General features: G+C 38.0%; 55 protein-coding genes. 48 read left to right on the top strand and 7 right to left on the bottom strand.

Going from position 1 to position 51,900, the window contains the following annotated elements; all coding sequences use genetic code 11:
* Positions 1-129 precede the first annotated feature (129 nt).
* Positions 130-1,251, bottom strand: coding sequence for a radical SAM/CxCxxxxC motif protein YfkAB (gene yfkAB / locus ACTNDN_RS15835; protein WP_048718025.1), 1,122 nt, complete (start codon positions 1,249-1,251; stop codon positions 130-132).
* A gap of 354 nt (positions 1,252-1,605) precedes the next feature.
* On the opposite strand from yfkAB, the gene ACTNDN_RS15840 reads away from it, so the two are divergent.
* The 6 genes from ACTNDN_RS15840 (at position 1,606) to ACTNDN_RS15865 (ending at position 7,090) form a co-directional block, all read left to right on the top strand.
* Entirely contained in the window at positions 1,606-2,091 is a 486-nt protein-coding gene (locus ACTNDN_RS15840) for a YtxH domain-containing protein (protein ID WP_048717965.1), read from the top strand.
* A 210-nt stretch (positions 2,092-2,301) separates the two neighbouring features.
* Positions 2,302-2,487: an SE1561 family protein gene (locus ACTNDN_RS15845; protein WP_048717967.1), complete on the top strand. Its 186-nt coding sequence runs from the start codon at positions 2,302-2,304 to the stop codon at positions 2,485-2,487.
* Positions 2,488-2,676: 189 nt separating this feature from the next.
* A complete protein-coding gene (locus ACTNDN_RS15850; RefSeq protein WP_048717969.1) occupies positions 2,677-4,218 on the top strand; it encodes a fumarate hydratase in 1,542 nt (513 codons plus the stop codon).
* 176 nt (positions 4,219-4,394) lie between these two features.
* The gene (pdaA, locus tag ACTNDN_RS15855) at positions 4,395-5,144 is read left to right on the top strand and encodes a delta-lactam-biosynthetic de-N-acetylase (protein WP_081836630.1); all 750 of its coding nucleotides are present in this window, start codon (positions 4,395-4,397) and stop codon (positions 5,142-5,144) included.
* A 109-nt stretch (positions 5,145-5,253) separates the two neighbouring features.
* A complete protein-coding gene (locus tag ACTNDN_RS15860; RefSeq protein ID WP_441131462.1) occupies positions 5,254-6,120 on the top strand; it encodes a DNA-3-methyladenine glycosylase family protein in 867 nt (288 codons plus the stop codon).
* 136 nt (positions 6,121-6,256) lie between these two features.
* Positions 6,257-7,090, top strand: a complete 834-nt coding sequence (locus tag ACTNDN_RS15865; protein WP_048718026.1) for a YitT family protein — start codon at positions 6,257-6,259, stop codon at positions 7,088-7,090.
* An 87-nt stretch (positions 7,091-7,177) separates the two neighbouring features.
* On the opposite strand, the gene hmpA is transcribed toward ACTNDN_RS15865, so the two are convergent.
* Complete coding sequence (gene hmpA / locus ACTNDN_RS15870; protein WP_031537449.1) at positions 7,178-8,386, bottom strand: NO-inducible flavohemoprotein; 1,209 nt, start codon at positions 8,384-8,386, stop codon at positions 7,178-7,180.
* A gap of 170 nt (positions 8,387-8,556) precedes the next feature.
* On the opposite strand from hmpA, the gene ACTNDN_RS15875 reads away from it, so the two are divergent.
* Entirely contained in the window at positions 8,557-9,015 is a 459-nt protein-coding gene (locus ACTNDN_RS15875; protein WP_031537450.1) for an RrF2 family transcriptional regulator, read from the top strand.
* A gap of 125 nt (positions 9,016-9,140) precedes the next feature.
* Here ACTNDN_RS15875 and ACTNDN_RS15880 read toward each other — a convergent pair whose 3' ends face one another.
* Entirely contained in the window at positions 9,141-9,281 is a 141-nt protein-coding gene (locus tag ACTNDN_RS15880) for a hypothetical protein (RefSeq protein WP_155986746.1), read from the bottom strand.
* A 268-nt stretch (positions 9,282-9,549) separates the two neighbouring features.
* Between ACTNDN_RS15880 and rlmD the strand changes: the two genes are divergently transcribed.
* The 14 genes from rlmD to ACTNDN_RS15950 all read left to right on the top strand — a co-directional run bounded on the left by rlmD (position 9,550) and on the right by ACTNDN_RS15950 (position 25,519).
* Positions 9,550-10,947, top strand: a complete 1,398-nt coding sequence (rlmD, locus tag ACTNDN_RS15885) for a 23S rRNA (uracil(1939)-C(5))-methyltransferase RlmD (RefSeq protein WP_048717971.1) — start codon at positions 9,550-9,552, stop codon at positions 10,945-10,947.
* 414 nt (positions 10,948-11,361) lie between these two features.
* A complete protein-coding gene (locus ACTNDN_RS15890) occupies positions 11,362-11,550 on the top strand; it encodes a helix-turn-helix domain-containing protein (RefSeq protein ID WP_035198876.1) in 189 nt (62 codons plus the stop codon).
* Positions 11,551-11,570: 20 nt separating this feature from the next.
* The gene (locus ACTNDN_RS15895) at positions 11,571-12,302 is read left to right on the top strand and encodes a DNA-methyltransferase (RefSeq protein ID WP_082169272.1); all 732 of its coding nucleotides are present in this window, start codon (positions 11,571-11,573) and stop codon (positions 12,300-12,302) included.
* Positions 12,292-13,380 (top strand): DNA cytosine methyltransferase, encoded by a 1,089-nt coding sequence (locus tag ACTNDN_RS15900; RefSeq protein WP_048717973.1) that lies wholly within the window; start codon positions 12,292-12,294, stop codon positions 13,378-13,380. Before ACTNDN_RS15895 ends, ACTNDN_RS15900 begins: the two co-directional genes overlap by 11 nt.
* Positions 13,367-15,586: an AAA family ATPase gene (locus ACTNDN_RS15905; RefSeq protein WP_053094372.1), complete on the top strand. Its 2,220-nt coding sequence runs from the start codon at positions 13,367-13,369 to the stop codon at positions 15,584-15,586. Before ACTNDN_RS15900 ends, ACTNDN_RS15905 begins: the two co-directional genes overlap by 14 nt.
* Positions 15,583-17,043, top strand: coding sequence for an LlaJI family restriction endonuclease (locus ACTNDN_RS15910; RefSeq protein ID WP_048717975.1), 1,461 nt, complete (start codon positions 15,583-15,585; stop codon positions 17,041-17,043). The genes ACTNDN_RS15905 and ACTNDN_RS15910 overlap by 4 nt, the downstream gene beginning before the upstream one ends.
* Positions 17,044-17,060: 17 nt before the next feature.
* Positions 17,061-18,929, top strand: coding sequence for a helix-turn-helix domain-containing protein (locus ACTNDN_RS15915; RefSeq protein WP_048717977.1), 1,869 nt, complete (start codon positions 17,061-17,063; stop codon positions 18,927-18,929).
* A gap of 472 nt (positions 18,930-19,401) precedes the next feature.
* Entirely contained in the window at positions 19,402-19,935 is a 534-nt protein-coding gene (locus tag ACTNDN_RS15920; RefSeq protein ID WP_239687080.1) for an RNA polymerase sigma factor, read from the top strand.
* A 46-nt stretch (positions 19,936-19,981) separates the two neighbouring features.
* Complete coding sequence (locus ACTNDN_RS15925) at positions 19,982-20,200, top strand: hypothetical protein (RefSeq protein ID WP_048717981.1); 219 nt, start codon at positions 19,982-19,984, stop codon at positions 20,198-20,200.
* A gap of 13 nt (positions 20,201-20,213) precedes the next feature.
* A complete protein-coding gene (locus ACTNDN_RS15930; protein WP_435406649.1) occupies positions 20,214-20,498 on the top strand; it encodes an rRNA biogenesis protein rrp5 in 285 nt (94 codons plus the stop codon).
* Positions 20,491-21,639 (top strand): DUF2800 domain-containing protein, encoded by a 1,149-nt coding sequence (locus ACTNDN_RS15935; RefSeq protein ID WP_048717985.1) that lies wholly within the window; start codon positions 20,491-20,493, stop codon positions 21,637-21,639. The genes ACTNDN_RS15930 and ACTNDN_RS15935 overlap by 8 nt, the downstream gene beginning before the upstream one ends.
* Positions 21,632-22,180, top strand: a complete 549-nt coding sequence (locus ACTNDN_RS15940) for a DUF2815 family protein (RefSeq protein WP_001064737.1) — start codon at positions 21,632-21,634, stop codon at positions 22,178-22,180. Before ACTNDN_RS15935 ends, ACTNDN_RS15940 begins: the two co-directional genes overlap by 8 nt.
* A gap of 72 nt (positions 22,181-22,252) precedes the next feature.
* Entirely contained in the window at positions 22,253-24,187 is a 1,935-nt protein-coding gene (locus ACTNDN_RS15945) for a DNA polymerase (protein WP_048717986.1), read from the top strand.
* Between the two features lie 303 nt (positions 24,188-24,490).
* A complete protein-coding gene (locus ACTNDN_RS15950) occupies positions 24,491-25,519 on the top strand; it encodes an IS1595 family transposase (protein ID WP_048717987.1) in 1,029 nt (342 codons plus the stop codon).
* 193 nt (positions 25,520-25,712) lie between these two features.
* Here ACTNDN_RS15950 and ACTNDN_RS15955 read toward each other — a convergent pair whose 3' ends face one another.
* The 4 genes from ACTNDN_RS15955 to ACTNDN_RS15970 all read right to left on the bottom strand — a co-directional run bounded on the left by ACTNDN_RS15955 (position 25,713) and on the right by ACTNDN_RS15970 (position 27,975).
* Positions 25,713-26,057 carry a DMT family transporter gene (locus ACTNDN_RS15955; RefSeq protein WP_082169273.1) on the bottom strand — a complete coding sequence of 115 codons (345 nt, stop codon included), beginning with the start codon at positions 26,055-26,057 and terminating at the stop codon, positions 25,713-25,715.
* 12 nt (positions 26,058-26,069) lie between these two features.
* Positions 26,070-26,384, bottom strand: a complete 315-nt coding sequence (locus tag ACTNDN_RS15960) for a DMT family transporter (protein WP_048717989.1) — start codon at positions 26,382-26,384, stop codon at positions 26,070-26,072.
* A gap of 4 nt (positions 26,385-26,388) precedes the next feature.
* Positions 26,389-26,919 (bottom strand): TetR/AcrR family transcriptional regulator, encoded by a 531-nt coding sequence (locus ACTNDN_RS15965; RefSeq protein ID WP_048717991.1) that lies wholly within the window; start codon positions 26,917-26,919, stop codon positions 26,389-26,391.
* Positions 26,920-27,375: 456 nt separating this feature from the next.
* Positions 27,376-27,975, bottom strand: coding sequence for a TetR/AcrR family transcriptional regulator (locus ACTNDN_RS15970; protein ID WP_015926218.1), 600 nt, complete (start codon positions 27,973-27,975; stop codon positions 27,376-27,378).
* Between the two features lie 103 nt (positions 27,976-28,078).
* Between ACTNDN_RS15970 and ACTNDN_RS15975 the strand changes: the two genes are divergently transcribed.
* From ACTNDN_RS15975 to ACTNDN_RS16105, 27 genes are all read left to right on the top strand, one after another.
* Positions 28,079-28,792, top strand: a complete 714-nt coding sequence (locus ACTNDN_RS15975) for a GAP family protein (RefSeq protein ID WP_048717993.1) — start codon at positions 28,079-28,081, stop codon at positions 28,790-28,792.
* A 25-nt stretch (positions 28,793-28,817) separates the two neighbouring features.
* The gene (locus tag ACTNDN_RS15980; protein WP_000658732.1) at positions 28,818-29,036 is read left to right on the top strand and encodes a hypothetical protein; all 219 of its coding nucleotides are present in this window, start codon (positions 28,818-28,820) and stop codon (positions 29,034-29,036) included.
* Between the two features lie 385 nt (positions 29,037-29,421).
* Positions 29,422-30,174 (top strand): phage antirepressor KilAC domain-containing protein, encoded by a 753-nt coding sequence (locus tag ACTNDN_RS15985; protein WP_048717996.1) that lies wholly within the window; start codon positions 29,422-29,424, stop codon positions 30,172-30,174.
* Positions 30,174-30,608: a DUF7768 domain-containing protein gene (locus ACTNDN_RS15990; protein ID WP_048717998.1), complete on the top strand. Its 435-nt coding sequence runs from the start codon at positions 30,174-30,176 to the stop codon at positions 30,606-30,608. Before ACTNDN_RS15985 ends, ACTNDN_RS15990 begins: the two co-directional genes overlap by 1 nt.
* A complete protein-coding gene (locus tag ACTNDN_RS15995) occupies positions 30,605-32,971 on the top strand; it encodes a VapE domain-containing protein (RefSeq protein ID WP_441131468.1) in 2,367 nt (788 codons plus the stop codon). The genes ACTNDN_RS15990 and ACTNDN_RS15995 overlap by 4 nt, the downstream gene beginning before the upstream one ends.
* Before the next feature lie 219 nt (positions 32,972-33,190).
* Positions 33,191-33,472, top strand: a complete 282-nt coding sequence (locus tag ACTNDN_RS16000; protein ID WP_031536866.1) for a VRR-NUC domain-containing protein — start codon at positions 33,191-33,193, stop codon at positions 33,470-33,472.
* Positions 33,453-34,814 carry an SNF2-related protein gene (locus tag ACTNDN_RS16005; protein WP_441131489.1) on the top strand — a complete coding sequence of 454 codons (1,362 nt, stop codon included), beginning with the start codon at positions 33,453-33,455 and terminating at the stop codon, positions 34,812-34,814. Before ACTNDN_RS16000 ends, ACTNDN_RS16005 begins: the two co-directional genes overlap by 20 nt.
* Positions 34,811-35,032, top strand: coding sequence for a hypothetical protein (locus ACTNDN_RS16010; RefSeq protein WP_031536864.1), 222 nt, complete (start codon positions 34,811-34,813; stop codon positions 35,030-35,032). Before ACTNDN_RS16005 ends, ACTNDN_RS16010 begins: the two co-directional genes overlap by 4 nt.
* Positions 35,029-35,439 carry a DUF1492 domain-containing protein gene (locus tag ACTNDN_RS16015; RefSeq protein ID WP_031536863.1) on the top strand — a complete coding sequence of 137 codons (411 nt, stop codon included), beginning with the start codon at positions 35,029-35,031 and terminating at the stop codon, positions 35,437-35,439. The genes ACTNDN_RS16010 and ACTNDN_RS16015 overlap by 4 nt, the downstream gene beginning before the upstream one ends.
* Before the next feature lie 267 nt (positions 35,440-35,706).
* Positions 35,707-36,453: a hypothetical protein gene (locus tag ACTNDN_RS16020; protein ID WP_031536862.1), complete on the top strand. Its 747-nt coding sequence runs from the start codon at positions 35,707-35,709 to the stop codon at positions 36,451-36,453.
* A 16-nt stretch (positions 36,454-36,469) separates the two neighbouring features.
* Positions 36,470-36,841, top strand: a complete 372-nt coding sequence (locus tag ACTNDN_RS16025) for a hypothetical protein (protein ID WP_031536861.1) — start codon at positions 36,470-36,472, stop codon at positions 36,839-36,841.
* Positions 36,842-37,093: 252 nt separating this feature from the next.
* On the top strand, positions 37,094-37,453 hold the full coding sequence (locus tag ACTNDN_RS16030; RefSeq protein ID WP_217818771.1) for an HNH endonuclease: 360 nt from the start codon (positions 37,094-37,096) through the stop codon (positions 37,451-37,453).
* Entirely contained in the window at positions 37,438-39,825 is a 2,388-nt protein-coding gene (locus tag ACTNDN_RS16035) for a hypothetical protein (protein WP_441131471.1), read from the top strand. The genes ACTNDN_RS16030 and ACTNDN_RS16035 overlap by 16 nt, the downstream gene beginning before the upstream one ends.
* Before the next feature lie 75 nt (positions 39,826-39,900).
* Positions 39,901-40,341: a phage holin family protein gene (locus ACTNDN_RS16040; protein ID WP_274338082.1), complete on the top strand. Its 441-nt coding sequence runs from the start codon at positions 39,901-39,903 to the stop codon at positions 40,339-40,341.
* 31 nt (positions 40,342-40,372) lie between these two features.
* A complete protein-coding gene (locus tag ACTNDN_RS16045; protein WP_276105248.1) occupies positions 40,373-41,074 on the top strand; it encodes an N-acetylmuramoyl-L-alanine amidase in 702 nt (233 codons plus the stop codon).
* A gap of 198 nt (positions 41,075-41,272) precedes the next feature.
* On the top strand, positions 41,273-41,509 hold the full coding sequence (locus tag ACTNDN_RS16050) for an SHOCT domain-containing protein (protein ID WP_274338084.1): 237 nt from the start codon (positions 41,273-41,275) through the stop codon (positions 41,507-41,509).
* 61 nt (positions 41,510-41,570) lie between these two features.
* Positions 41,571-42,278: a recombinase family protein gene (locus tag ACTNDN_RS16055; RefSeq protein ID WP_441131473.1), complete on the top strand. Its 708-nt coding sequence runs from the start codon at positions 41,571-41,573 to the stop codon at positions 42,276-42,278.
* Positions 42,214-43,134 carry a recombinase family protein gene (locus ACTNDN_RS16060; RefSeq protein ID WP_441131475.1) on the top strand — a complete coding sequence of 307 codons (921 nt, stop codon included), beginning with the start codon at positions 42,214-42,216 and terminating at the stop codon, positions 43,132-43,134. Before ACTNDN_RS16055 ends, ACTNDN_RS16060 begins: the two co-directional genes overlap by 65 nt.
* A complete protein-coding gene (locus tag ACTNDN_RS16065) occupies positions 43,135-43,548 on the top strand; it encodes a recombinase family protein (protein WP_276105249.1) in 414 nt (137 codons plus the stop codon).
* Positions 43,549-43,551: 3 nt separating this feature from the next.
* Positions 43,552-45,123 carry a recombinase family protein gene (locus tag ACTNDN_RS16070; RefSeq protein WP_441131477.1) on the top strand — a complete coding sequence of 524 codons (1,572 nt, stop codon included), beginning with the start codon at positions 43,552-43,554 and terminating at the stop codon, positions 45,121-45,123.
* Between the two features lie 434 nt (positions 45,124-45,557).
* Positions 45,558-46,775, top strand: coding sequence for a macrolide efflux MFS transporter Mef(A) (gene mef(A) / locus ACTNDN_RS16075; protein WP_128123316.1), 1,218 nt, complete (start codon positions 45,558-45,560; stop codon positions 46,773-46,775).
* Positions 46,776-46,895: 120 nt separating this feature from the next.
* Positions 46,896-48,359 (top strand): ABC-F type ribosomal protection protein Msr(D), encoded by a 1,464-nt coding sequence (msr(D), locus tag ACTNDN_RS16080; RefSeq protein WP_441131479.1) that lies wholly within the window; start codon positions 46,896-46,898, stop codon positions 48,357-48,359.
* Between the two features lie 135 nt (positions 48,360-48,494).
* Positions 48,495-48,941, top strand: a complete 447-nt coding sequence (locus tag ACTNDN_RS16085; RefSeq protein ID WP_123779057.1) for a DUF5946 family protein — start codon at positions 48,495-48,497, stop codon at positions 48,939-48,941.
* Positions 48,942-48,975: 34 nt separating this feature from the next.
* The gene (locus ACTNDN_RS16090; RefSeq protein WP_441131482.1) at positions 48,976-49,614 is read left to right on the top strand and encodes a Vat family streptogramin A O-acetyltransferase; all 639 of its coding nucleotides are present in this window, start codon (positions 48,976-48,978) and stop codon (positions 49,612-49,614) included.
* 196 nt (positions 49,615-49,810) lie between these two features.
* Positions 49,811-50,305: a nucleotidyltransferase domain-containing protein gene (locus ACTNDN_RS16095; protein ID WP_123779059.1), complete on the top strand. Its 495-nt coding sequence runs from the start codon at positions 49,811-49,813 to the stop codon at positions 50,303-50,305.
* Between the two features lie 62 nt (positions 50,306-50,367).
* Positions 50,368-50,625, top strand: coding sequence for a hypothetical protein (locus tag ACTNDN_RS16100; protein WP_441131484.1), 258 nt, complete (start codon positions 50,368-50,370; stop codon positions 50,623-50,625).
* A 143-nt stretch (positions 50,626-50,768) separates the two neighbouring features.
* A complete protein-coding gene (locus ACTNDN_RS16105; protein WP_441131486.1) occupies positions 50,769-51,647 on the top strand; it encodes an AraC family transcriptional regulator in 879 nt (292 codons plus the stop codon).
* Positions 51,648-51,900: the final 253 nt, after the last annotated feature.

Here is a 51,900-nt window from a genome sequence, read left to right on the forward strand (position 1 = left end):
GTAGTTTTGATGGAGGAAGAACGCCAAAAAAGCAACAGGAAGAGCAGAGAGTAGTTTTCAAAAAGCTGTTACATACTCAAAACTAATTAAAAAAGTGCCCATTCTTTCAAAAATGAGCACTGATTTCCTTTATCTACTAATTAATGCTTTTCTCGTAGTAAAATCAACATCTTGATAATAGCTATTTTTTACAAGTACGTTTGGACCGAGGCATTTGACAGCAGGGCAATGGCAATTTAATGAGCTGGCTAAATCAGTAGACAGCCATTTTTGAAAAATATCCTCTAAATTATCTTGTTGGATATTTCCAAGTGCTGGCGTATCGCCGAAGTCTGTCACAATAACGTCGCCGGTAAAAATATTGACATTTAAGCGAGAACGACCGTCTGGATCATTGCGGACCGTTACATTTTTACTGGAATAGAGGCGATTTAAGAGCTGTAAGTCTTCTTCCTTCTTGTTACAAGGATAAAATGGAAGTGTACCAAATAGCATCCACACATTTTCATCACGAATATCTAAAAGATGGTTGATGCTGTCTCTAATTTCATTTAATGACAAAGTTTCTAGAGCAGAAGCAAAATCTGATGGGTACATTGGGTGAATCTCGTGCCTTTGACATTTCATTTCTTCGACAATTTGTCGGTGGATATGCTCTAAATATGGGAGGGTACGTTTATTAAGCATCGTCTCTGCCGAAACAACGACGCCTGCTTCTACTAATGCTCTACTGTTTGTAATAATGTTGTTAAATAGTTTACCTCTTTGCTCATACGTTGGCTTGCGTGCCATCATGGCAAATCCGCGTTCTGCAAATTCCTCTTCTGTTCCCCAGTTGTGGGAGATATGCAATACATCTAAGTAAGGAATTACAGGTTCATAACGATCAAGTCCTAGTGTTAGATTGGAATTCAACTGTGTCTTTACGCCACGACTGTGTGCATATTTAAAAAGCGGCACGACATAATTTTCCACAGATTTTCTACTCATCATTGGTTCTCCGCCTGTAATACTAAGGGAACGCAAATGAGGAATTTCATCCAGTTTTTTCAGCAATAAATCAATTGGCAAGGCATTCGGATCTTTGGGCTGAAGCGTATAACCAACAGCGCAATGTTCACAGCGCATATTACATAAGGTGGTTGTGGTGAATTCAATATTGGATAAAGTTAATTTTCCATGCTGCTCCATATCCATATAAGCTTCCCAAGGGTCAATGCTTGGAGTAATTATATTTTTTTCTGTAATCATTTTAAGCTCCTTTAAAAAAATAGTTAAACTATATCTATGTGCAATTAAGGTATAGAATGCGATTTTTATCATTATCTTGCCATCTGGCCCCTTGTCATTATTAAAGGAAAAATCCTATCTGTCAAATGTTTTTGTTTTAGGCCCTTTTTTCGTAAAGTTTGCTCCTATCGCCCTCAGCCGGAGTAGATTCACTTTCCGTGGGGTTCGTGTTGATTCCACTAGAGTCTACGTGTATTCCGGCTTCTTTATTTTTCCTACTATTAAAAAAACAACAATTTTTTAGAAACATCCTTGTTTTAAATGCTGCTTGTAGGGGAAAAGAAACGAATAATGAGAAGAAGGGAGATGAATGATATGTCTAATGCAACAAAGCAAGGAAATAAAATAGTAACAGGCTTAGTAATTGGAAGTGTCATTGGTGTCACGGTTTCTCTGATAGATCCAGCCACAAGAAGAAGAACAATGCAGAGGGTAGAACATCTTAAGGACACAGGCACTCGTTTTGTTCAAAGCTATAAAGAAAATCCTGATGAGTTCAAGAGCAATTGTAAGGAAAGAATGAGTATTTCTGCTGATGCAATGAAGGATATTGCGACAGAGACCCAAGGATTGTACAAGCAGATTCAATCTACCTTAAAAGAACGATCAAAGGATTTAAAAGAGATTTCAGATGATTTCAAACAGCTTTATTTTCAAACAATGAACCAGTATAAACGCATTACAAAGAAAATCATCACGACAAAAGATCAAATTATTGAATCATCCGATTTAGAAGAAAAGCCACAGCTTCCTGCTACAGCAGATAAAGAAGTGATGAAAACAGACACAGTACTTTCATAAGCAACATCAAATAGCGCATATAGGGAAAGGAGCATCTAGATTGTTTTGCTAGATGCTCCTTTTAGTCGTTAGTTTAATTGCAGCAACTAGTAAAACAATGGAATAACGGTGTAGAAAGATAACACATGTGTAAAGCTATAATAAGGAAAGGTTGCCGAATGGGAGAAAATTCGATACGATTATTAGGTAGTTTTGAAAGGAGAGAATACATTGGGTAGTTCTATTACTGATAAAAATGAGCAAGTTACTTTTTTAAAGACAAGATTAAATATGTTTATGGATGTACTAGATGCGATTGATCCAGAAGAAGCAGAATTAGAAGATATTGATCGTTTAATTGAAATGATAGACGAAATTGAATCGAAATGTAATGAATTTAGGCATAGAGATATGTAATAAAGAGCTGCTTGGATGAAAAATTCATCCAAGCATTTTTAATAGAGATTTTTGGAATATTTATGTAAACGATTGCAAATTACTTCTCTATTGCAGGAGAGAAGAGTATAATTTTTTATAGGGAGTTATTTGAATGCAATAATAAAATTTGCAAGGATTCCTTGCGCTTTTCAAATGAGGGGGAGAAGCATGTATTTTGAAAATCTGAAGAAGAGCATTTACGATTTAATTGTAGAAACATCGACCAATCTTCCAAAAGATGTGCGACGGGCGATTGCAAAAGCTACAGCGTCAGAAAATGCTGGAACACGTTCTGCGATGAGCTTAGCAACAATTACGCAAAATATTGGTATGGCAGATAAGGAAGTCTCACCTATATGCCAAGATACAGGGTTGCCAACTTTTAAAATTAAGACACCAATTGATGTCAATCAGCTGGAAATAAAAGCAGCTATATACGAAAGCATGGAGCTTGCCACAAAAAATGGTAAGCTTAGACCGAATTCTGTTGATTCTCTTACAGGGGAGAACAGTGGAAATAATTTAGGGGCAGGTACACCTGTCATTAAGTTTGAACAATGGGAAAAGGATTATATCGATATTCGTTTAATTTTAAAAGGTGGCGGCTGTGAAAATAAAAATATTCAATACAGTCTTCCTAGTGAATTAGAAGGTTTAGGTAGAGCTGGACGCGATTTAGACGGAATCCGTAAATGTATTCTACATTCTATTTATCAGGCACAAGGGCAAGGATGCAGTGCTGGTTTCATTGGTGTGGGAATTGGTGGAGACCGCTCTGCTGGCTATGATTTAGCGAAGGAACAGCTTTTTCGCTCAGTAGATGATACAAACGATATTCCAGAATTAGCAGAACTTGAAGACTATATAATGGAAAATGCCAATAAATTAGGGATAGGTACAATGGGATTTGGCGGGGAAACAACACTTTTAGGCTGTAAAATTGGTGTGATGAACCGGATTCCTGCAAGTTTCTTTGTATCTGTTGCTTATAATTGCTGGGCATTCCGCAGATTAGCGATTTCTGTAAGTCCTGATACAGGTGAAATCAAGGAATGGCAATACCAAGAAGGGGATAAAATTAACTTTAAGGCAGAAGCTGATGAGCAGGATGAAGCAGCTGCTACAGAGGAAGTTATTACACTCCAGGCACCAATCAGTGAAGAGGCTATCCGTCAATTGAAAGTTGGAGACGTAGTTGAAATTACGGGCATGATGTATACAGGCAGAGATGCTATTCATAAGTATTTAAGTACAAATGATGCGCCAATTGATTTAAATGGGCAAATTATATACCATTGTGGACCAGTAATGCTAAAAGATAAGGATGGAAATTGGCAGGTTAAAGCAGCTGGACCGACAACGAGTATTCGAGAAGAGCCTTATCAAGGGGACATCATGAAAAAATTTGGCATACGAGCCGTTATCGGAAAAGGCGGTATGGGGGCAAAAACATTAAAAGCGTTAGAAGAACATGGCGGCGTCTATTTAAATGCCATTGGAGGAGCGGCTCAATACTATGCAGATTGCATCAAGTCAGTAGAAGGGGTAGATCTTATGCAATTTGGCATACCAGAAGCAATGTGGCATTTAAAGGTAGAAGGATTTAAAGCCGTAGTTACTATGGATGCCCATGGCAATTCACTGCATAAAGATATTGAAATGTCTTCCTTAGAAAAATTAGCACAATTTAAAGAGCGTGTATATAAATAAATTTTGAGAAAAACGGCTGTATATTAGCCGTTTTTTCTCTACCATTTCGTTGTTTTTTATTACCAAGAATGAATTCCTCCAGCCTACAGAAAATAACAAAAGGAATGTAAGGCAAAGGAGGAATTTCATTGAAATTGGCCATCAAAACGTTTATTTTCTTTTCTGCTTTTTGTTTCATGTCACTTCCTGTTTTAGCGAATGTATCCAATAAACCGCTAAGCTGGGGATTTAAAAAAGGGGTAAATGAGCAGCCGGCAGAAGCGGGAAAAGAATTAGATGAATTACTTGAAAAATATGGTGCTTACTATAAAGATACAAGCGAAAAGAAGGTACTTTACTTAACCTTTGATAATGGTTATGAAAATGGTTATACAGGTAAGATACTAGATATATTAAAAAAGGAAAAAGTGCCAGCAACCTTTTTTGTAACAGGTCATTATTTGAAAAGTGCTCCTGATCTTGTAAAAAGAATGGCAGCAGAAGGACATATTATTGGCAACCATTCTTACCATCACCCAGATTTTACACAAGTAAGTGATGAAAAGCTAAAACAGGAGCTTGAATCAGTGGTAACAGAGACAGAGGCACTAACAGGGAAAAAAGGGATGACCTATTTACGACCTCCCCGTGGGATTTTTAGTGAGAGAACATTAAAGCTTGCGAAAGAACTTGGCTACACGCAAGTATTCTGGTCCCTTGCTTTTGTGGATTGGAAGACAGATCAGCAAAAAGGCTGGCAATATAGCTATGATAATATTATGAAACAAGTTCATCCAGGCTGTATTTTATTGCTTCATACTGTCTCGAAAGATAATGCAGATGCATTGGAACAAGCAATTAAGGACTTGAAAAAAAGAGGCTATACGTTTAAAAGCTTAGATGATTTAACAATGAAAAGAGAAATGGATGAAGGAATATTCCATTAAATAGTGTTTCCCCGCCCGAATAGAGCTCCCCTCCATTTGGGCTTTTCAATGGATTTGTACACCTCTAATTATGCTATAATAAAAGTAAAATGAGAACAGGTGATGCTATTTGCATACAATTAACATTCCAGGACCATATAATTTTGATTTGGTATTAAGTCGGCTAGCATTGGACCCATTGCATGTCCTGAACAAGGAAGAAAGATGGGTCAAAGTACCAATTCGTATACATAAAAAACCGATTGTAGTGAAAGTACAAGCAACTGGAACAACGGATAACCCAACCTTTCTGGTAGAGCTTGATGAGGTGGACACATCCATACATGAGCTCATTAAGAGAGAAATCTGTAGAATTTTCAGATGGGATGTATCCTTGCAAGCCATTCATGAACATTTTCAAAAATCAAATTTAAAGCAAATTTTTGAAGAGCATTATGGCACGCCAATTGTGTTGGATTTTCACCCATATAATAGTCTTGTGAAATGTATCATTCATCAACAGCTGAACCTTAAATTCGCATTTACTTTAACACAAAGATTTGTTACTACTTATGGGATTAAAAAAAATGGTGTTTGGTTTTATCCATTGCCTGAAACGGTAGCAAGATTGACTGTGGAAGAATTGCGAGCCCTTCCATTTAGTACGAGAAAAGCAGAGTATATTATAGATCTATCAAAAGAAATTCAGAAAGGTAATTTACATATAGACAGCCTATATGAAAAGTCGGATGAAGAAATTATGGCAGAACTCCTACGTTATCGGGGTATTGGTCAATGGACAATTCAGAATGTATTGCTATTTGGTTTAGGGAGAAATAATCTTTTTCCCCTAGCAGATATCGGTATTCAAAATGCCATCAAGAAACTCTTAAAATTAGAACAAAAACCAACAAAAGAGGAAATGGAGGCAATGCTTCCAAAATGGCATCCATATTTAAGCTATGCTTCCCTTTATTTGTGGAGAAGTATTGAATAGGGAGTGAATTTCCTTTAGTCGTTTAATAATAGTAATTATGGTAAAATATAAGCTAAATAAGCTGATTATTTAAATAGTTTGAAACGAGGAAAGTAAATTGCAGAAGAAAACACAGAAAAAACAAAAGAAGCTTCTTATGGCTTCACGAGCACTATTAGTGATAATTGGTGGAATTATCACAGGGTATGGACTAGAAGCAGTCCTTATTCCAAATGCAGTCTCTGATGGAGGAGTTACAGGTTTAAGTATCGTTGGTTCTCAGTTAACTGGATTTCCCCTCGGGATTTTAATTGGAATATTAAATATTCCCTTTATATTTTTAGGATATAAACAGATAGGGAAAAGTTTTGCTGTATATTCCGTTATCGGCATACTATCTTTAGCTGTCAGTACAAGTTTAATGCATCATGTTCCAACAATAATTGAAGGAGATACCCTTCTGATAACGGTTGTTGGTGGGATTATCATCGGTTTTGGAATGGGTTTAGCCTTACGTAACGGTGGGGCATTAGATGGAATTGATATGTTAGCTGTATTGCTTTCAAGAAAATTACCATTTGGAACAAGTGATTTAATCTTATTTTTAAATATGTTTGTTTTTATTTTCGTGTCTACGGTATTTGGCCTCCAAGGAGCTATTTTATCCGCTATCGCATACTTCATTGCCTCTAAAGTAATCCATATTGTAGAAGAAGGTTTAAGTGGATCAAAGACATTTAAAATTATTACAGAAGAGCCGGAAATAATGGTAGAAACGATTCGTGATCGCTTAGGACGTAGTGCTACCTATACGCTTGCGGAAGGCGGATATTCTAACGAACAATTTAAAGAAATCACCTGTGTAGTCAGCCGCATGGAAGAAAGAAAAATGAAGGAAATAATACATGAATTAGATCCTAAAGCGTTTGTCGCTATTTACGATGTTTCAGAAGTAAAGGGCGGAAACTTTAAAAAACGGGATATTCATTAATAGAAAAGGAAAGCTAGTTGTGAAAAAAACTCGGCTTTCCTTTTTTGCGTTTTTAATTAAAACACATTCGCTTTTATATGAACTAGCTTATAATTTTAATGATGGTCCAAAGAATTCATAATGAATATGCGCATCATCGATACCATTGTCTTTCAAGCCTTTTACTACTGTCTGTAAAAATGGAACTGGTCCACAAACATAGTAATCCCCTTCTGCAACGATTGCACTTTCTTTTAGCCATTCTGAGTCAATGTAGCCAGCCTTCTTAAAGAAAGGATTTAATTTATCCTTCTCTGTTGGATTTTCGTAAATATAAGAAAGCTGGAAGTTAGTGATTCTATCTTTTATACTGATTAACTCCTCATTAAATGCTTGGATAGCGCCGTTTCTTGCAGAATGGATAAAGTTTACCTTTCTATTTGGCTGCTCTTCGGCAATTGTTGCTACCATACTCATAAATGGTGTAATACCAACACCACCACTGATAAAAACAATAGGGCTTTCTTCTTTTATTAGCGTAAAATCGCCAGCAGGTACAGTAACTTCTAACGTATCATCTACATTTATATCACTATGTAGATAATTAGATACTTTTCCATCCGGATTTTCTACTGACGCTTCTTTTTTGACAGAGATTCGGAAATATTCTTTATTACTTGCACTTGATAAGCTATATTGGCGATTAAATAAGAATTTCTCTCCAGGAATTGATAAACGGATTGTAATATATTGACCTGCTTCATAGGCTGGTAAAGAGCTTCCGTCTGCTGGAGCTAGGTAAAAGGAAGTAATCACATCACTTTCTTTTACCTTTTTGATAATTTTAAATTCCTTATAATCAGACCAACCACCACTTTTAGTAGCACTTTCTTCATACATTTGTTTTTCAATATCAATAAATACTTGTGCAATTGCACCATATGCATCAGCCCAAGCTTGGATAATCTCATCAGTAGCAGCATCCCCTAGAACTTCCTTGATTGCTTTTAATAGAAATTCACCAACAATTGGATAATGCTCTGCTTTAATCATTAAACTGCGGTGTTTGTGGGCGATTTGTTTGACAACTGGTATAATGGTCTCGAGTCGATCAATATTTTGTGCTGCTGCTAATACGGTATTAGCGAGAGCGGTTTGTTGACGTCCCTTTGCTTGATTAGCATGGTTGAAAATATTCAGAAGTTCAGGATGAGCCGAAAACATATTTTTGTAGAAAACAGTAGTTATTTGTGTACCATGGACTTGTAATACTGGTACAGTAGATTTAATAATCTCCATTGTTTTTTGTGATAGCATTTTTATAACCTTCTTTTAAAGTAATATTTTAAATACATCTTTTATGATAAAAGTCTGTCAACATAAAAGCAAGATTTTAAATACATCTTTTTCACTGTTTTTAACATGTTTAACAAAATGTTCACATTTTCACTATCAAAACCGTAAAAATAACAAAAGGAGATAGAGTTATGCGGTTAACTAATTATTCTGATTACTCTTTGAGAGTATTAATCTATTTGGCAACACAAGAAACGTCCAAACTTACAAATATAAAAGAAATATCCGAAGTTTATCAGATATCAAAAAATCACTTAATGAAGATTATTTTCAATCTCGGAAAACTAGGATATATCGAAACAATTAGAGGCAGAAGCGGTGGCTTTCGCTTAGCAAAGGATCCAGCTGACATCAATATAGGAGAACTTATTCGCAAAACGGAAGAGAATTTTTATTTGGTTGAATGCTTTGAGGATAAAAATGCATGTGTGATTACGCCGGTATGTTCGTTAAAACATGTCCTGAACAATGCATTAGAACAATTTTTCAAAGTATTGGACCAATACACACTTGCAGATATAGCGGAAAATCAGGTGATGCTAAAAGACTATTTTGCCATGAAACAAAAAACAAGTTCAGATGAAGATTGAATTTGTGTGTTATTCTGCTGAGTATTCTATCGTTTCTATTTATCAAGTCAATTAATATCCAAATAGAAAACGCAAAGAAACTGGAATGGTAAATCAGCTTCTTTGCGTTTTTTATATTTCTTTACTTATTCTTCTGTTTCATTCTCTGCTGGTGTTTCAGTTTCCCTATCTTCTGTTTGATCATCATTTTGGTCAGAACAGCCAACTAACATTCCTGTGAAAAGTAAAGCGGTCATCATTCCAAATGTTAACTTTTTAAAATTCAAAAGAATCACCTCAACAAAGTAATTTTTCGTACTACCCTAGTCTACAAAAGTATTATTAACCTACTATTAACTCAGTGCTAAATCATGTAATTATTTGCAGTGCTATTTACCTAAGGAATGTATTTTTTCTATTAGATGGGAATTTATTTCAACATCTACTCATAATAGAAACTGGATATTTTATCGCAGAAGCATTAGTATATGAAGAAGACAGAATGAAGAAAGATAATAGTAAATTTTTAATAGAAGATAATAGGAGTTATTATAGATGAAAGATAAACAGCAAAACACGATGGCAAAGTTGAAGGTAGGACAAACCTTTCCATTAACAATCAAGCGATTAGGCATAAATGGCGAAGGAGTCGGCTATTTTAAAAGACAGGTTGTATTTGTGCCAGGTGCTCTTCCAGGAGAAGAAGTAGTAGTGGAGGCAACAAAGGTTCAGCCTAAGTTTTCGGAAGGAAAGGTAAAGAAGATAAGAAAATCTTCCCCCTTTCGCGTACAGGCACCATGTCCCATTTACGAGCAATGCGGTGGATGCCAGCTTCAGCATTTAGCCTATGACCAGCAGCTACAGGAAAAAAGGGATATCGTTATCCAATCATTAGAACGTCATACAAAGCTGAAAATCGATAAATTAGATATTCGCCCAACCATCGGAATGGAAGATCCATGGAACTATCGCAATAAGAGCCAATTCCAAGTGGGACAGCAAAAAAATGGCGCAATCATTGCAGGTCTATACGGACTTGATTCCCATCGTCTAATTCCAATTCAGAATTGCATGGTACAACATCCGTTAACGAACAAAGTATCAGAAGAAGTTCGCAAAATCTTAGAAGAATTCCAAATTTCAATCTATGACGAACGCAAGCAAAAGGGAATCGTTCGTACGATTGTTACGCGTGCTGGCTTTGAATCTGGAGAGGTTCAAGTTGTACTGATTACAACGCAAAAAGAAATGCCAAGAAAAAAACTAGTGATGGCCGAAATCAAAAAAAGATTACCAGAAGTGAAATCATTAGTCCAAAACATAAACGGCAACAAAACTTCCCTTATTTTTGGAGAAAAAACAATTCACTTAAGTGGGGAAGAGGTTATCCAAGAAACACTAGGAGATTTAAACTTCGAGCTGTCTGCAAGAGCGTTCTTCCAATTGAATCCTATGCAAACAGTAAAGCTGTATGATGAAGTCAAAAAAGCAGCTGCTTTAACAGGGAAAGAAAAGATTGCCGATGCGTATTGCGGAGTTGGAACAATAGGCTTATGGCTAGCAGATGGCGCAAGCGAAGTCCGAGGGATGGATACGATCGAAGCTGCGATTACAGATGCACAAAAAAATGCAGATAAACACGGTATCGAAAACGCAACCTATGTAACAGGAACAGCAGAACACTGGCTGCCGAAGTGGGTAGAAGAAGGGTGGCGTCCTGATGTGGTTGTAGTCGATCCGCCGAGAACAGGCTGTGATCGTAAGTTATTAGATGCGATTAAAAAGGTTAAACCGAAGAAGTTTGTGTATGTTTCTTGTAACCCATCTACTTTGGCGAAGGATATTGATTATTTGTCTAAAGAGTATAAGGTGGAGTATTTGCAGCCAGTGGATATGTTTCCGCATACGGCGCACGTGGAGTGTGTTGCCTTGATGTCTAGGGTGGAGAAATAGCGCTATTCAAAGTAATGATAAATAAAGGGTTTTCGAGATTGGGAAACATTCTGCCAGTTGTGCGATGGATATTCTTAGTCTCGAAAACCCTTGTTTTTATTTATTAAGGAAACATATCGACTGTGGAAATGGGCAAAGGGTTGAGGAGATAGGATGGATAATTTTGTAGGGTGTGGAGATAGGATAGATGTAATAAATAACAAATGTCCAAACTATATCTGTTCGAAATGATAGGTGGAATTGAAATAATAAGTATTTAATATAAACAGTATATATCAACGCTAATTCATATCTATTACCATTAAATCATATTTAATATTGCAATTTTATGTTAAAATATTTATATTCATAGGTTTTATGTTATAATAGATTACTATAATTATTATCACCAGTTTGATATCCGAGGTGAAAGAAATGAATGAGATGAATGAAAAATGGTCAAACCTTGAGGAAATTTCTGAGTATTTAGGGGTTACAAAAGATACAATTCGAAATTGGATAAAAAAAACTGATATCCCTGCTCATAAAATTGGTCGGCAGTGGAAGTTTAAACTTTCAGAAGTTGATGAATGGGTCAAGAGTGGAAAAAGTGCGATAGAATAAGTTTTGGAAGGAAGAGCTTTATGGCAGAAATACGTTTATACAACGGTGATTGTATCGAAACGATGAAGCAACTAGACGATGCATCTGTTGATTTGATAATAACCGATCCCCCATATAATTTAGGGAATTTTATGAAAAATAGAGATACCAATCTTGTAAAAATGAGAGAAAACTTTTTTGGAGCAGCTGGTTGGGATGACCTTGACTTTGATGATTGGCAAAAGTCAATGGATAACTTTTTTATGGAGTCTGCTAGGGTATTAAAAAAAGGTGGTTCTATGATTGTCTTCATGGCAATTATTAAAGTTGAAACGTTGATTAGGCTTGCAGAAAAAAGTGGATTTTATTATAAGACTACAGGTATTTGGCATAAGTTAAATCCAATGCCACGAAATATGAATCTCCATTTTGTCAATTCAACTGAAGCATGGCTATACTTCACATATAAAACACGTACAGGTACATTTAATAATGAAGGGCGTTTAATCCATGATTTTATAGAAACCTCAATTACACCGAATGGGGAGAAAAAATATGGCAAGCACCCTACTCAAAAGCCAGAACAATTAATGGAACATTTTGTGGAAATTTTATCTATTGAGGGTGATACTGTCTTGGACCCATTTATGGGAAGCGGAACAACTGGAGTAGCTGCGAAAAGACATAATAGAAACTTTATTGGAATTGAGTTAGATAAAGATTATTTTAATGCTGCATCTAAGCGTATCGAGGAGGTGCAAAATGAAGCCTAAAGTAATCGATTTATTTGCAGGTGTTGGAGGAATGTCTTTGGGATTTGAACAAATGGGATTTGATGTAGTATTTGCAAATGAATATGATGTCTCAATAGCAGATGCCTATAAAATAAACCATCCTAATACGGATATGTTAGTGGCCGATATAACAACTGTAGATTTTGAAAAAACATTTTCAAGGTATTTTGGGGAAATAGACGTGATTATCGGAGGGCCACCATGTCAAGGATTTTCGCAGAAGGGTCAGAGAAAAACAATTCATGATGAACGTAATTTCCTTTTTAAGTCTTTTGTGAGAGTTGTTGAGAAAGTACGACCAAAGTACTTTGTGATGGAAAATGTCCCCAATTTACTTACTGCTGAACGCGGGTATTTTAAGAAGGAACTAGAGAAACTCTTTAATGACATGGGTTACGAATTAAACATGGGAGTGTTAAATGCGTCAGATTATGGAGTGCCACAAAATAGAAGACGTGCGATAATTATTGGTAAGCAAGGAGATGTTGCCCCTTCACTCCCAACACCACAAGAAGGTAAAGTAACAATATGGGACGCAATAAGTGATTTAGCTTACTTGAATTCTGGTGAGGGATCTGAAAAACAAGAATATAGAAACCCGCCACAAAGTTCTTACCAAGAAACTTTGAGAAAAGAATCAACTATTTTATATAATCACGTTGCAACTAATCATTCTGCTTTAGCTTTAGAAAGGTTGTCATTGATTCCACCAAATAGTGGCAAGGAGGTTCTTCCAGAAGAGCACTTAACAAAATCTATTTATAGTGGTACTTGGACCCGTATGAGAAAAAATGAAGTATCTGTTACCATTACGACACGGTTTGATACACCATCATCAGGAAAGTTTACACATCCTTTTTTGAATCGTGCAATTACTGTTCGTGAAGCGGCTCGCATACAGTCTTTCCCAGACTCCTTTCACTTTGTTGGTACTAAAGGATCTCAAATGAAACAGGTAGGAAATGCTGTTCCGCCTTTATTAGCTAAAGCCATTGCTCAGGTTATTATGAAAGATATAGAAGTCTATAAGGAGGATACTGCATATGCAAAGGCCTGAAAACATGGAAATTTATGAAGATATAGATTTAAAGCTTGGCATTAAGTCATCTTTGCCCAACGTTAAAGCTACACTTGCCCTTTTTATTTTGATTTGGAAGAGTGAAGGACGTCCGGCAGAAGTAAAATATTCAGTTCAAGATGGTGATTCAATTCGTATTTCGGATGAACTCATGAATAAGCTTATTGCATACTCTTCACCAGTGTATAGTGCTCATGGCGTTTCGGATGATCAATTTCGTCAAACGGTGAATAACAATCAACTATTAAAATCACAAATGGAAGCTCTTATTGTAGCGTTTGAACTGTATTGGAAATTGGGCGAAATTGTTTTTCAGGATAATACTAAGCCTGTTAGTTCTGAGAGAACAGGTGGTGTGAGATATCCAAAAGAGATACATTTTACTTTGAATATGGATATTATTGATGTAGCTATGGCTGTGGCAGAGGAGAAATATAAGGAAGTTTTGCTTAATTGGTTGGGATTGAATGTTGCCACAAGTGAACGAGAAGATAAATTGCTTAAGTCCGTATTAACGGCTTTGTCAGAAACAGCCGTATTTAAACTTGATGATAGTGGTCAAGATGTAATTTTTAATCAAGATAGCATCTATCGTAAACTTTTAGCTACCACCGAACCAGTAGACATTAATGGTGATAAAGAAGCCAAGGGTTCATTACGAGTTCTGAAAACCTCGCTAAATGATGGAACTAATCCATATTTGAACTATTCGCGTGGAACAGTTACCTCTACAAATGATCCGGATCTAAACCTTGCCGATTATCAAAAACGTGTTTCTACATTCTTGTCTCTAAGTACTACAAAAATCGTAGGAATTGATGAGTATGAAGAAGTACAGAGTGGGGCAGATGCTGCACATGAATCCAATGATGACTATCTTACCGATTCTTCTAATGCTGAATTAATAAAATATAAAACAGGATATCAAACTGATTTCCACCATAATAGAATTATCTTTGGTGCTCCAGGAACAGGTAAAAGTTATACTTTAAATCGAGATAAGGAGACCTTGCTTAAAAATGGTGGCGAGTACGAGCGTGTGACTTTCCATCCCGACTATTCGTATGCTAACTTTGTGGGAACTTACAAGCCTACGATGGTGGATTCAGTAAAGAATCTGATTGGAAGCAAAGATGAGAGGGATGTTTTAACTGTTCTGTTGGATGATAAAACGGCTCAAGAAAAATATGATTTGCTATATGAAAAATTTAAAGATGGCGATTTAACTCGCTTACCACTTTTACTAGGATTATATAGTGATGACAAGTTTAAAACTAAGAAAAAAGATGGCTCTGATGCTAGTGGTGATAATAGCGTTGAACGAAATCATGGTCGTGCGATTAGGCCATATGTAAATCTGATTTCAAATAAACAACCTGCTAGTGAAATTGCATATGAATACGTTCCTGGCCCATTTATGAGGACGTATGTTAAAGCACTTAAAAATGCTCAGTCAGATAGTCCTAAGCCATTTTTATTAATTGTTGAAGAAATCAACAGAGCGAATGTTGCAGCTGTATTTGGTGATATATTTCAGTTATTAGACCGTGATGAGGATAATGTTAGTGAATATGCTATTCAAACATCTGAGGATATTAAAAAATATCTTGCTAAAGAATTAGGAGGTAATCCACAAGAGTATTCTGAAATCAAAATTCCAGATAATATGTTTATATGGGCAACTATGAATAGTGCTGACCAAGGAGTATTCCCTATGGATACTGCATTCAAACGTAGATGGGACTTCACTTATTTAGGTATTGATGATAGCGAAGAAAAAATTGTAGGTAAAACTGTTGAACTAGGTAAAGGTGCAAACAAGAGAATAGTTGAGTGGAATGAATTGCGTAAAGCGATAAATACTGAACTTCTTTCATATAAAGTGAATGAGGATAAGTTGCTTGGCCCATATTTTCTGTCAAGGAAAATCGTTCCTGAAACGGAGCCTATTGACCCAACAAAGTTTATCGCCACATTTAAGAGCAAAGTTATCATGTATTTATTTGATGACGCAGCAAAGCAAAAACGCCAGACTCTTTTTGATGGTTGTAATGATAAGACGACATACTCTTCTATTTGCAAAGAGTTTGAGGAAAAGGGTGTATTTATCTTTGCCAAAAATATCAGCAATAAATTCCCTGCTACTGCACCTACAAATAACCTTACAGGGGACGGTGCAGAATGATATCGAAGTTTGTCCGAGAACAGAAAAGATACAATCAAACTGAATTACAGGACATCTTTCAATGCTCGGAAGAAAAAACGGTAGATATTATTAAGCGTTTGAAAGAGTTTGGTGTTCTAAAGGCTGTTAAAGCTACGGATTCTCAAAAAAATATGTCAGACCTTTTGGAAGAGGATATTGAAGTTGCAGATGTAGAAATTGGTGAGAACGAATACCTTTATGTGTTTACTTTCGTTGGCGTAATAACCGTTTGGGGTTGTGTATTAAAATGCTATCCTAAATATATCTTAACTAATAATGATCCCTTAACTGAGTTAAAAACAATAATAAAAGTTCTTGAAAAGTATAATGCCAAAGAGCAAATCATTCGTATGTATAATGATAACAGTGAAAGTAGTGCTTTCAACTTGCTTGCTGTTATGATTTTCTTGCTACATGACTACTACGAAAATGGTGCATATACGAATACAAAGGATATAATTGAAACTAATGGTTCGGGTGAAATACTGTGGGACAAGACGATAAATGAGACCTTTACTTATCTCAGTAATAATCGACCATATTACATAGAACTGTTTACACAAAAACGTATAAATGATGATTTTGATTACTTTAAAAGACTCCATGAATCTATTATAAGTATTTGCTCTAGGGAACTAAAAGATGCAGATTTATTGGATTTGTTTGATATACTGCCGGTTGAAGTGTCCGATGAAGAACTTGATGACTTTGGAGAAAAAGACTATATACTTTACCGCATACAAAATGAATTGAATTTGCAGTTTAATACAAGAAAGCAGTTATTACTAAAGACGTTATACGCCTATGTTGCACATAGTAGCACACTTGCAGAAATTGATTGTTTCACTATGTTTGGTACAAACAGTTTTAATTTAGTATGGGAAAAGGTGTGTGCGGAAGTACTGGACAATCAATTACAGACTCCACTAGGTTCACTGCCTATTTCGTTATCTGACGGATATAATCCTTATGACCTGCTCATTTCATTAATAGAAAAGCCAAAGTGGAATGGTTATAAGCAAGATGGTTCTGAATTTCAAAAGGCCGCTAGGGAAACCCTCGTCCCAGACCTTGTGTCAATCCATAAGATGAATAACTCACATCAGTTCATTATATTTGATGCTAAGTATTATAATATTCAACTTGAGCATGGAAAAGAACTACGGGGACAACCTGGAATTGGTGATATTACAAAGCAGTACCTATATCAGTTGGCATATAAAAATTTTGTTAATGATCATGGAATTCAAGATGTTAAAAATTGCTTTTTGATGCCAACCGAACAACATAGCATTATTAATAAGGGATACGTCAATATAGAAATGTTAGATGCTCTCGGGTTACAGAATATACAAATAAGACAGTTGCCCGCAGAATTGATATACTCGCACTATTTAGCAAATGAAAAAATGGATATAGGCTTACTTCATTTATAAAGGGGATGTGGGGGAGTATGGCAGGTAATCGTTCATTTAAAGAATATGTGGCAGAAAGATTCTATAATAAAATGTTTGCTGCCATACAGGATTTCACCGAAGAAAACTACGATGGCTTAGACTTACGGCTATACAGAGTTCAAAACATCGGCGGCATTGAGTTATCAGATATAGAAGTAAAGTTCGTATCTGTTAATGACTTACCGGACATGAAAATAGAATTTGATGTTGCTGTTGAAGCTGAATTCGAAGTCCGTGAATCAAATCATCGTTATGATGAATCAGAAAATTGTCGGCAATGGTTTATGCTGGAATGCTCAGGAGATTTGGATTGCAATTTGGATGATTTTTCAATCTCTAGTATAACTGAGTATACTAGCAAAAATAAGCAGCCGAAACCTATGTCAGACTCCCTTGTCCCTATCATTCATAAGGAACAACTAGAATCTGTTGCCACAGACTTCCTTAGAAGACATTACCCTGAAGCATTAAAAAACCCAATGGCAGTTGAGCCACAGGTGTTGGCAGAAAAAATGGGCCTTACAGTAGAAATGAGAGAGATTACAAAGGATTTCTCTGTTTTTGGGCAGATATACTTTCACGACTGTGATGCAGAGTTTTATGATGAAGATAGCGATGAAATGGTACAGACCCATGTGAGTGGCCGTACAATAATCGTGGATCCTAAAGCTTACTTCCTTCGTAACCTGGGATCAGTCAATAATACTATTGTGCATGAGTGTGTTCATTGGGACCAACATAGAAAAGCATTTGAATTGGAACGGTTATATAATAGCAGTGCCACACGAATCAAGTGTCAGGTAGTCGGAGGTATAAAAGACAATACCAGAGATGCAACTGACTGGATGGAATGGCAGGCGAATGCCCTCGCCCCAAAGATACAAATGCCACTTGCTATGTTTAAAACCCAAGCGTTCAAATTTATTAAGCAATTCAGTTCAGAACTGGGAACATCTGAACTTATAGATGTAATGGAGCCAGTTATTGACGCCTTAGCAACGTTCTTCAGCGTATCTCGGACAGCAGCTAAAATTCGAATGATTGATGCTGGATACGAGGAAGCAATCGGAACTTTTACTTATATAGATGGTCGCTACGTCAAGCCACACAGATTTAAGAAGGGTGCGCTTGAAAGAAATCAGACCTTTTCTATAGGCGCCGAGGATGCTGCCATCCAAAGCATAACCAATCCAGAAATGGCCGCTCTAGTTAGAGACGGAAGTTATATATATGTAGATTCTCACTTTGTGCTAAACTATCCAAAATATTTAACACATGATATATTCGGACAAACGGTACTTACTGACTACGCACGAACCCATATGGAAGAGTGCTGCTTGGTTTTCGAGTTATCAGTCAAATCCGGGTGTAGGGAAAGATACTATACTGAATGTTTCCTCAACCGTGATAAGACATCAAATATAGATTTTGATATAAAGTATTGTAATGGTTTTGAGTATGCGGCTCCAGAAAAGAAGGCCCAATTACTAGCTGAAACAATAGCTGAAGAAATGCGAATCTATAATGAATTGCCAAATAGCTATACCAGCTCTCTCAAAATAGTACGTGAGTGGAAAAAAGTAACTTATAAAGAATTAGCAGAGAAAATATTGGTCAACGAGCGTACCATAAGACGAATCGTTAATGGTGAGGAACCGGGATCTATTAATTCCATTGTATTGATTTGCCTTGGACTTCATCTACCGCCAAATATTAGCAGTCATATAATTCGCAACTCACCATTTTCATTGAATTTCAATAATAACAGTCATATTTGGTATAACTTTGCATTAACTCACCTATATGCAAAATCGATGGATGAGATTAGAACGTTTTTACAGGAACATGGCGCAGAGCCATTATAAAATTCAATAATATTTTTGAAAAAGCGGACACAGGATGTCCGCTTTTTAGTTATTAACTAAGTAAGCCATACATGAATCCTTTTAAGGGTTTGTGTATGGCTTTTTTTATTGTTGTTTTTAGGTGTTTTTGTTGGGAAAAGCGTCATTTTGAGCCTGAAATTAACGGGCATGAGGTGTCCGCCAAGGCTGTCCAATTCTCACCTACAATAATGATAGATGAAGGAAAGGTCCTTCGTAGTTAGCAAGAATTAGACCATTCCTCGTCTACAAAAAAATATCAAATGCCTGATTTGCAATAAGGGCAAAGGATACATATTGCTACGTTTCAGTCCGTTTAGGATTGTTATGCGTTGCAATAGAAGTACCTTACCTTGTTGCGCTCATTTTCAGGACAAAGGGTCTGTGTACTTCGAGGCACAGACCTATTTTTGTATCCTTTGCCGCCAATGCAGTCCGGCGGAAAGGATGCAAAATGAAAATTAGAATTATGTACGACAACAAACCTACCTATTTGGAGGTACCAGACGAGGACTGCACTGTAATGATTGATATGGACTATGAGGACAGGCTGTCCTGTGCCGAAGATAAGGAAACTGTGACTCGACGTTCACCACAGGAGATTATGGACGAGCGTTTTAACAAGCCCGACTACAATAACTGGCATAAATTTGACAGACATAGAGGGATGCCAAAAAAACCATTCCGTAAGGACGACGAATCCGAGGATGCAACGGATCATATGGACTATCTCCCCGATAATACCCATGAAGTGGCACGAATTAAAAAGGAAGATTATGAATATTACTGTGAGATTATTCGTTCCATTCTCAAGCCAAAACATTCAGAACCTTTTATTGCTGTATATCTTGATGGCATGACAATGACTGAGTATGCAGAGCGTGAAGGTGTCAGTAAAAGCGCCATTTCACACCGTTTAAATACAGCCAAGAAGAATTTAAAAAAAGTTTTTCCAGAATCCTCAACTTTCCCCTCTTGCCACGGCTAATAGATAGAGGGCAGTACATAAACGCTCTCGGAAAGAGGTGAAGAACATGAAACACAACTTGAAAATCAGTGTTTCAAAAACTCCACAGTCTGGCGGGATTGTAACTTGCCGTAATGTCACCATAAGGGAGCGCTTCCTTCGTTTCTTACTTGGTGATAAGCAGAAGCTGACTATTCTTGTTCCGGGTGACACCGTACAGGAACTCGCCATCAGTGAGATTAAGGAGGGGGGATTAAACCATGAGCAAAATCAAACTACTTCTTGATGTGGTTTCTGATATGCGCTCTTTGGCAGACAGCATACAAGCGGTTGCTGATGCAATGGCGGGTAGTGAGCCTGTCGAAGCAAAAGAACCGACCACAACTGTAAAAGAGCCAGAACCAAAGAAAAAGGAAATCACTCTAGAGGAAGTCAGAGCAAAACTCGCTGAGAAGAGTCAAGCTGGTCTTACTGACCAAGTGAGAGAAATCATCCAAAAATACGGTGGCTCTAAATTAAGCGAAGTTGACCCGAAACATTATGCAGATATGTTGAAAGATGAGGAGGTACTAGGTAATGAGTGATCACGCAGTACTTTCCGCATCGGGGTCCCATAGGTGGCTTAATTGCCTTCCTTCTGCAAGATTGGAACTGGAATTTGAAAATAGTGAATCCAATGCAGCCGCTGAAGGTACCGCCGCTCATGCTCTCTGTGAACATAAACTTAAAAAAGCACTTCACATGAGAAGTAAACGGCCAGTCTCGGTGTATAACTCTGATGAAATGGAAGAACACAGCGATGCCTATGTGGAATTTGTAATGGAGCAGCTTGAACTGGCGAAACAAAGCTGTACGGACCCGTTAATACTTATTGAACAACGTCTTGATTTTTCTTGCTATGTACCCCAGGGGTTCGGAACTGGTGATTGCATCATTATTGGCGATAAAAAGCTTCATATTATCGATTTTAAGTATGGCATGGGAGTGTTAGTAGATGCAGTGGAAAACCCGCAGATGAAATTGTATGCCCTTGGTGCTTTAGAAATCTACGATAGCTTGTACGATATCGAGGAGGTTTCCATGACCATCTTCCAACCCCGCAGGGAAAATGTCAGCACATGGACAATCCCGGTAAAGGAATTAAAGGACTGGGCAGAAAATGAACTGAAACCAAAGGCGAAAAAGGCCTATGACGGTGAAGGTGAATATCTGACCGGTGAGTGGTGTACTTTCTGCCGAGCGGCTGTTAAATGCCGTGCAAGGGCTGAAGAAAAGCTGAAATTAGCACAGATGGAGTTTAAACTGCCACCCCTACTTCTGGACTCCGAAATTGAAGAAGTTCTTTCTAAACTGTCTGACCTTACAAAGTGGGCAAATGAAATCATTGCTTATGCCACGGATGCTGCTGTTAATCACGGGAAAGAGTGGCACGGTTTTAAGGTAGTCGAGGGCAGGTCTATCCGTAAATATAAAGACGAAGAGGCTGTGGCTGAAGTAGCCAAGGCAAATGGCTATAAGGATATCTATCGTCAGAGTCTCATTACCCTTACGGAAATGCAGAAGCTGATGGGTAAAAAGAAATTTGAGCAAATTCTCGGTGGTCTCATACATAAACCACCGGGCAAGCCAATGCTGGTTCCAAATTCGGATAAGCGGCCAGCTATGAATATATCAAACGTAAAAAACGAATTTAACGAAATAACGGAGGAATTGGAATATGAATAATCAAAACAGAACGAAGGTTGTTACAAGCGTCAACACACGTCTTAGCTACTTTCACGGCTGGGAGCCGGTATCCATCAATGGCGGAGCGGAAAAGTACAGCGTATCCGTATTGATTCCCAAAACAGATAAGGAAACCATCAATGCTATCAATGCAGCAGTAGATGCAGCCATTGAAGAGGGCATTGCAAAGTTTGGTGGTAAAAAGCCGAATAAGGCGGCTATTAAACTGCCACTTCGAGATGGTGACGTAGAACGTGATGACGAGGCTTACAAAGGACATTACTTTGTAAATGCCAACAGCAAGACTCCACCCCAAATAGTAGATAAAGCGGTTAGACCTATCCTGGATCGTAACGAGGTTTACAGCGGTTGTTATGCAAGAGTATCCCTAAATTTCTACGCTTTTAACTCTAATGGCAATAAGGGTGTAGCATGTGGTCTTGGCAACATCCAGAAGATAAGAGATGGAGAGCCTTTAGGCGGAAGAACCAATGCAGCTGATGACTTCACAACTATTGAAGATGATGATTTTCTAGCATAAAGAATAAATACAAACGAGGTGGTGGAGGTTGTTCTTCTGCCACCTCGTTTGTATTGGAAGGGGCGGTAATACATGAATTCTATTTCTATTGATATTGAAACATTTAGTAGTGCCAATCTTCAAAAGTCTGGAGTTTACCGTTATGCCGAGAGTGATGATTTTGAAATTCTACTATTTGGCTATTCGGTAGATTCTGGTGAAGTACAAGTTGTTGATCTTGCCTGCGGAGAGGAAATCCCAGCTGAAATTATAAACGCACTTATGGATGATTCCGTTACAAAGTGGGCTTTCAATGCAATGTTTGAGCGTGTGTGTCTATCAAAATGGCTTAACCTTACTGAATATCTTGACCCCGCATCCTGGAAATGTTCCATGATATGGTCGGCATATATGGGACTTCCTCTTTCTTTGGAGGGAGTCGGTGCAGTTCTAGGTTTGGAGAAACAAAAGCTAACAGAGGGTAAAGACCTCATCAAATATTTCTGTACACCTTGCTCCCCTACAAAATCTAATGGTGGTCGAGTTCGTAATTTACCAGAACACGACATGGATAAATGGGAGCGGTTTAAAGTATATAACATTCGCGATGTGGAATCCGAGATGTCAATACAACAGAAATTATCCAAGTTTCAAGTACCAGAGAACATCTGGGAGGAATATCATCTCGACCAGGTAATCAATGATCGTGGCATTGCCATTGACATGACTTTCGTAAAACAGGCTGTAGAGATGGATGAACATTCTCGTGAAAAGCTAATGGCTACGATGCAAGATATAACTAATTTGGAGAATCCAAACTCTGTACAACAAATGAAAGACTGGCTTGCCGACAATGGGCTAGAAACAGATACCCTTGGTAAAAAAGCGGTTGCTGAGATGTTAAAGACGGCTCCTGAACCACTAGGCACTGTTTTGGAACTTCGCCAGCAGCTTGCAAAATCATCGGTGAAAAAATACACGGCAATGGAAAATGCGGTATGTAGTGACGGTCGTGCAAGAGGAATGTTTCAGTTTTACGGAGCCAACAGAACCGGCAGATTCTCTGGCAGGCTGATTCAGTTGCAAAATCTCCCCCAAAACCATATGCCCGATTTGGAACAGGCTCGTGCTTTAGTTCGAAGCGGAAACTTTGATGCTCTTACTTTACTCTATGATTCAATCCCAGAGGTACTGTCGGAACTTATCCGTACTGCTTTTATACCGCGAGAAGGTATGAAGTTCATTGTGGCAGATTTTTCAGCGATTGAGGCTCGCGTCATTGCTTGGCTTGCAAGTGAAAAATGGAGAATAGATGTATTCCAAAACGGCGGTGACATCTACTGTGCCAGTGCCTCTCAGATGTTTAATGTACCTGTTGAGAAGCATGGTGTGAATGGCCATCTTCGTCAGAAAGGGAAAATTGCCGAACTTGCTCTCGGTTATGGCGGATCGGTTGGGGCATTAAAATCAATGGGAGCTTTAGAGATGGGGATTGAAGAAGAGGAACTTCAGCTTCTTGTAACGGCTTGGAGACAATCCAATCCCAATATTACAAAACTGTGGTGGGATGTTGACCGAGCAGTAAAAACTTGTGTTAAGCAGAAAACTCCTACAGAAACACACGGTATTAAATTTATATATCAAAGTGGAATGCTCTTTATTGTCCTTCCTTCCGGCAGGCGGCTTTCCTATGTAAAACCTCGTATGGGAGAGAACGTATTTGGTGGTGAGTCAGTTACTTATGAAGGTATCGGCGGGACAAAGAAATGGGAAAGAATCGAAAGCTACGGTCCCAAATTTGTAGAGAATATTGTTCAAGCAATCAGTCGTGACATTTTGTGTCATGCCATGCAGACATTAAAGAATTGTTCCATTGTGGCCCATGTACACGATGAAATTATCATCGAGGCGGAAATGGGTATGTCAATTTCTGCTGTCTGTGAGCAAATGGCAAGGACACCAACCTGGGCGAATGGTCTGTTACTCAGTGCTGATGGCTATGAGTGTCAGTTTTATCAAAAAGATTAAATTAATTGGTAATCGGATAATCGTGTGGGAGGAGGTTAAAAGACCTTCAATTTTTAAATAATGAAAACAGGATAGCACTTATTTTATGACCGGTACGTGCTATCTTGTTTGTTTAATAAACGCTCCATTTTTGTGGAATAAAGGGTTAAAATTCGAATCTTGAAGAAATATAGTGAAAGAACCGATTTTGACTCCTCTCTCTATAAAGTTAATGGCTCTGTTAAAGGTTGATGTTGAAAATTGATTACCTTCAAAAAAGTAGTTATAATAAGAACAAACATTCTTATTTGGAGGGTCCAAAGGATGAGTAAAGCGTTTAGCAATTTATTAAAACATATCGATAAATTATCGCATACAGATAAAGAACGAGTGTTTCAATGGGTAAAACACTATGTTGAACCTTCTTTAACTGTTGATGGTCGCTTAATCGATGAAATGCGGGAAGTACGTTATAAAGAAGGTTTTGAATGCCCTCATTGCACTTCAGAACACATTAATCGATTCGGTAAAGTTAATGGTCGCCAACGATATCGCTGTAAGGCTTGTCGTAAAACGTTTATGGATACTACAAATACAATTCTTTATCGCACTCGAAAAGGTAATGAATGGATTACTTTTGTTGAATGTATGTTTAAAGGATATTCCTTGCGTAAATCAGCAAAAATTGTGGGCGTTACTTGGGTTACATTATTCTATTGGAGACATAAGCTGTTATCAGCTCTTAAACAAATGGGTTTTGAACAATTTGATGGTATCGTTGAAGTGGACGAGACTTATTTTTTGTATTCTCAAAAAGGTCAACGTGGCATTAGTGAACGTAAACCACGTAAGCGAGGCGGTAAATCAACACTAAGAGGAGTTAGTAAGGAACAAGTCTGTGTTCTAGTTGCTAGAGACCGAACAAAAGCAACAGTTTCAAAGGTAGCCTGTATGGGGCGTGTTGTTAAAACCAAAGTTGATGGTATGATTGGGTCTAAACTAACACCTAATAATGTACTTGTAACAGACGCTTGGAGAGCCTATAAAACCTATGCAGATGAAAGAGGGATAGAACATTATCGCATTAAGTCTGACGATGGAAAACACGTTATTAAAGGCTTATACCATATCCAAAATGTAAATGGACTCCATTCACGTTTAAAACATTGGATACATCGTTTTAAAGGTGTTGCTTCTAAATACCTTGATAATTACCTTGCTTGGTTTTTATTAGTAGATAGTCATAGCAATGAAAGTACAAAACACAATATCAAAGAATTACTTTTGACATCCTTTGTTTTTGAAATGACAGAAACCTATCGAAGTTTAAGGCTATCGAAATTCAATATGTAATGCTTATTTGACTGTTAGGGTGACTAAATCAAAATAGAGTTCTGGCAAATTTTTGCGGATTTACAACGTTAAACAATAAAGTTTACAAACGACACTTTGGGAATATTTTTGAAGGTGTTTTAGTAATGCATCGAGAAAAAAATATCACAATAGCTCTCAATTTCAAAAGGTAGAGTGCTACTGTGATTTTTATTTAACTTGATTTTACAACTGGTTCCTCTTGATTTGAAAAGTTTAAAATCACAACGCCCACGATAATTAGTAGAATCGCAGACACCTTTAACAATCCTAATGGTTCATCCCAAATAAGGAATCCAACAAAGGCTGTAAGAGCTGTACCTACACCCGCCCACACCGAGTAAGCAACGCTTAGCGACATTCCTCGTAAGGTTAACCCTAAAAATGTGAATGATAATAAATAACCAGCAACTGAGCCTATTGATGGTAATAAGACTGTAAATCCTTCTGAATATTTCATCATTGTTGTGCCAAATACCTCTGTAACAATCGCTAATACTAAATATATATATTTTGCCACGAATACAACCCCTTACTTACTTAAATTTAGCAGTACAACACCTAAAATGATGATTGCAATACCAATTAGTTTTTTTCTGTCAAATCCTTCTTTAAATATGACGACACCTATCGTAGCAGCTAAAGTTGTACCGACCCCTGACCAAATGGCATATGCTACACCAATCTCAAGTTCTTTTAAAGTTAAAGATAGAAAATAAAACGCTGCTGCATAGCCAACTGCAACACCAATGTATGGACCATAGTTCTTTGTCATACTTGTCACTTTTAACATCGCACTTCCAAAGGCTTCAAAAAGAATTGCAATACCTAATAAAACATATGTCATTTCCTTATTCTCCTTCTGCTAAACGGTATAATTTTTGCTTGATTTCATCCATTTCGACCGCTGTTAAGGGTGCGATTGTTGAAAATTTGTTGTAATAAACACCATCGATTGTTAGACGAATTAAATTGATTGTTGTCTCATCTAATTCATCTTTTTTCAAATGTTCTAGGATGTTTTGGTAAATGTCCTGCACCTGTTTATTTTCTAAAAATGGTACCTCCATCGAACCAACATATAAGTCGCTGTGTTTACTTAAATCATTGAAGCATAACTCAATGAATGCTTTTGTATAACGATTTCTTGTTTCTTTTTCAACTAGAATAAAGAATTCCTCCGAAAACTTTTCGTAAATATCTTGCACTATGCCTTCAATCAATGCTTGTTTATTTGGAAAATGATACAGTAGCCCACCCTTACTTGTGTTCGCTTTTTTTGCAACAGCATCAAGTGTTAGAGCATTTACACCTTCTTCTTGCAATAATTGAATTGCACTATTTATTAGTGTTTCGCGTTTTTCTTTTGCTTTTTGACTCATACAAAACCTCCTTCTCCAATCTCTATAATACCGTCTGGACGGTCTTTTTTCAAGCCTTTTAAATCATCCGTATTCAAAATAACGTTCCCAAATCAAAGTTTAGGGACAGTTTAAAAAGGCACGAACGTTGATTTAACATCGTTTCGTGCCTTTTCTTGTGAACATTGTTTATACCGTATTTTATACAGATGGCTCAAATTGTTGATGCAACTGTATTTGTACTTGATGGGTATTTTCGCTATCTTGCATAAAATTGTGTATATTCCTTATTGTTGTAAATACATATTTCTCTTACTATACCTAAAATGGGGGAACCACAATAAATCAAGTTCCCCCAATTATTTATTTAAAAAACAACAATTAAATTTAACAGAGCCAAGTTAATAATAAATCAAGGGGTAAGACTAAATCTATTAAAAACAAATGGGACAATAATTGATACATCGACCGATTAGCTTAATTGATTTTATTGCAGAGTGTCTCTAAATGATAACGAATAACTTCCTTCACCTTTTCTGGAGAGTATACATCAGGTCTTAATAAAGCATGAATCGACAATCCCTCTATTAATGCCGTTAACCTACTCTTTTCTAATTCTGCATTCATTGAATCTGATAATACGCCTTTTAGAGCTAAGATTTCAATCATTGAATTTGCTAATTCATATGTACCGTCCGTCATTTCATCTTTTTTGTCCTTTATTGTATCACTTGTAAGTGAACGTAATGCAAGAATCCACCAAACACTCGTTTCAATTTTCTTTTCTTCATCTATTGGTACTAGCTCTAATAAAACTTCTTCTACTGCCTGCACTGGGTTTTCTGACCATTCTTTATTTTGAGAACGTTTTTTCCCTTCTTCTAAGTAGTAATTCATAATAAATAATAACATTTCATCTTGAGTTGAAAAATAATGTCTTAACGCACCAGAAGACATCCCTGCCTCAGCTGCAACTCTTCGTATAGACGCTTTCTCAACCCCTTCTTTCCTAATAATATTCCATGCAGCCTCAGCAATTTGTTTGCGCTTTTCATCATGATCAACAATTTTTGGCATTATAAAAATCACTTCCTTTATTTAGCACAGTGTGTTATTATCTTTTTATAGCACGATGTGTTAAATAGATAATACCACAACATTTAAAGGAGGACTAGTTTGTTTGATCGAAACTATTGAAGCATTGATGCCTTCTTCATCATTAGACATTTCTTCAGCATTATTGATTATTTCTTTGTGTGCTTTAATTGATATTTTAAGTCCCGGTGTACTGACTGTAACAGCCTATTTATTACTGACACAACCGAATCAGTTATCTTCTCGTTTATTTGTGTTTTTATTCATCACGCAGTTAGGCTATTTCATCACGGGTTTATTACTCTACTTTGGTGGAAATTCATTATTGAAGAGAATAGAACAATTGTCTCAGTTTGACTTTATCAATTGGTTTTATATCCTACTTGGAGCAGTTCTTGTTCTAATAAGCTTCAGTAAACCAAAAGAGACTACAAAAAAACGTTTAATTTCATTTATCCCCAAAAATACAACAATTAAAGGGATGATTATACTAGGAATCATTGTTTTCCTAATTGAATTTGTAACGGCATTGCCTTACTTTTATTCAATCTTTTTAATGAATCATCAAACAATTGAGACTACACCTGCTATCTTAATTATAATTGGATACAATCTAGTAATGGTGCTTCCTTCTCTATTACTGTTAGGGGTTAATATTATATTTAAAGAAAGATTGCAACAATTTCTTATTAAAATCAGGTCAAAATTAAATGAAGCTCCAATCTCTTCACTCTTGGTAGCGACAGGAGTCATAGGTGCAGTTTTTTTTAATATCGGTCTTAGAGGCATATTAAATTAGAAAAAATATTAAAGAGGTGTTCATCATGAAAGAAATTATCAGTGGTCTCAGTCTACTTTTTATTATTCAGGGAATAGGCGGATTAATCAATCATTTGACTAATGGGGGAAAAAGTTGGTTTTTAGTAAATTATATTGATGCGTTTCAAGGGTTTGAAATCGTTTTGGACATTGTATTTATTGCAGTTGGTGGAATCATAGCTTTAGCCACTCGTAAAATAACATCAAGTAAAAGCAATAAGTGAATGATGTAAAATAAAAAATACAGAGTGAGAATTTCTCGCTCTGTATTTTTTATTTTAATTGATTCTCCTCGAGGCTCTACCAACCTTACTCATCCAGGTCATAGATAAAATATGATACCAAAATGATTGTTTTCCTCTTCTCTTATTAGCTCCAAATCCTATAGGCCTATTACAGTTTACGTTACCATTTTTTGTTCATCAATCTAGTCCGTTTGTAAAAGTAGAAAATTACTGAATCAGCTTTTAAATCTATTTTACATACACAAATTTCGAACAAAAATCCGGATGTATAATTTATTTTTTCAAAATCCTCAACATTCATTACCTCCTGTGGCTATTAGGTAGAGGGGTTTCCTCTCTGACTATATTGCAGGAGGTAATTCGTATGGACGAATTAGTAAGAATCAATTATGAAAATGACCGCCCCACAGTGCTTGGCCGTGATTTGCATGCAGTTTTGGAAGTGAAAACACCCTATGATAAATGGTTTCCAAGAATGTGTGAGTATGGATTTGTGGAGGGTACGGACTTTTCGACATTTCTGTCGGAAAGTACAGGTGGAAGACCAGCTGTTGACCACCAAATAACAATTGACATGGCAAAAGAGCTATGCATGATACAGCGTACTCCAAAAGGGAAAGAGTGTCGCCAATACTTTCTTGAAATAGAAAGAAGATGGAATTCACCAGAGGCAATCATGGCAAGGGCACTACAGATTGCCAATCAACAGCTAACTCAAGTAAGGAAACAAAATAAAGTGCTTGAAGGTACGGTTGCTGTTCAGAATCAGCAAATTGCAGAAATGAAACCAAAAGTCTCCTATTATGATGTGGTTTTAAATTGCAAAGACCTCATTTCTACATCAGCAATTGCCAAAGATTACGGCAAGTCAGCTATTTGGATGAACCGCTATCTTAATAAAAAGGGCATCCAATTTAAACAAGGTGGTATCTGGCTTTTATATCAGAAGTATGCAGAAAAAGGGTATACCAGCACCAAGACACATAGCTACATTGGTAGTAACGGTGAACTGCATACAAAAGTCCATACATATTGGACTCAAAAAGGCAGACTCTTCATTTACGAACTGTTGAAGGCAGATGGTATTTTGCCGCAGATAGAAATGGAGGGTGTGTAATGGGAATTGATAAATTCAATCATGAAGGATACCATGACCCAACTCCCCATGAGGCACTGACCAACATAATAAGAAAGAAAAAGGCAGAGAAAAAATCTGCCTTTAAGCCACTTGTATATATTTGTTCTCCCTATTCCGGTGATGTAGAAGGAAACATTAAAAAGGCTCGCAGTTTTTGCAGGTTTGCATTAGACCAAAACTGTATTCCGATTGCTCCCCACCTTATGTTTCCACAGTTTATGGATGATGAAAATCCAGAGGAACGGGAACTTGCCATATTTATGGACATCGTGCTTATGGGCAAATGCTCCGAGGTTTGGGTGCTAGGCAATACCATCTCAAGCGGTATGGCAAGGGAGATTGAAGTAGCCAAGAAACGCAGACAAACGGTCAGATATTTTAGTCCAGAGCATGAGGAGGTCGAAAGCTTATGAAAATCGCTGTGGGCAACAGCCGGATGGACAAGAAATGGAAAAACAAAGATATCTCGTGGGAGGATTTTTGTGCCCGAGTAAAGACAACACAACGTACTACGGAAACAGTAGAAGAATATCGGAAATTAAAAAGAGGTCAACAAGATGATATCAAAGATGTGGGTGGTTTTGTTGGAGGGCATTTAAAAGGAGGAAGGCGAAAGAAGGGCAATGTTTTATGCCGTTCTTTGCTTACCCTTGATATGGATTACGGTAGACCGGACATCTGGGAACAAATCAGTATGCTTTTTGATTTCAAATGCTGTGTTTATTCCACCCATAAGCACACACCGGAAAATCCAAGACTTAGGCTAATAGTTCCTCTTGCTCGTGAAATCAGCGAAGAAGAATACGCAGCCGTTGGACGTATGGTGGCAAAAGAAATCGGCATAGATCTTTTCGATGATACAACTTATGAAGCCCATCGCCTTATGTATTGGCCATCCACTTCCTCTAATGGTGAATTTGTCTATGAAGAGCAGGATGGAGAATTGCTTGACCCTGATGTTTATCTTTCAAAATATCAAAACTGGCGGGATACATCAACATGGCCAGTATCAAGCAGGCAGTCTGAAGTTATAAATCGCAGTCTTAAAGAGCAAGCAGACCCGCTTTTAAAGGAAGGTGTGGTAGGAACATTCTGTCGTGCCTACTCCGTTCGTGAAGCAATTGAGAAATTCTTAGGTGCAGTTTATGCACCTTCTGCTATGGAAGGGCGATACGATTATATTCCAGCTGATAGTAGTGCCGGTGTGATTATCTACGATGATAAATTCGCATACAGCCATCATGCTACAGACCCAGCAAGTGGATTACTCCTCAATGCTTTTGATCTCGTTCGTATTCATAAATTCGGTTCTTTAGATGATAAAGCTTCTACCACTACAGCTCCTGGTAAGATGCCATCTTTTGTGGCAATGTGCGAGTTTGCTATAAAAGATGAAAGAGTAAAAGCTGAGTTTTCTAAGGAAAGACAGGCACAGGCTGAAGAGGAGTTTAGTGATGAGGATTGGCAGACAGCTTTGGAATTGGATAAGCAAGGCCGAATAAAAGACACTCTAGACAACATCGTTTTGATTATTCGTCATGACAAGGAATTACAGCATATAGCTTTTAATTGCCACCGTGATGGTATTGATGCCAAAGGTGGCCTGCCTTGGGAACAGATCAAGGCGGGTTGGAATGATTCAGATAATGCACTTCTTAAAGTGTATTTAAGCAGCAAATACGGAGTTTATTCACCTACCAAGACCAAGGATGCTGTGTTAGCTGTAGCGTCAGAACGAGCCTACCATCCTGTTAAGGAGTATCTGGACTCCCTGCCAAAATGGGATGGAATTAGGCGAGTAGATAATCTATTAATTGATTATTTCGGTGCAACAGATAATTCCTATGCAAAAGCAGTCATCCGCAAAACGATGGTTGCAGCGGTAGCCCGCATTTATAGACCAGGCACAAAGTTTGATAGTGTCCTTATCTTAAACGGTCCTCAAGGTATCGGTAAGTCAACCTTCTTTGCTAAGCTTGCCGGAGATTGGTTTTCAGACAGTTTGACCATTACGGATATGAAAGATAAATCAGGTGCTGAAAAACTTCAAGGATATTGGTTGTTGGAACTCGGTGAGCTTGCAGGAATGCGTAAGACGGATGTGGAGATTGTGAAGTCCTTTATTTCGAGGGCGGATGATAAGTACCGTGCCAGTTATGGGGTCAACGTCGAAAGCCATCCCCGTCAATGCGTAATTGTGGGTTCTACCAATGCAGAAAGCGGATTTCTTCGGGATATTACGGGTAACCGCAGATTTTGGCCAGTCCGCATTAGCGGTAACAGTAGAAAGAAAGCTTGGCAGATGACCAAAGAGGAAGTACAGCAGATTTGGGCAGAGGCTCTAGTTCTTTATGAGAAGGGCGAAAAACTCTACCTTGAAGGTGATGATGTAACCATGGCAACCAGTGAACAGGCAGATGCTATGGAAACAGATGAACGAGAAGGACTGGTTCGTACCTACTTGGATACGCTCTTACCGGATGATTGGGACACAATGTCTTTGTACGAGCGTAGAAATTTCCTCGGCGGTAGCGAATTTGGCGGCGGCACCCGTGTTGGAACAGTAAAAAGAACCCTTGTTTGCAATATGGAAATTTGGTGTGAGTGTTTCGGTAAAGAGGCATCAATGCTAAAACCATCAGATTCCTATGCCATCGGTGCCATTATGAGAAAGATCAGTGAGTGGAACAAGTACACTGGGAACAAGAATGGTGTTGTGACGTTTCCTGTCTACGGAAAGCAACGAGCTTATTCCCGAGTCGAGGAACAACGCTAAGTTGTACCTTACCTTGTTCCCATACTGGTTCTTTCCCTAAAGTTAGTAATGATAAGGAAAATCAACGGTTCGGAACAAGTGGAACAAGAAGTATCCTATTTATTTATAAATAGTAAAAAGAAGTAATAGTAGCCTGTGCATACACGCATACGCGCGCGTATAGGAAAATTGGGTCAAAGTTGTTTTCTTGTTCCGAGCCTTTTTATATGGGAGGTATTTATGCTTGAAAAAAATATAGAAAAGAAACTGGTGGCTGAGGTAAAAAAGATGGAAGGCATTGCGGCGAAGTTTGTTAGTCCGGGTTTAGATGGGATGCCAGACCGCCTAGTGCTTTTACCATATGGGAAGATGGCTTTTGTGGAATTAAAGGCTCCCGGAAAGAAACCTCGCCTGTTACAGATTAGAAGAATAAAGCAATTACAGAAGTTAGGCTTTACCTGCTATGTCATTGATGATGTTAAGCAGATTGGAGGGATACTTGGTGAAATACAATCCTCATAAATATCAGACCTATGCAACGAACTTCATACTTAAGCATCCCATCGCTGCGGTGTTTTTAGAAATGGGTCTTGGCAAAAGCGTCATTACTCTAACGGCTATATTTGATTTATGTCTTGATAGTTTTGAAATTGGAAAGGTTCTGGTCATTGCCCCACTTCGAGTAGCAAGGGATACTTGGCCAGCTGAGATAAATAAGTGGGAGCATTTAAAAGGACTGGAGTTTTCGGTAGCCATCGGCACAAAACAGGAGCGATTGGCGGCTCTTAGAAAACCTGCAAGTGTCTATCTTATAAATAGAGAAAATGTGGACTGGTTGGTAAACAAAAGTGGCATCCCTTTTGACTATGACATGGTGGTAATAGATGAGCTATCATCCTTTAAATCCTATGGTGCAAAAAGATTTAAAAGTTTACTAAAAGTAAGGCCGAGGGCAAAACGGATCGTGGGTCTTACGGGTACACCCTCCAGTAATGGGTTAATGGATTTGTGGGCAGAGTTTCGTATTCTTGACATGGGTAAAAGACTCGGCAGATACATAACTCACTACCGCAATTCCTTTTTTACACCGGATAAACGTAATCAGCAAATCGTATTTTCATATAAACCATTGCCAGGTGCTGAAGATGCCATATATCGGCTCATTTCGGATATCACCATTTCCATGAAATCAGTCGATTTTCTGAAAATGCCAGAGTGCGTTATCAATGAAGTGCCCGTGTATCTGAATGGCAAGGAACAATCCGTATATGATCACTTTCGTGAAGAGATGGTTCTTGAATTTGCTGATGAAGAAATAGATGCCATGAATGCAGCCGTCCTTTCTGGCAAACTCCTGCAAATGGCAAATGGTGCTATCTATGATGATGATAAAAACTCTCATATTATCCACGACCGCAAGCTAGATGCTCTTGAGGATTTAATTGAAGGTGCTAACGGCAAACCTGTGCTTATTGCCTATTGGTATAATCACGATTTAGAGCGTATTAAGACAAGATTCAATGTCAGAGAAATTAAGACTTCCAAGGATATCAAGGATTGGAACAACGGCGATATTTCTGTGGGGGTTATCCATCCTGCATCTGCGGGACACGGCCTTAACTTACAAAGTGGTGGTTCAACGCTTATCTGGTTTGGACTTACTTGGAGTCTGGAACTCTATCAGCAAACAAACGCGAGACTTTGGAGACAAAGTCAAAATGAAACCGTAGTTATCCATCACATTATTACAAAAGGCACGATTGATGAAGATGTGATGAGGGCCTTGAAACGAAAGGAAAAGACACAGTCCGATCTTATTAACGCTGTCAAAGCAAATCTGGGGAAAGCGAGGGGTGTTGTATGATGGATGCATTTGATAAACTGGCAAATGCCATTATTCTACAGGCGGTCAAGGATTATCGTTTTGCTCTGAAAAGACTAGCAAAATACCCTCGCAATGATTCTGCTAGATATACGAAAGGTGAGATTGAGCGTTTCTTTCATTCCGGGTATTTCACTACCCTGACATCCCTCGATCCTGAGATGCTAATTCAAAAGCTACATGAGGAGGTGGTGCGATGACGGCAAAGGAATTCTTGAAACAAGCTTATCGCTTAAATGAGCTAATTAATTCCGATCTTGAGGAGTTGCAAAATCTAAGGGAACTCTCAAGAAGTGTTTCATCTCCTGTTCTTGAGGAAAAAGTCAGTAAAACAAAAAGTACTGATCCACCTTTTGAAAAATATGTGATTAGAATAGTAGATTTGGAGCAACAGATACAACAAGAGGTGGAACGATTAATAAAGCTGAAATCAGATATTCGTGAAGCAATTAACCAGATGGAAAATGTGGATGAGAAGCTGATTCTTCGCTACCGATACATTAACTTTCTTAACTGGGAAGAAATCTGTGTCAATCTTAATGTTTCTATGAGAACCGTGCATAGACTCCATTCATCCGCTTTGCAACATTTAAAGGTGCCGAAATAAAAAAGGATAGTCGGAGAATAGTGTGGAAAGGGATTAAAAGTTCATACCCAAATTTCTACTTTTTACTTGGTTCGATTGCAAAGGGACTAGCGGATAACTTTATTTGCTAGTCCTTGTAGCAATATTTATTTAATATTTGTTCCCCAATAATCTAATTCCATATATTGTTCAAATAAATTTCTAACAAATTTTAAATTAGATAAAGAGTTTTTAATCACTGTGATAAAATGAAATTAATAGCACATTAAAAAGAATGGAGTTGTACTAATGAAAAAAAGTAGATTTTTTATTGTCGCAACCCTTGCAATTATTTTAATAATTGGAATATCGTCATGTAGCAATCCATCTGATGATACTAAATTAGTCAGGGATCAAACTGAACTTGAAAAAATCACAGAAAGTAAAGAAGATTTTGCTACTACTAAAAGCTATATGGGAGGTAGTAATCAATTAGACGACATAACTAATGAAAATAGTGCCTTGGAACAAGAAGATGGTATGGAGCACTCTAGCGATACAGAAGGAAAAGACTCAAGAAATATAACAAATACAGATGGAAATCAAGAAGTAAGTAGTTACAATGAGAAAGACAATAAGATACATGATGATGAAGACCCTAGAAAAATTTCAAATAAGGAGTTATCGAATTTTATTGTAAAATATCATGAAGTTTTTAATGGAATAACGTCTAATGAGAAATACAAAAATATAGATTGGGATAATATGAAATCAACCAAGGAAAGTATGTCGAGTGAAATTGAACAATTTTTAAATAATCAAGATTCCTATCCTCCTTCTATGGGATTAGATTTTGAACGAATTATACAATTAGCTGAAATCAGTTTAAAGAATTATGACTCAACCCCCGTTGTATATATCCATCGAATTCTTCACGATTTAGATATAGAATATAATAAATATACTCCCAACAATAAATATGGTTTTTCCAATTATGATGGTGGTGGAGAGAATCAACTAACTATATCTGATTATATAGAAGGACACAAAAATTAATAGGGAGATAGAACGGATGTGTAATGAAAATGACGATCATCTTGTGAATGCACAAAAAACGAAATTTTTAACTGGAATTGGTTGTTTCTTTGCTGTAATTATAATAGGACTTATAGTTGTTATAATACCAGCATGGTTATTTTTTACGCAACCCAAAGAGACTCAATTAACGGTCAGTCATTCGCCTAACAATATAAACACAATTGAGGTTGTTAGAATAGAGGACTTCCCCGACCCTACAATTAGAATTAAATATGATAATAAAAGCGTTGTGAAAACAAAATTGCCCGACAAAATATCTGTGAAATGGAAGGATGACTACGAGGCTGATATCGTTTTTACTAAGCAAGGAAGAGAACCAGATATTGTTAAAGTTACATTCGAATAACTAATTTTCACAAAAATGCTTGAATTCAAAAAAAGCATTTTTGTGTTTCTATTACCAGTAAAGTAATAGTTCCATAAGATAATCCGAATACCCATATAAAGTTGGCACACTTTGGCACAGTTTGGCATACGATGACACTGTTTGTCCGTAGTGAAAGTTATATAATGGTAGTATGGAATATTAATAAACAGAAGCCTTCACGGGAGCATTTCTCCTGCGAGGGCTTTTTCTATGGGCAAAAGGAGGTGCAGTATGCCAAAGAAACCTAAGCGACCGTGCTCTTACCCCGGTTGCCCAGAGCTAACCGACAAGCGCTTTTGTGAAGAGCATAGTAAGAAGGAAGCTGCACGGTATGAAAAGTATGATCGTGACCCAGCAACTCGTAAACGTTATGGCCGTGCTTGGAAAAGGATACGCGACCGCTACATTGCAGCTCATCCTCTTTGTGAGGAATGCAAACGACAAGGAAAGCTGACCCCAGCAACCGAAGTGCATCACATTCTTCCACTTGCAAGAGGAGGGACTCACGATAGAAGTAATCTGATGGCTCTTTGTACACCTTGCCACTCTGCAATCACGGCAAGAGATGGAGACCGTTGGGGAACCCGGTAGGGGGAGTCAAATCTCCACAGCTTTTTCTTTGTGTAATCACTCTGCAGGCGGGTTCTAGCCCGACCGTCCATTACACAATTACTTATACCAAAAGCCGTCTAAATAATAGTCAGATGAGATACAATTTCACCATATCCGCTGCGTTGGGTTCATCAGGTTCCTTTATCCGTAGTGGTTATGCATTGCTTTGCACTATGACTGTAAATGGATCTTCTTCACAGGTACGTATTAAAGCGGCGGATGGAGATAACTGGGAAGGGACCACACCAAGGCTCAGATATGTTTCGGTAACCTGCGCTTCTACTACAGGTAATGCAACCCAGCCAGTCACATTCAAAGTGGTATCTGATGGACGATTGCCATTATCCTCTGGTGTAATTACCAATTCAAGCTATACGGTACTAAGTGCTCCATTGCTTACTATAGCTTGTGGAGCCCCAACATCTTGTACTGTTTCTCCAACACTTGCGGAAGGGAATGTGACTCTTTCTTGGAGCGGTGCTTCTGGAGGCATCAATAATATGATTTCCAGTTATGAGATTCAATATAGTGATTCCGCCGATAATGTCACATGGGGAGCATGGACAGCTCTGACAACGGTGACCACCACAGCGACAAGTGGTAGTATATCCGTTGCACCGCCTCCTACCCGAGGTAATTATCGTAGATTTCAGGTACGAACCCGTGGTACAGCAGGTGCTAGTTATTACTCTAGCTGGAAAGTATCCACAAACAGCGTCCGCAGAAATACGGTGCCAAAGCCAGCGACGACTGCTGTTGCCTCCCCTGCGGCATATAGTAATGAGACTATCACACTTACTTGGAGCGGAGCGTCTAGCGGTACCAGTCCAATTAAGGGGTATCAAATTGCCAGTCGCACATCCACGGATAACAGCACATGGAGTGCGTGGAATGTGTTGACCATGTTGACATTGGCAGCAAGCGGTGGTAGCTATAATCCAATTGTATCGAGGACCCCAGGAACATATACACAATTTGGTATTTGGACAATTGACACATTTGATGTTTACTCAATAGAGAAAATCAGTAATAGCATTTATTGCAACATCACTGCCTGTGCAGCACCGACTGCCTGCACGGTAAGTGCAACATTATCTGAAGGAAACGTTACTCTCTCATGGAGTGGAGCATCTGGTGGCGCAGGTAATCCAATCACTTCCTACGAAATACAATATAGTGATTCGCCAGATAATAGCAATTGGGGTGCTTGGTTGGCATTGGCGATAGTCAATACTTCTGCAACAAGCAGTATTTTAAATGTCAGTCCACCTGCTACACGTGGTCACTATCGTCGATTCCGAATAAGAACCCGTGGTACAGCTGGAGAGGATTTTTACTCAGGCTGGACTATTACCAGTAATAATGTTCGTAAAAACATACTACCAATACCGCCGACTTCTTTTACCGCAAACCCTCCTATCTATGAAGCAAATACAATAAACCTTTCGTGGAGTGGGACGGTACCTGGAACCAGCTCCATCAAGCAATATGTCATTCAACAGGCTACTTCGATAGATGGATTAAATTGGTCTGCATATGAAGCACTGACGACAGTTATTTCCAATGTGACTTCAGGCACTCTTCAGGTAAATGCCTCACAGGTTGCCGGTAGATATACTCGTTATCGAATCAGCGTCACAGATGCACTTGATGCAGTGTCTGCCTATGTTGTTAGTAACGCAGTAAAGAAAAACAGCCCGCCTGTAGCACCGATAGTGGACTGTCCAATGTCTGGCAATTTTACTTATAATGCTACACCACGTTTTATGATCACAACAGGAATTGAACCAGATGGACAAACACAAATAGTGGAGGTAAAGATTGACTCTGGTCCATGGCAAAACAGCGTAGACAATCCTGAGCGGTTTTCTGTAAGCGGCTATCTTGGTAATGGGGTCAAGACAATTTACCAAGCTGAGCCGCTTTCTGCAGGTAATCATACGGTTACCTTCCGTTGTCTTGACAGTGATATCGAATCAGCAAGTATAGAAGTTGTTCGTACTTTTACGATATTGGCATTACCTTTTGAATACATCACTCCAAATGTGACGCATGTAAAGGCAGCACATATTCAGACGCTTCGAACTGCTATAAACAGGATTCGTAGCTATTACAATCTGTCCCCTGCAACTTGGAAAGAGGATATCATCGCAGGAAAGACAGCTGTTAAGAATTGGCCATTTCATATCGTTGAAATACGCAAAGCTATTGATGCGATTATTATAATGGTTAATAGTTTTGATTCCTCTCAGGCATTCGATATACCACCTGTCACATGGCTACCTATTGGTACAGGAAGACCAAGGGCAGATGTAATGCAACAAATTCATGACCTAATTCAAATAATATAAAGATAAAATTCAGCGCTCTTGCAATTTGCAGGGGTGCTTTTCTATATACAAATACTCGAAACGGAGGTGTTTTTAATGAAAGAGATTTGGAATTGGATACAGCTGACTTTTGCCGCTGCCGGTGGATTTTTCGGATGGTTTCTCGGCGGTTATGATGGATTTCTTTATGCACTGGTAGCCTTCGTGGTCATCGATTATCTGACAGGTGTCCTTTGTGCAATTGCGAATAAAAAACTGTGTAGCGAAATCGGTGCTAAGGGAATTTTCAAAAAGGTGCTCATCTTTATAATGGTAGGAATCGCTCATATTATCGATACACAAATTTTGGTTAGTATTGGAGAAAATAGTGGCATTTTACGAACTGCAGTAATCTTTTTCTACCTAAGTAATGAAGGAGTATCCATTTTGGAGAATGCTGGACATATTGGACTGCCTATCCCAGAAAACCTAAAATCGGTTCTACAGCAACTACATGGACGTGATAAGGAACCGCCTAAGCCTGGTGATGGAAGATGATTGAATTAATATTTGATTAGAGGTGATTTTAATGAGGTTACGCAAACTAATACTTACGAACAATGCCTGCTATAAAGCAGGTAAAACAATAAAACCGAAGGGTATCATGGTTCACTCGACTGGGGCCAACAACCCGTGGCTTAAGCGATATGTTGGACCAGATGACGGTTTGTTAGGAAAGAACCAGTACAACAACCATTGGAATCAAGATAAACCTGGGGGTCGTCAAGTTTGTGTTCATGCCTTTATTGGTAAATTAGCAGATGGCTCTATTGCTACCTATCAAACATTGCCTTGGAATCACCGAGGTTGGCATGCTGGCGGAACGGCGAACAATACTCATATTGGATTTGAAATCTGCGAGGACGGTCTAACTGATGCCTCGTATTTTTCTGCCGTTTATAAGGAAGCTGTAGAGCTTTGTGTATATCTTTGCAAACTCTATGGGTTTAGTGAGGAGGATATCATCTGTCACAGCGAAGGTTATAAACGAGGCATTGCCAGTAACCATGGGGATGTGATGCACTGGTTCCCTAAACATGGGAAGAGTATGGACACCTTTCGAGCGGATGTGAAGAAGTTACTTAGCACAGAAAATAAACCAGCAGGGCCGGTGACAAAGAAATATTACCGTGTGCAGATCGGTGCATATTCGGACAAAGCAAATGCTGAGGCACAGCTTACCAAAGCTAAGAAGGCAGGCTTTACGGATGCATTTATTAAGTATGATTAATCAAATAGAGCAGGTAAAAAAACAGTATTTCTTAAATTTCATCAAGCCTCTCAAATAAAATATTAAACTATTAAATTTAAGTAGCCTGTGAGGGTTCTTCCCTTGCAGGCTCTTTTTTTTATGCCTTGATTTAATTAAATTCTACAAATCCTCAACTTCGACCTGTTCCCACGGCTATTAGGTAGGAGGTGATTCCTAGTGAATCAGCATGAGGATAAAAAAGTTACGAAGATCTTAGATGAGGCTATAGAAAACAGCACCGCACTAAAGAGAGTATCACAGGAACAGTTACAATGTGAGTTTGATTATATCCAGGCAGAAAAATTGCTGAGAAAGATGCTCGAAAAAGGCTTAATAACTGAAGTGGAATTCAACAAAATAGACGCATTAAACCGCCAAACTTTCTCCCCCTTTTTAGCTGAGATAATGCCCTGAAAACGTTGATATATAAGGGTTTCAGAGGTAATATGTGACCTACCAAGAAGGAGGTGAGAGGATGAAAAAGATAACGAAAATAGAAGGAAATATGGCCAACTCTTTTATTAAGCCAAAAACACGAGTAGTTGCCTACTGCCGAGTTTCAACAGATAGTAATGAACAGCTAGTCAGCTTGCAAGCGCAAAAGGCTCATTACGAGACTTATATAAAGGCGAATCCAGAATGGGAATATGCAGGCTTATATTATGACGAGGGAATCAGTGGCACGAAAAAGGAAAAACGCTCTGACCTGCTTAGAATGTTATCAGACTGTGAAACTGGGAGAATTGACTTAATCATTACAAAGTCCATCAGCCGATTTGCGAGAAATACTACAGACTGCTTGGAGATGGTCCGAAAACTGATAGACCTTGGGGTTCATATCTATTTTGAGAAGGAAAATATCAATACGGGTTCAATGGAAAGTGAATTGATGCTCTCCATTTTAAGTGGGCTTGCAGAAAGTGAGTCAATTTCCATTTCAGAAAATACGAAGTGGGCCATTCAAAGACGATTTCAAAACGGAACCTTTAAAATTTCCTACCCGCCATATGGTTATCAAAATAATGACGGTCAAATGATAGTAAACCCCAAGCAGGCTGAAGTTGTGAAGTATATTTTTGCAGAGGTATTATCGGGCAAAGGCACACAGAAAGTTGCAAATGATCTTAATCAAAAGGGTATCCCATCAAAAAAGAGGTGGTCGTTGGACAGCTACTACGATTAGAGGGATTCTGACTAATGAAAAATATACTGGTGATGTTATTTTGCAAAAGACTTATACGGACAGCCATTTTAATAGGCACACCAATTATGGTGAGAAAGATATGTATCTAGTAGAAAACCATCATGAGGCAATTATCAGCCATGAAGATTTTGAAGCTGTAGATGCCGTTCTCAATCAGAGAGCAAAGGAAAAAAGCATCGAAAAGCGCAACAGCAAATATCTAAACCGATATGCTTTCTCTAGCAAAATTATCTGCTCGGAATGTGGCAGTACCTTTAAAAGAAGGATTCATTCATCTGGAAGGAAATACATCGCTTGGTGCTGCAGTAAGCATATAAGCCAGATAACGGAATGTTCCATGCAGTTCATACGGGATGACGATATAAAGACTGCATTTGTTACGATGATGAATAAACTCATTTACGGTCAGAAGTTCATATTAAGACCACTTTTGAATGGGTTACGTAACCAGAATAATGTAGCGAGTTTTCGTAGAATTGAAGAGTTGGAAACTAAGATTGAAAACAACATGGAGCAGAGTCAGATGCTGACGGGTTTAATGGCCAAAGGGTATCTGGAACCTGCCCTGTTTAATAAAGAAAAGAATTCACTGGAAGCAGAAAGAGAAAGGCTTCTTGCTGAAAAGGATCAACTTACTCGTTCCGTCAATGGCAATTTTGCAAAAGTAGACGAAGTTGCCCGTTTACTTAAGTTTGCCACTAAGTCCAAAATGCTCACAGCCTATGAGGATGAGCTGTTTGAAAATTACGTAGAAAAGATTATTGTTTTTTCACGAGAGGAAGTCGGATTTGAATTAAAATGTGGAATCACATTGAAGGAGAGGTTGGTGAATTAGATGGGTCACACACCCTATGGATATAGAATTGAAGATGGAAAGGCTGTTGTAGATGATATAGCAGCAGAAAAAGTAAGAGAATTATTTTCAGGGTACTTGGCAGGACTTTCTTTGAAGGGCGCTGCAAAAGAAGCAGGGATAGACTGCTACCATGCCACAGTAAGTAAGATGTTGCAGAACAAGCATTATCTTGGCGATGAATTCTACCCTCCGATTATTGATGAGGAGACATTTGAAAAAGCAAGGTTAGAAAAACGAAAGCGAGCAGAAAAGCTCGGAAGGATATGGGAGCCCAAAGATGTGCCGGGAACGACTTATCCTGTAAAGTTCAAAGCAAAACCTCTGGTACAAAAATATGACGATCCATATAAGCAGGCAGAATATGCTTACAGTTTGATAGAAAATGAGGTGTAACCAGTGGCAGTTAGCAGGAATGTAACAGTAATTCCAGCAATTAAACGAATCGGAAATAATAAAAATAGTGAGAGTAAACCCAAAATACGAGTGGCAGCTTATTGCCGAGTTTCAACAGATAGTGATGAGCAGGCCTCAAGTTACGAAATTCAGATTGAGCATTATACAAATTATATTAAGAAAAACAAGGAGTGGGAATTGGCGGGTATCTTTGCGGATGACGGTATCACAGGTACAAATACCAAAAAGCGTGATGAATTTAACCGCATGATAGAAGAGTGCATGGCTGGAAATATTGACATGATCATCACAAAATCCATCAGCCGATTCGCCAGAAATACATTAGATTGCCTTAAATACATCCGGCAGTTAAAGGATAAAAACATCGCCGTATTCTTCGAGAAAGAGAATATCAACACCATGGATTCCAAGGGTGAAGTATTGTTGACCATCATGGCATCCCTTGCCCAACAAGAAAGCCAGTCCTTAAGCCAGAACGTTAAGCTTGGCATTCAGTATCGATATCAGCAAGGAGAAGTTCAGGTCAACCACAAGCGTTTCCTTGGATACACCAAGGATGAAAACAAGCAACTAGTGATTGAGCCGGAGGGCGCTGAGGTTGTTAAACGGATTTACAGGGAGTACCTAGAAGGAGCCAGCCTTTTACAGATAGCAAGAGGACTAGAAGCAGACGGGATTCTTACAGCGGCGGGTAAATCTAAATGGAGACCTGAAACACTGAAAAAAATACTACAAAATGAAAAGTACATCGGTGATGCCCTTCTACAAAAAACATATACGGTTGATTTCCTTTCTAAAAAGCGAGTGAAGAATAACGGAATCGTTCCCCAGTATTATGTGGAAAACAGCCATGAGCCTATCATTCCACGCGACCTTTTTATGCAGGTTCAAGAAGAGATGGTTCGAAGAGCAAATCTTCGAGGCGGCAAGAACGGCAAAAAAAGGGTCTACAGCAGCAAGTATGCTTTATCGAGTATCGTTTACTGCGGACAGTGCGGTGAAATTTACCGGCGGGTACACTGGAATAACCGAGGCTACAAGTCAATTGTTTGGCGATGCGTCAGCCGTCTGGAGGAGAAGGACTCTGAATGCACTGCCCCTACCATAAATGAGGAAACATTGCAGACAGCAGTGGTTAAGGCTATTAACGAACTTTTGGCTAACAAAGAACCTTTCCTTTCAACATTACAGAAAAATATCGACACTATATTTAATGAAGAAAGTGATAATGATACGGATGAGCTTGATAGCAAGTTGGAAGAATTGCAGATAGAGCTTCTTAAACAGGCAAAGTCAAAAAATGACTACGATAATGTTGCTGATGAGATATACCGCCTTCGGGAGATGAAGCAAAATTCACTTGTAGAAAATGCCGAGCGTGAAGGAAAAAGGCAACGAATCGCTGAAATGACTGCTTTCTTGAATGAACAGTCTCACGAGTTAGAGGAGTATGATGAGCAGTTGGTAAGGCGGCTTATTGAAAAAGTTACGATCCGCGATGACAGGATTGAGGTGGAGTTTAAGTCAGGTGTGAAGATTGAAGAAATGATATAGATTATTGAGTCAACCGCAATTAAGGAAACTATCGCCTTTGGCGGTATTTCCTCCCTTTATATTTTTTGTGTTGAATATAGAACCTTATTGTGATAAAATATACGCTGATACAAATAAGAATTCAGGAGGAACCGAAACTATGACAGCCTCAATGCGTTTAAGATAAGCTGGCAATAAAAAAGGCAGAATCTATCCCTTATGATAGGCTTTTTTGTTGTGCTTATTTATACGATATTGAGCATTCATTAGTTGCGGTCAGAATATAGGTTATTTAACTATACCTTTATTTAACTGTGTCTTTAATATGAATGTTTCCAAATTGTATGTATGCAGACCAAAAGCCACATTGTGGATTTAGGCCTGCATTTTTTATTGCCTAGAATGCTATTCAAAATAGAAATTCAAGCAAAATAATTATGCAGGAGAAAATATAAATGGAAAAATACAACAATTGGAAACTTAAGTTTATTACAATATGGGCAGGGCAGGCAGTTTCTTTAATCACTAGTGCTATCCTGCAAATGGCGATTATTTTTTACCTTACAGAAAAAACAGGATCTGCGATGGTCTTGTCTATGGCTTCACTAGTAGGTTTTTTACCCTATGCTGTCTTTGGACCTGCCATAGGTGTATTAGTGGATCGTCATGATAGGAAGAAGATAATGATTGGTGCTGATTTAATTATCGCAGCAGCTGGGGCAGTGCTGGCTATTGTTGCATTGTATATGGAGTTACCTGTCTGGATGGTTATGGTAGTATTGTTTATCCGCAGCGTTGGAACAGCTTTTCATACCCCAGCACTCAATGCAGTTACGCCACTTTTAGTACCAGAAGAGCAGCTTACGAAATGCGCAGGCTATAGTCAGTCTTTGCAGTCTATAAGCTATATTGTTAGTCCAGCGGTTGCAGCATTGTTATATTCTGTTTGGGAATTAAATGCTATTATTGCCATCGATGTATTAGGTGCTGTGATTGCGTCTATTACGGTGGCAATTGTACGGATTCCTAAGCTGGGCGATCAAGTGCAAAGCTTGAAACCAAATTTCATAAGAGAAATGAAAGAAGGAATTGTCGTACTGAGACAAAACAAAGGATTATTTGCCTTATTACTCTTAGGAACAATATATACTTTTGTTTATATGCCAATTAATGCACTATTTCCTTTAATAAGCATGGAATACTTTAATGGAACACCTGTGCATATTTCTATTACCGAAATCGCTTTTGCATCTGGAATGCTAGTAGGAGGCTTACTATTGGGGAGATTAGGAAGTTTCAAAAAGCGTGTACTACTAATAACAGGTTCGTTTTTTATAATGGGGGCCAGTTTAGCCGTTTCAGGAATACTTCCTCCAAGTGGATTTGTTATATTTGTAGTTTGCTGTGCAATAATGGGGCTTTCGGTGCCGTTTTATAGCGGTGTGCAAACAGCTCTTTTTCAGGAGAAAATTAAGCCTGAATATTTAGGACGTGTATTTTCTTTGACCGGAAGTATCATGTCACTTGCAATGCCAATTGGGTTAATTCTTTCTGGGTTCTTTGCTGATAGGATCGGTGTAAATCATTGGTTTTTACTATCAGGTATTTTAATTATTGGCATTGCTATAGTTTGCCCCATGATAACTGAGGTTAGAAAATTAGATTTAAAATAAACAATATTGGAGGGATATTTATGTATCTTATTTTCATGTAATTCTTCCTGCTTAAATCGCAGGGTTTTCCCTGCGTACAAGCAAATGAAAACATGCGATTATAGACAGGAGGATAATGTTATGGAATTGATATTAAAAGCAAAAGACATTCGTGTGGAATTCAAAGGACGCGATGTTTTAGATATAGATGAATTAGAAGTATATGACTATGACCGTATTGGTTTAGTGGGAGCAAATGGTGCAGGGAAAAGCACTCTACTCAAGGTACTTTTAGGAGAATTAACTCCCCCAGGATGTAAATTAAATCGTCTGGGTGAACTTGCCTATATCCCTCAGTTGGACGAAGTAACTTTGCAGAAAGAAAAAGATTTTGCACTTGTAGGAAAGCTTGGTGTTGAACAATTAGATATACAGACCATGAGCGGTGGTGAAGAAACAAGGCTTAAAATAGCACAGGCTTTATCAGCACAGGTTCATGGTATTTTAGCGGATGAACCTACGAGTCATTTAGACCGTGAAGGAATTGATTTTCTAATTGGACAGTTAAAATATTTTACAGGTGCACTGTTAGTTATTAGCCATGACCGTTATTTTCTTGATGAGGTAGTAGATAAAATATGGGAACTGAAAGATGGCAAAATCACTGAGTATTGGGGAAACTATTCTGATTATCTTCGCCAGAAAGAAGAAGAACGCAGGAGCCAAGCTGCAGAATACGAACAATTTGTTGCGGAACGTGCCCGATTGGAAAGGGCTGCAGAGGAAAAGCGAAAACAGGCTCGTAAAATAGGACAGAAGGCAAAAGGTGCTTCAAAGAAAAAAAGTACTGAAGGCGGAGGGCGTTTAGCTCATCAAAAATCAATAGGAAGTAAGGAAAAAAAGATGCATAATGCCGCTAAATCCCTAGAACATAGGATTGCGGCCTTAGGAAGTGTAGAAGCTCCAGAAGATATTCGTAGGATTCGTTTCAGGCAAAGTAAAGCATTGGAGCTCCACAATCCATATCCTATTGTCGGTAAGGGAATTAATAAAATATTTGGAGATAAAGTATTGTTTGAAAATGTATCTTTTCAAATTCCGCTTGGCGCAAAAGTGGCATTAACTGGTGGTAATGGAACAGGAAAAACAACTTTAATCAAAATGATCTTAAACCATGAAGATGGAATTTCTATTTCACCTAAGGCAAAAATAGGCTACTTTGCACAAAATGGTTACAAGTACGACAGTAATAAGAAAGTATTGGAGTTTATGCAGGAAGATAGTGATTACAATGTTTCAGAAATTCGTTCAGTGCTAGCATCGATGGGGTTTAAACAAAACGATATTGGGAAAAGTTTATCTGTTTTAAGCGGCGGAGAAATTATAAAATTGTTGCTAGCTAAAATGCTTATGGGCAGATATAACATCCTACTAATGGATGAACCAAGCAACTTCCTTGACATACCAAGCTTAGAGGCTTTGGAAATTTTAATGAAGGAGTATGCTGGAACTATAGTGTTTATCACCCATGACAAACGGTTGCTTGATAATGTGGCTGATGTGATTTATGAAATTAGTGATAAGAAAATAAATCTGAAACATTAAACTTAAGGTAGTCGCTGGTCAGAATAGTCTTCTCTGGCTGGCGGCTTCGTTGTTAAAGTAAAAAGACTTTTTTTCTTTGGCAAACATTACATTAATGAATATTAAAATAATTTAAATAAGGGAGGTTGGTTATAGGTGGTTGATAATAACACAGTCATGAAATCTGGGAGATGTATAGAATGTGGAGCTAAAGAGACCGATGGTTTTTCATGCCATGAGCTATTCGGGTTCCCTCTTGTATGGGAGCATAATGATCCAAAGCTATATGAGTTACATTTTTGGCTTGTTTCGTGCTATATGATCCAGCATCCTTCGAATTTTACTGAAGAAGGATATACAAATTTAGTAAATCTTTTTATTAACGCTTTTGATAATGATTGGGATACACCATATATTCTTAAGAAAAATCGAGAAATAGTAAAGTCATTAAGCAAAATAACAAACCCTTTACCAAGCAACGCAAGAAAGCGTGAACTAAGACTTTGGCCTATGACAATTGAAGATATATATTTAGGTCGGGAGCAAAATGCAATCGTTAATATTAATAAATGGAAAGAGCAAATAAGAAACGAATTAAGGTAATGAAGTAATTAAAGATTAAAGGAGCTAATATTTTATGATAGGACCAGATAAGAAAAAACTTTATCCAAATGAAAATATAAAGACGGTTTATTTTATAAGCAATCTACCTAAAAGACCCAATGTGGAGATTGGGGAAAATACCTATTATAGCGATAATAAAAAAACACCGGAGAAATTTTATGATAATATAGAGCACCATTACGAATTTCTAGGGGATAAACTTATAATAGGAAAGTTCTGTGCAATTGCAGAGGGTGTTAAGTTTATTATGAATGGTGCAAATCATAGAATAGATGGAATTACAACCTATCCCTTTAATATCTTTGGCCATGGATGGGAAAAGGTGACTCCTACAATTGAACAACTTCCTTTTAAGGGAGATACAGTGATTGGCAATGATGTATGGATAGGTCAAAATGTTACCATTATGCCGGGTATTAAAATTGGTGATGGTGCGATTATTGCCGCTAATTCAACAGTAGTGAAAAGTGTTGAGCCATATACAATATATGGTGGGAATCCAGCTAAGTTTATCAAAAAACGCTTTAGTGACGAAAAGATTGAATTCTTGCTAAAGCTACAATGGTGGAACTGGAGCGAAGAGGAAATATTTAATAATCTTGAAATGTTAACATCCAAAGCAGGGTTAGAGCAATTCATGAAAAATTCCTAGACTTGGGGCCTTTCTACCACGGCACAAAAGGGAACTTAAATCTAGGGGGTGCTGGAACCTCGATTTAGCTCTAATTATTGCGAGCTAAAGAAGGCAAGCTTCATCTTTAGCTTTGATTGGAACAATAGACATTATATTAAGGAGAAATAGCTTTGAGATTTATCACTTATAGATTTAATTTGAACGGAGGGATTACATGGTAAGTAAAACTGATGCCATTGAGATAATAACATACGCTGAAGAAAATGGAATTAACATATGGATTGATGGCGGTTGGGGAGTAGATGCACTATTAGAAGAAGAAACAAGAGCACACAATGATATTGATTTATTTGTGGAAGAAAGTAATAGTAAAAAGTTTATTGAAATAATAAAAGAAAAAGGCTTTGCGGAAGTTACAGAAGCATATACCACCACATCTCACACGGTTTGGAAGGATACTAAAGGTAGGGTAATTGATCTTCATATATTTAATTTCAACGAAAAAGGATACATTGTTTTTGAAGGAGAAGCATATCCACCAAAAGTGTTTAGTGGCATTGGGAAAATAGGCGATAAAATGGTTAGATGTATTGATGCTGAAAATCAAGTATTATTTCATCTGGGCTATGAGTATGATGAAAATGATATGCATGATGTAAAACTATTGTGCGAGAGATTTAATATTCCTGTTCCGAGTGAATACAAGTAACTGACAAATTCCAATTTGTCTATCAATAGTGCAATAAATTAGAATTTAGAGGAGGAATAGATATGGCACGTTCAATTAGAGATTCCCTTTCGGGATTTGGAAGTGAACTGTTGGAACGAATAAGAGAAGATAGCAATGCATTGCTAGATGAAGCTGCCTTTGAAGAAAGAGTCATTGGGATTGAAAAGGCAACTGCGGCTCTGAAGGAAGCCAAAGTTGAAGATGAGAAAATCATTTACCTTTTGCAAAAATATTGGGATTTACGCCTTAGCGAGGCAAAGGGATTTTTGCAGCAAGAAAGACACACTGAAGAAAAGTAAAGGATTCCTGTGGTAAACATCCCAAAGATAAATTCAGTTTAACGATACTAATTACATGAAAGGGAATCGACAATACTGTGCACAGATTGTCGGACGGGTAAATGCATCCCCTGATAATATTGATGATGAAAGGAGGTTGTTTGATGGATTCTTTAAGAAGTATGAATAATGCATTGGAGTATATTGAAGAGCACTTAACAGAGGAGATTGATTATAGTGAAGTATCTAAAATCGCATATTGTTCGGAGTATCATTTCAAGCGAATGTTTTCTTTTTTAGCAGGAATAAGTTTATCAGAATATATTCGGAGAAGAAGACTGACGTTGGCTGCACTTGATTTGAAAGATAGGGATTTGAGAATAATTGATGTAGCCGTCAAATATGGCTATAATTCGGCTGATTCATTTTCCCGTGCTTTTCATTCTCTGCATGGCTTTCTCCCTTCTGAGGCAAGGTGTGAGAATACACAATTAAAAGCTTATCCTCGAATGACCTTTCAATTATCAATTAAAGGAGGATGCGAAATGAACTATCGTATTGTTGAGAAAGGACCTTTTAAGTTAGTAGGATTTAAGAAGAGAGTTCCAATTATTTTTGAAGGTGTCAATCCAGAGATTGCAAAAATGAATGAACTTTTAACCATGGATGTTATTAATCAATTAAAAGCAATTTCAAATGTAGAACCTACAGGTATTATTAGTGCTTCCACTAATTTTTCAGAAGGTAGAATGGAAGAGAAAGGAGAATTAGATCATTACATCGGGGTAGCAACATCAAGTAATGAAACTGCAGATTTTGATGTATTAAAAATTGATGCTAGTACCTGGGCTGTATTTGAATCGATTGGACCATTTCCGGAAACACTTCAAAATGTGTGGGGTAGGATATACTCAGAGTGGTTTCCATCTTCAGGATACGAGGCGGTTGAAGGTCCTGAAATTTTATGGAATGAGAGTCCAGACACTGGAAATCCAAAGTATCGAAGCGAAATCTGGATTCCAGTAAAGAAAAAAGACTATTAATGACATCAATGTTTATGATTGAGGGCGCTCTAGTAAGAGTGCCCTTTTCGTAAATGGTACGATTGGTGGATATGTTCCCGTCTACTGACAGTGCCAAAAACGTAGTGGATATGTTTCCGAGAACGGGCAACTTCAAATGACATTCATTCTGTCCTCTCGAGCCATGTTGAGGTAGTATCGCAGATGATTTTAAAAGAAGAAGCAGGCTCCCGATAAGGGGAAATCATGCTTCTATACAAATGTCGGGGCGGCA

It is taken from the genome of Niallia sp. HCP3S3_B10, assembly GCF_052064465.1.
Classification (GTDB): domain Bacteria; phylum Bacillota; class Bacilli; order Bacillales; family Cytobacillaceae; genus Niallia; species Niallia hominis.

Bases quoted from the DNA above. Each gene is read 5' to 3' on its own strand.
- yfkAB (WP_048718025.1), bottom strand. From the start codon at position 1,251: ATGATTACAGAAAAAAATATAATTACTCCAAGCATTGACCCTTGGGAA.
- ACTNDN_RS15840 (WP_048717965.1), top strand. From the start codon at position 1,606: ATGTCTAATGCAACAAAGCAAGGAAATAAAATAGTAACAGGCTTAGTA.
- ACTNDN_RS15850 (WP_048717969.1), top strand. From the start codon at position 2,677: ATGTATTTTGAAAATCTGAAGAAGAGCATTTACGATTTAATTGTAGAA.
- pdaA (WP_081836630.1), top strand. From the start codon at position 4,395: ATGTCACTTCCTGTTTTAGCGAATGTATCCAATAAACCGCTAAGCTGG.
- ACTNDN_RS15865 (WP_048718026.1), top strand. From the start codon at position 6,257: ATGGCTTCACGAGCACTATTAGTGATAATTGGTGGAATTATCACAGGG.
- hmpA (WP_031537449.1), bottom strand. From the start codon at position 8,386: ATGCTATCACAAAAAACAATGGAGATTATTAAATCTACTGTACCAGTA.
- ACTNDN_RS15875 (WP_031537450.1), top strand. From the start codon at position 8,557: ATGCGGTTAACTAATTATTCTGATTACTCTTTGAGAGTATTAATCTAT.
- rlmD (WP_048717971.1), top strand. From the start codon at position 9,550: ATGAAAGATAAACAGCAAAACACGATGGCAAAGTTGAAGGTAGGACAA.
- ACTNDN_RS15890 (WP_035198876.1), top strand. From the start codon at position 11,362: ATGAATGAGATGAATGAAAAATGGTCAAACCTTGAGGAAATTTCTGAG.
- ACTNDN_RS15895 (WP_082169272.1), top strand. From the start codon at position 11,571: ATGGCAGAAATACGTTTATACAACGGTGATTGTATCGAAACGATGAAG.
- ACTNDN_RS15900 (WP_048717973.1), top strand. From the start codon at position 12,292: ATGAAGCCTAAAGTAATCGATTTATTTGCAGGTGTTGGAGGAATGTCT.
- ACTNDN_RS15905 (WP_053094372.1), top strand. From the start codon at position 13,367: ATGCAAAGGCCTGAAAACATGGAAATTTATGAAGATATAGATTTAAAG.
- ACTNDN_RS15910 (WP_048717975.1), top strand. From the start codon at position 15,583: ATGATATCGAAGTTTGTCCGAGAACAGAAAAGATACAATCAAACTGAA.
- ACTNDN_RS15915 (WP_048717977.1), top strand. From the start codon at position 17,061: ATGGCAGGTAATCGTTCATTTAAAGAATATGTGGCAGAAAGATTCTAT.
- ACTNDN_RS15920 (WP_239687080.1), top strand. From the start codon at position 19,402: ATGAAAATTAGAATTATGTACGACAACAAACCTACCTATTTGGAGGTA.
- ACTNDN_RS15925 (WP_048717981.1), top strand. From the start codon at position 19,982: ATGAAACACAACTTGAAAATCAGTGTTTCAAAAACTCCACAGTCTGGC.
- ACTNDN_RS15930 (WP_435406649.1), top strand. From the start codon at position 20,214: ATGCGCTCTTTGGCAGACAGCATACAAGCGGTTGCTGATGCAATGGCG.
- ACTNDN_RS15935 (WP_048717985.1), top strand. From the start codon at position 20,491: ATGAGTGATCACGCAGTACTTTCCGCATCGGGGTCCCATAGGTGGCTT.
- ACTNDN_RS15940 (WP_001064737.1), top strand. From the start codon at position 21,632: ATGAATAATCAAAACAGAACGAAGGTTGTTACAAGCGTCAACACACGT.
- ACTNDN_RS15945 (WP_048717986.1), top strand. From the start codon at position 22,253: ATGAATTCTATTTCTATTGATATTGAAACATTTAGTAGTGCCAATCTT.
- ACTNDN_RS15950 (WP_048717987.1), top strand. From the start codon at position 24,491: ATGAGTAAAGCGTTTAGCAATTTATTAAAACATATCGATAAATTATCG.
- ACTNDN_RS15960 (WP_048717989.1), bottom strand. From the start codon at position 26,384: ATGACATATGTTTTATTAGGTATTGCAATTCTTTTTGAAGCCTTTGGA.
- ACTNDN_RS15965 (WP_048717991.1), bottom strand. From the start codon at position 26,919: ATGAGTCAAAAAGCAAAAGAAAAACGCGAAACACTAATAAATAGTGCA.
- ACTNDN_RS15970 (WP_015926218.1), bottom strand. From the start codon at position 27,975: ATGCCAAAAATTGTTGATCATGATGAAAAGCGCAAACAAATTGCTGAG.
- ACTNDN_RS15980 (WP_000658732.1), top strand. From the start codon at position 28,818: ATGAAAGAAATTATCAGTGGTCTCAGTCTACTTTTTATTATTCAGGGA.
- ACTNDN_RS15985 (WP_048717996.1), top strand. From the start codon at position 29,422: ATGGACGAATTAGTAAGAATCAATTATGAAAATGACCGCCCCACAGTG.
- ACTNDN_RS15990 (WP_048717998.1), top strand. From the start codon at position 30,174: ATGGGAATTGATAAATTCAATCATGAAGGATACCATGACCCAACTCCC.
- ACTNDN_RS15995 (WP_441131468.1), top strand. From the start codon at position 30,605: ATGAAAATCGCTGTGGGCAACAGCCGGATGGACAAGAAATGGAAAAAC.
- ACTNDN_RS16000 (WP_031536866.1), top strand. From the start codon at position 33,191: ATGCTTGAAAAAAATATAGAAAAGAAACTGGTGGCTGAGGTAAAAAAG.
- ACTNDN_RS16010 (WP_031536864.1), top strand. From the start codon at position 34,811: ATGATGGATGCATTTGATAAACTGGCAAATGCCATTATTCTACAGGCG.
- ACTNDN_RS16015 (WP_031536863.1), top strand. From the start codon at position 35,029: ATGACGGCAAAGGAATTCTTGAAACAAGCTTATCGCTTAAATGAGCTA.
- ACTNDN_RS16020 (WP_031536862.1), top strand. From the start codon at position 35,707: ATGAAAAAAAGTAGATTTTTTATTGTCGCAACCCTTGCAATTATTTTA.
- ACTNDN_RS16025 (WP_031536861.1), top strand. From the start codon at position 36,470: ATGTGTAATGAAAATGACGATCATCTTGTGAATGCACAAAAAACGAAA.
- ACTNDN_RS16030 (WP_217818771.1), top strand. From the start codon at position 37,094: ATGCCAAAGAAACCTAAGCGACCGTGCTCTTACCCCGGTTGCCCAGAG.
- ACTNDN_RS16040 (WP_274338082.1), top strand. From the start codon at position 39,901: ATGAAAGAGATTTGGAATTGGATACAGCTGACTTTTGCCGCTGCCGGT.
- ACTNDN_RS16045 (WP_276105248.1), top strand. From the start codon at position 40,373: ATGAGGTTACGCAAACTAATACTTACGAACAATGCCTGCTATAAAGCA.
- ACTNDN_RS16055 (WP_441131473.1), top strand. From the start codon at position 41,571: ATGAAAAAGATAACGAAAATAGAAGGAAATATGGCCAACTCTTTTATT.
- ACTNDN_RS16060 (WP_441131475.1), top strand. From the start codon at position 42,214: ATGATCTTAATCAAAAGGGTATCCCATCAAAAAAGAGGTGGTCGTTGG.
- ACTNDN_RS16065 (WP_276105249.1), top strand. From the start codon at position 43,135: ATGGGTCACACACCCTATGGATATAGAATTGAAGATGGAAAGGCTGTT.
- ACTNDN_RS16090 (WP_441131482.1), top strand. From the start codon at position 48,976: ATGATAGGACCAGATAAGAAAAAACTTTATCCAAATGAAAATATAAAG.
- ACTNDN_RS16095 (WP_123779059.1), top strand. From the start codon at position 49,811: ATGGTAAGTAAAACTGATGCCATTGAGATAATAACATACGCTGAAGAA.
- ACTNDN_RS16100 (WP_441131484.1), top strand. From the start codon at position 50,368: ATGGCACGTTCAATTAGAGATTCCCTTTCGGGATTTGGAAGTGAACTG.
- ACTNDN_RS16105 (WP_441131486.1), top strand. From the start codon at position 50,769: ATGGATTCTTTAAGAAGTATGAATAATGCATTGGAGTATATTGAAGAG.